Below are 46,994 nucleotides of genomic sequence, written 5' to 3'. Positions count from 1 at the left end.
GCGGGGCGTCAGAGTTAATTCCCCGTTACGCTTTCTATTCAAATGCCCAGGGAAGTGAGTTCGGTCCCTTAAAATTTGATGATTATTGTCATCGCAGGAAAGACAGTGCTGCGAGAACGGCCATGAAGGTTTCAAACCAGGTTCAAATCGACAGTGTCCACAGCCGCGCAATCTGCGACGAGATTGGGGAGCGGCTACGCACCATCCTGCGCCCCACAGCGACCGGCTTGCCCGCCCGACTTCAAATTCTCATCAGGTTGCCTTGGTCTTCTTAGCCGAAACAAGCGGCAAGCCGCTACTAATTCTGATTCAATACCCAATTGCTTCCGACCCCAAATGATCGTGCAAGATGTCTGATATCCTAATTCGCAAGCTCTTGTCATCGTGGAAACAAGGCCGAGAATTTCGCTCGGCAGCGTCACATCACCGTCGTAAAAAACTGGTGCCGCATGCAAGCCAGACAGATCTCAACCGTGAGTTCGCCAATACAGGCCAAAAAAGCGCAGGATGGCTCTTCATCGCGCTGATGGTTCTCGCCGTTATTGATTATTTCTGTTTGCGGACGGGTTTGGCTTAGTGTGCGCGGCTACTTCTTCACGAGCCGCGCGACCCGCCGGTGATCATGTGACCAGATTTCTAAGGCTTGCACGGCCATGTGGCCCTTATGGCCGCATCGGCTAATTCCGCAAAACTTTCGTGCATTCTCGCTGGTTGGGCGTCGATGTACTGCACGACGGCTCTTACCGCTTGCGCCCGCGTGACGGAAGTTGGGATGCATGCATCGCCTGAGTTGAAGATTATTCCGTAGACCAAACCCATGCAAAATCCCTGGTCAAAAGGGTCATTACTGGCAGTCGGTAATAGGGCTAACCGGCACCCGGGCATGACAGTGTTCGCTGCATTATAATGGTTGCGAAAGGATGAGTTACCGCTGCAGACCGGGCCGAAGAATACCTGACATAATAGATCGGCCTCGCTACTCCAACCAGTGCCCGTTGGCGAAGACAATGCCGTATCCGCCCGTTCGATCTGGGAAATAGAACCGGGTGGACGCCGGCGCCGGAAGGCCCATCGTTCTGGCAGGCGATCAAGACGAGGTTCAAGTAGATCAGGAGAGCCGCCTCGGCCCTTTCCTGTAGTATAGCGTTTTCCGATTCTGGCCCACGAGGACGACTTCGTTCGATCAGCCCTTCATTGGCGAGCTGGTGTAATTTTGTCTTGATCGACAGCCGCGCAAAGCGCCCGATGGTCGTGGCAAAAACGGCCCGGGGCTGGCTGTGCTGGGGCCGCCCATTCCAACCGCAACGCCGAAAAAAGCGCCAGCGGCGACCAAAGCTAACGCTACTTGGTTGAATCGTTCCTAGCTACTTTGGAGTACCTCCGCAGCCGTTTCGTAAACTAGCCGGCCGGTTGGAACGCTGGGCCGGGAGAGGAGTTTGAATTTTCATTCTACGTGGTGTTTTTATCGTGGGGCAAAATTGTGAGTGACGTGCAAGAATTCAATAGACTGGTCGTCGGCGCTCGCTTCAAGATCAGTGAACTCGGAGCCACTCGATTGCGATCGCTGGCCGGCAAGACGGGGATCGTGGTCGAGGTTTTTCGAAGCAATACAGGCGTCACCGTGCTGTTCGATGGTGCCAAAAGACCAACTTGCCTGCACAGGGATTTTATCACCCCAATTTCGCGTAATACATCGGCATCGGCGCCGGGCCGAACAACTCGACGAGATAGCTCCGCCGGCCCTAGCTCAGAGTCACCACCCCCATTGTAATCAAAGCGTCACAGACGTGCGGCAGGCTTAGCCCGCCGGGATTTAAAGACCCGGCCGGGGAAATGCCGATGCCGCCAGAGCGAATATACTCCGCTCTGGCCGGCGTTGTTGCGGTGAGACGGAATTGGACCCCTCGTCAAGGGACGACAAATGATTGATCAACAGTTGGCTCGCTTGCATACGCATCGCAGCAATATTCAACGCTATCGCAACCTATTGCAGACCAGTCTGACAGACCTTGAGCGACAGTTTGTCCAAAGGCGCCTGAGCGAAGAGCAATCCAATCTGGAGAGGGTGGTCACTTCCCTTCCCAACGGGGTGAAGGGCGCCCCGCCTCCTCTGGCTTAGCGAAGCGGTGATAGCGGACCGCTACATGAACATGAGATGGCCTTACGCGAAGACCATAAAGCCAAGGAACGCCACCAAGACGGCCAGGCAGATCATCCCGAGTGGGAAGTACAGGGTGCTGCGATCCATGGCGTGCCCGGCTAAGTTTCATTTAGCGTCTATTTCCGCACCAGCCGCGCGACCCGCCGGGGGTCGTGAGACCAAATCTCAATGGTCGGGTGGTCTTCAAGATATTGGCGCTAAAGAAAAGGCCCCCAGCCCTCGGGGGAGAGGGACTGGGGCCGGGTCGGCTAGAGATTAGATAGCCTCATGCGTCTCGGGGAAGATCACATGCGGTCCAAGTCGGGGCCAGCGGTATCGTTCCTATAAGCGGCCTGATTTGCTTTCATTAACTTTTCCGAGGTGGTCGATATTGATCACTATGTCGGCTCCCGGACATGCCAGATTATCCCGATCACCGCTCGGCTTTCGGCTTCCATCGATGACTGAGAGTGTGTTGCGCTCCCGCCCGACCAAAAGGGATGCACATCACTTGCCCCAACCTCATGCCCGTCCTGAACCGTCGCTGATCCCAATTGGGCGGCCCCGCTATCCCCGATGTTCCAAACGAATGATGCTGACCATGATCAGCCCAGCGTCAGAGAGCGATGACAGCCGGACCTTTGAGTGCGCTAATTGCAATCACACGATGACGCGCACCGGCGCGCGCGATCCGATGTCGGATAAGTCGGGCTGGCAATAAAGCCCCGGAGTGAGTGTATGCGGCGCCGCCTTGTGAGCCCCAGCACGACACTTGAAGAACACCTGATCGATTTGGCTCGACGGGTTCTGGTAGGAAGTCCACGCAAGCAAGGAAGCGTGCACAGAGTTGGCGATCTCGGCGGGAGTGGGAACAAAAAAATCCCACGGTACTTGAAACACACAGTGTTTGCTCAGTAGGAGGACATGATGCCGATGATGCTGCTCTGGGCTGCCCCTGCCGTGATGTTCAGCGGGTGTAGGTTATTATTTGATAGCGGTCGCGGATCTCGTGGATGACGCGGTTGCCTTTTCGACCCCCGTGGCGCCAACGTCGCGTCGGCGTCCCCAGCTTACGGTGATTCAGGGCGGCAAATACTAGGCCCCGATCGGTTCAAGACTAGTTAGAAACGGGCCCCGCCAGCATATTCGGGAACGTTGGAGTGCCCAGGATGTTGGCTGTCCAATGAATGTCTCAAATCATCTTTGGAGTGCGCAAATGACTAAACGCAAAGCAACAACGGCGTCAAAGCCCACCCGCAGACTGAAAATAGCCGCCAAGGCCCAACGAGCCAATTCGGCTGTTATTAGAAGCCCAAAACCCAGCCGCGTGCGCTCGGTTGCGACCGACCCCATTAAATCGTCTCCCAAGGGTCATAACGATCCGAAACAAGAGGCAGCCATTATTGAGCGTCCGGCGATGGCATTGCAGGAAAAGACAATGAGCGAGCCGGAATTAAGGAAGGGGTTTGACTTGTCGTCAGCCACGGCAACAGCGCGGGCTTATCAAGCAAAGCTGTTGGAAATGGCACAAGCCAACCTGCAATTTGCGCTTGAATTCGGACCGAGGCTTGCGTCGGTCAGGTCGCCCGTTCAATTACTCCGCGTCATAGAAGAGCTCACAAAAGAGCGGATCGCAATGTTCCGCAAGTACTCGAATGAAATGGTGCAACTAAGTATGAAACGATGAAGTCTTTTATACGAGCAGCCCCTTCTTTGCGGACAGATATGTAGAGGTCGGCGGATGTTCAAATTGATGATGTTGGCAGTCGAAGCAAATCGCGTAATCGCGCTGCGAACGATGAAGCTGATGCGCGGCGGCAGGTCTGGCCGGCGCGAAGCTAAACTAATGGTCAGCGAAAAGATACTTGCGGCTTCCGAAGCCGCGGTTAGTCTGATGGTCGGCACATCAAGTGATGAAATAATTCAGAGATACCGGCACCATGTTGCCCGAAATGCGAAACGGCTGGGTGGCCTCAAAACGGGCCAAAACCGAGTGACTAAGGGAACGCGACGCCGACGGAAATAGCATCTGGGCTGTTCATGTCATTCGCTGCTCGAGCGTAGGCATTGATCGTTTCGCCGTTTCGTCCAATGGACGCCGCTGATCAGATGAAGCAACCCGCGCGGCTCGAACCGGCTCGCTGTGCCTGCCATGTTTTACCGCATTCTTATTGCCGGGCTGGCCGCGGCGTTTTCTGACTGGCATTCGTTTTCCATTATTTCTCATAACCTGCGCCGTCTAGGACGGCATCCCCGGTTAAAAGGCACCCATCTTCAAGGACTGGAGGCGCCCTCGGCCTTCTGCATCCCGAACAAAATTATACAGGTTTATGATGACTTCACTGCACGACGCCGTAAGGGCGTCCGGACTCAGCTTGTTGAAGTTGGCCAAGGGCATTATTGAATGGGGTCCAGCGGAGCGATCACGACCGGCGTGCTTTCTCTGTTGTAGACCGCGAGGCACATTCCTTTGAGCTTCAGCTCCGGCATCGCGGTCAGCATCTCGCGCGCCACCCGGGCCGCGAACGACGGAACCTCCTGCTCGTCCAGCAGGATTTCGTCGGATGGCGACTCGTAATCGGTGAGGTCCGTGACGCTGTAGGAAAATATCTGCATGGGGGCAGAACGGCCCGCGCACAGTGGCGTTCCTATTTGCTGGCTGCGGAACAAAAAAAAGGCCCGCCGAAGCGGTGCCTTTGGTGTTGTTGGTGCCTTGAAGCACGTCTCTGCCGCGCCGGTCGTACTCGCGCTCGTAGATCCAATAAGGAGTTGGTCGGAGAGTACGACCGCCTCGTAGGAACAAGCATGTTCATTCCGGTCTAACGGCAGGCGACCATCACGGCTCGCACTTTGAGTATACTCTCTGGGATCGATCATGCCACCGTTGCAGTTGACGGGCATGCCCAAATCCCTCAGTACCGGTCGTAACTCTGCCAGGAAAAAACTTATCCAGATCGCCCGTACTGGACTTAGAAATTCGACAAATTCGACAAGAGCAAGAAGAATCGAAAGTGAGAGTGGTGCATAACATTGAAAAAAAGCCGGACGTACGGGACCAAACCATAGGTCCGGCTTGCGACGACCCACCAGGGTCGATACGACGACCCACCAGCTTCGATGCTTTACTTGTCGCTGTTGAGCACTTCGCGAGCCTTATCCTTGATGCCGCCGACGGTATTTTGCACCTTGCCCTCAGCCTTGTCTGCAGTTCCTTCGGCTTCGGTCTTACTATCGCCCGTCACCTTACCGACGGTTTTTTTGATTGTGCCCTTTGCCTGTTTTGCGGCACCTTCAATGCGGTCTTTATCCATGATCACTCTCCTTTGTGAGCAGATGTAACGAAGCGAGAGCGCCTCGAGTTGCTTGACGATTTGGTGACTAGTGTTCCGTTTGAAAACCGGTAATGACGCCCTGCTGATTGTCGCTAGACGATGAGCCTAGATGAATCGGTAATGATCGACCGACAGCGCGTAGAGATTAAACGGCTGAGTCATGAGGCTGACGTGCCGGATAAAGCCGGTGAAACGCTTTCGCCGGATGTGGCGCAGGAATATTGATGATTTGACGAAGCAGATTTGGGAACGGAATTAGCAGGCATCATTTATTGGGCGGCGCTACAGGAAGGGTGGGATGCACCGAGTAGCTCACCGTCTTCCTTGCACCGAATTTGTAGGCGATATGGGAGCCGTTCGAAGAAAACAACAGAAAAAAGCGAGGAAGGAGTGTCTCACGCTGTTCGACTGCGCAGCTGGGCGGCTTCAGAACGTTCACTATTGGCGGATCCCAAGGTCAGCGCTCTGCATCGATCGCCGAGCTCGGACTTCCCGCACCCTCGGCCTGCACTTAATTCCGAAAAAAAACCCCCAACCGGGGGCCGCCAACCCGAATGGTACGGGTTTTCCTTCAGCAGTCGGGGGGCGTCTTTCGGCTGGAAGGTCCAAACCAGACGCCCTGCAATCCATAATGTTCCAAAGCTTAGTACCGGTCGTTGGGCTTACCCCTGGCTTGGCGAATAAGACGGCGCGCGTGACTCGGGCCATCATGAGCAGACAGGACACCCTCGAGACGCCGCAACCGGCATGACCTGTTGAGCCACGGCGAAGCTTATTCCGTGGACCCAAACCCATGCAAAATCCTGAGTTCGCTATCCTGGCTAAACGCCGATCCGCCATTCGGCCCCTAAGTTGCCACGCAATCGCTTAATGCTAGAAGGGCACCTCACAAAAAGGAGTCCCTTGTGGCCAAGAAAGCTAAGAAGACGGCGGCACGTCGTGGATATACGAAAGACGATCTAAAACTGCTGAAGACGCATTCGAAGTCTAAGACTCCGGTAGAGCGTATCGCAAAGCTTATGAAGCGATCGGGTGCGACGTTGCGTCAAAAGGCGAGGGCAATGGGTCTGCCGCTGGGCCACCGTCGATAAATTGAAACCGGGCGGCCCGTCTGCATGGTGTCAGTGGACCGCCCGGCCAGAGGACCGTCTGTGGCTAAACGCAAGCGCGGCTTGAGTTCCTATTTCAAATGGGAGACCAGGCGCAGTAGCGAGGTTTGATTACCGCGCCTGGCCCACAGATTGCTTGTTTGCCGGAAGCACCAGAATAGGAACGGTGAAGTATTTACAAAGTTTCTAGCGCAGCAAGAGTGGTGAGGACCCATGTACGCTGCGCACTATCGCATTACCGAAAACAACCCCGACTTGTGCCAAGCTATGACTATCGCCATGGGCTACGTGCACGCGACCGGGCTCGTTGATAAGTTTCCCAATCCTGAATTGTTGGTTGCCACGGCGATCTCGAATGCCTGGAAGGGTGGGATGAGGCACCCGATACGCCTTGCTAACGAAGGCATCGTTTGTGCGGAACGAACGGCCCAGCTCGGAACCCTGGCATCTGTGTTTGCGAGACTGGTATAAGGCCGGTCCGCACTCTGCACTAGTCCCCGCTCTGCCTTGGAGGTGCTGCATAAGTCGTCTACGAACGAGTATGACTAAGGTCCGGCCCGCTAACCATGATTGCTCGCGGTACACCCGAGGATTAGGCAGTCGGCTATCGATGGACGGTGCCGAGAGTTTCCAGCGGGAGAAACATCCCAATATTTTCCGAGGTGTCAGTAATCTCGGCACCGTCCCCACAGGAAACCTTAACGGCGGCCCCATCATCGGGGCGACCATGAGTTATGAGGCCGCCGGCCGGCCTGGTGCAGAGTTCGCACCTCCGACACTATTAGTACGCGCCTCGTGGCATCCAGGTTGCTGTTATTGCTATTAAGTTCTCTTCATGTTGACCCGGTGCCTATGAGCAGGGGCAGATTGTTTTCAACCGAACAGGCCGAAATACCATCCCAGTAAGCCAAAGAACGGCAAAGCCGCGATCCCGAAAAAAAGGAGCGGGGATGGTTCATTGCCTTGGCGTTCGAGATCTTTTTCATCCATGACCGCAATCTAGTTGGTTCCCCGCTCATCGCATCCAGCGCGCCATGGATTTTTCAGTCCGCATTCTTAACTATTCATTCGGGGAGGGGATTTCCGATAGCCGGCCGCTTCCCGTGCTTTTCAGCAGATCGTTCAAGGCCTGGATCGCGAGCGCGTTGAGGGTTGAGTCTGTTGCGGCCGTTAGGATCCTTAGTGAGCGCCACGCAGAGTTCATACGGACTAGAAGACTCTCAAATGCTGCTGAGAAGGCCGCCAGCACGCGCAAGGCGGGCTTTGGTCGCCGCAATGGCTCGACCCAGCCGCGCACGTTAACCCTCGCGCTCTATGGTTCCTCCAGCTTCGCCGGTCGGGCCGCCGTTTCGATTGGCTCGCGACTAATCCGTTCATATTCTGCGATCACCTGGGCGCCGATCAACAAGACCAATGCGCCAAGCTCAACACTCAATAGCACAGCGATCGCCGTGGTGAGGGAGCCGTAAACAAGTTGAATCTGAGACATGGTTGCGTAGTACCAAGCCAGAATGTGCCTCATCACTTCCCAAAGGAGCGTGGCCGTCACTCCGCCAATCAGTGCATGACGCAAGGACAATCGCCCCACAGGCATGACAAAATAGATCGCAGTTAGCAAAAAGATCTCACCGGTAACTCCAACGATATAGAGGAGAAAAATGGAAAATTGGTCCAGGGAATGTGGCTGACCGAGAATCACGATACTTCGAGTGCCCACGAACTGGAGCACTCCGGAAAGGACGGTGACGATGAGTAGCCCTACACCCAAAAAAAGGATGAACAAGTAGGGCATTACGGCTGACACCAGGAAATGTCGGCGCTTGATTTTGACCCGATGGAAGAAAATCACCGACATTGCGTTCTCGAGAATAGTAAACGCCAGTGCGCTAAAGAAAAGCATTGTGACGAACAGGATCCAGCCGACGACTTGCTTTTGAGCGAGGAACGTCCGAACTTCCTCTACCAAAGCTCCTGATTGCCCTGGAATTACAAACTCGAGATATTCGCTTAGGGTCAAAAGAAGGCGGTCTTCCGGAACGATGTGGGAGAGGGCCATTAAAATGAGGATAAGCAGCGGAACTAACGACAACAACGTATAGTACGCCACTGCGCCAGCGAGCAAAACACCTTGGTTGGCACGAAACTGTGTGATCACCGCCAAAGCGAAGGCGCCTGGTTGGTTTAACACCTTCTTGGCGGTTTGGCCCGCAGTCCACATCGACCCAGTCCGCCTTCTTTTAAGCCCAGAAAGAAAATTGCCTAGTCGGTTGAGGCTAGTCCTCGAGAATTGATTTTGTGGCGTCAAATACCTGTTCAGCCGTGCCCTTGATTATACCTTTCGCCCATGCCTGAAACACCGTTACGTAGGCGTTCTTGTAGGCCGCATCGTCCGCCGAAAAATAAACTTCGTCGGTAGCGGCGTCTAAAACAAGCGCCCCTTTATCGATGCAAATTTCTTCAATAAGAGCCAGACGCTCTTCTTGTTCCGCGAGGTGACGCTTTACTATGCTCATTTGAAACACCTGTTTGTTCTTAGGGTAACCCGACCTCTCAGAGGTGCTGACTAGATGATTTGCAGATTTGCTCGATCCCGAATTTGGGGCAGCAGTGACGGGTGGACAGTTTCGCAATTCCGTAGCGCCGCCAACTGAGGCGGCCTTACTTCGGACGCGGAGGATGTGGCTGTCTTGGAGGGACGTTGGTCCGGGGCTCTGATTTCGAGCGCGTTGGCTCCGGCAACCTTGATGGCTCTGGGTTCAGCCTTACAAGCCAAGCCGAAAGGTATAGTCGCATCGCAAGATCGCTCCCGGCCCACCGGCTATTAGCAGATGGAACCGGAGACAAGCGAACTCGGGGGAGCACTGGGGCCGCTTCGGGGGTCGTCTGCTGGCACTAGGCGCCGGGCTTCTCTTTGGTCTTTTGCGGAAGCTCGCCACGATTCTCGGCAGTCTCTTCCGGATCGCCGGGCTTTTTCCCGGCCATGTTGCCGGGGTTGTAATGGAACTTACCTTCAGGGTTTTCGCCGGGGTGTTTCACATTTGGATTTCTTGTGTTGTCGTCGGCCATCAGGCGTTCCTTTGGAAGGATGAATAATGTTCAACAGAACTGCGCTGGTTACGTTCCTGATACGAGTGGCCTGTTTTTGTTCTGACGAGTGGTCTATTTCGACCAGTACCGATACACGGGTCTGTCCTGATTTGGATCCGGCAGCGTCGTAATTCGCTAACGACACACGTTAATTATTCTTGAATTGATCAATATTGACCGGCACTTTGCCAACAGGCGACATGGGATTGCATCGACAAATGAAAGAGGCTGCCAACTGAGGCGGCCTTACTTTCTTTCGCCCCCACAGTTTGTATCCATCAAGTGTTCGCCCGTCGGGTGTATGTTCACAACTCGGCAGACGTAGCCGAGAGCGCAAAAAGCGAAAAGGATTGAGAGCTTCGTCCTTAGGCGCGATTCATGGTAAGGCGTTCATAAGTCGTTTGATCGGTCACGCTGGAGGCTATTCGGCTCGCTTGTTCGATCTTGCGCTCCAAGTCGCGGGGATCCTCGATTTCATCCATGGCCAACCTCTTTTCCCTATAAGATGGTTCACTGGAAATCGTTCGTGCCCCTCATTTGGAAGGACTCTATTTTCCCGCGAACGCACTTTGCTTGCGGGTATTCGCTGAAGGAACAAATGTTAAGTTCGCCCTGAGCATTATCGACCCGAGGATTAGCGGCCGACTGGCTAGTTCAAAATGTCACGGCTTATGGCCAGCGCAAAAATGCGCCGCCGATGATAACCACAATGACGACAGCGAACGCCACCAGAAGCCAAGGCATGTCTTTTCGTTCGCGGGGTGTCATCTTGATCTCCAATCCACTCCAGTAGGTGCTGTTGAACGGGAACGCACAAAAGGCCGACCCGGTACCCAAGCAGGTTCGCTTAAGCGGCAGACGAGCCGCGGCTCATCAGGTTGACGGGGCCTTCGGTGCTAGGGGCGGAGCGTTTTTTGTCGGTGCTGATGTGCTGAAGAGCGAGTTTCACCCCTATTGCTTCTTTGCGTCTACGAGCGGCTTATTTGCCGCGAAACCATCTCAGCGATTTTGCCATTTCAATTTTAGCAGTTCCCACTTTTTCTCTATCCACGCCAGGCAACTAACGAGAGGCTTTTGCAAAACGGGGATATCCTGAGCAATCAACAGGAGGCCAAGGGGCAGCATCCAGACACCCAACACAGGTAAGAAGCTAAAGACGCCCCCGACAATGAACAGTAAAGCCACCGCTAGCCGAGCCGCGAATGACGACGGTTTGCGCAACCAGCGAATGAATTGAGAGACCCTGGCCGGCACTCGCCGATTGACCATCTCAAAATATCTATTCATCTCTTTATGAGAGGCGGTCATTTCATCTCGCATTTACTATCGCCCGTGAACTATCCTAAACAACGCTTAAGCTTGTGAAAGTTCCTCCGGTGACGCTAGCAGGGTGGAACGCTGCGGGACCTGGCACCGTATTGCGATCAGCCGGGCGCTCGCTACTTGCAGCAGTTATCCCGGCAGATGAAGAAGCATTGCAGCGGCTGTAGGGCCGCACACGAAGATCGCTGCAGTGATGCCTAAGACCGGTGCTTGGCATCGTTCAGTGCTTCCCTTCGTATCGTATAGGTGATCGGTAGGGCGCATCGATGCTCTACAAAGGTCTTGCGGGCGTGCTCGTGCATGGCTACATCGCGAACAGCAGCATTAAGAGCGTCCCAGCTGATAGGGCCAGCGTGGCCACGCCCAGAACCTCAATCTAATCGATCCGTGCCATTTTCAGCCCGAGACGACAAACCGCGCGGTGTCGTGACATTCTCGCATTCGAACGTGCGGTTATCGAACCCCGGTTCGCCGGGCTCAATGCAGACAAGCCTCATTGGCTTGCTGCATTTGGCGCAATTGAAAATGCCGAGGTCGGAAAACGCTGAATAAAGTCTCGGTTTGTGTAGAAGGCACGGGGTGCATCCCTGGGATTGGGCGGGGGCACAACACTCTCAGTCCCCGATATGCCGATGGCGGGGCGGTGATCGGGACAATCTGGCATTTCTCCGGTCGCCTCCGCGCTGTTCAAAACAGCTCACTTTGTGAAATACCAGATGACTCCGAAAAGGAGGGAATCCATAGCGGCCGCGATTAGCACAGCCTTGACGGTTAACTTCGCCCATTCCCCGTAGGACAACTTGTAAGCGCTCGCTCAGCCCGTCAGCCCCTATTGGCCGTATAAATACGCGGACGGGCGGCGAAGGTTCAAAAGCGAGGAGCGCATGCGGTTAGATAGGCGACAACGGCCCCGGCGCGCGTCGGTGCACTGGCCGTCACGCCCTTGTCTCCTCGCAAACACGGGTTGGGGAACTTTCGATGCCTAAAGCATTTAGTTCAGGGTTGCTGCGCGTAAACCGAAACAAAGCAAGCGCAGTCTGGAGGACCCCATGAATGTATTTCTTTTTTGCGCACTGATATTCGTTTGCTCGTTTGTAGCCATTTGGGCATTTTGGTTTGTTGAGAAACTGCGCGGCGACAGCGCGCCGCAGGTCGTCGATTTGACTGCCCATCGCGTTCGTAACGAACTACGCGGCAGGCCGCTTACAAATTCAAACTAGGCCAGTAGCGCTCATGATGATTTGATTAGTCGCAGACGTTCTCAAGCGCAAAGGCATGAATGCGCGGGTATCCGGCGCGGGCACCGCGATCGAGAAAAACGAAGCTGCCTCCCTATGCATTTGCTATCTCGAGAACGTCTCAAAGGCACGACTGGATTACGCCGTAAGGAAGCTTTCGAGACAGGCTTCGTCCGCCCGGATCGTCGTCTGTCTTTTAACTGAGGCTGAGCAGGGCGCTTATGCATCGCAACCGAACGCACAGCCGTCTCGCTCGTTGAAGGCCCCGATTGCCGCGTTGGCGCTTCCCAAATGCAGTTTGGCTGCAACGGCGCAGAATTAGATGGGGTAGAAATGGCAACGACAAAAGCGGAATTGGATCGATACTTTAAGATCATCGAGGAGCGGGTGCCGGTCTGGATCTCGCAGTTCATTCGACGGGCGATGGCTGAGCAATATGAATGACGTAAGCGGGCGTATGCTGACGGTAGGTTGGAATTGCTGGCGTATCGAGCGCGCAGAACGTCTGGCGCTGATTGTTGACGCAGCCGACTACTTTCACCATGTAAAAAGCGCAATGCTCAAAGCACAGCACAGGATCATGCTGATAGGGTGGGATTTTGACACTCGAATCAAACTGGAGCCGGAGAAGCAAACGCTTGAGGGGCCAAATACGCTGGGGGAGTTTCTCTCGTGGCTTCCGAAGCATCGTGACCACCTGAACGTCTACGTGCTCAAGTGGGATCTAGGCATGATACAAGCCTTGGGACGGGGCATGACGCCATTATTCGTTGTGGATTGGATCACCGACAAGCGATTGCACCTTAAACTGGATCATGCCCATCCCGTGGGCGCTGCTCACCACCAGAAAATCGTGGTTATCGACGATGCAATCGCGTTCTGCGGTGGAATCGACATGACGACTGATCGCTGGGATACCCCTGAGCACCTTGACGACAATCCGCTACGCAAGAAACCGAGCGGGCGAAATTACGGTCCTTGGCATGACGCGACCACCGCCGTTGACGGTGATGCTGCTCGTGCCATCGCAGACCTTGCGCGTGAGCGCTGGCTCCGCGCGACAGGAAAAGAGCTTCCTACTCTCCCGAGAAAAGCGGACCTGTGGCCTGGCAATTTAATACCCATCATGGAGCATGTTGAAGTAGCAATAGCCCGTACCCTTCCCGGTTTAGACGACGAGCGCGGAGTCCGGGAGATCGAGTCACTTTATCTCGATGCCATCGGGCGAGCGGAGCGCACCGTTTACATAGAAACGCAGTATTTGGCGTCGCGCAAAATCGCCGATGCGATGGCCCATCGCTTGCGAGAACCCTACGGTCCCGAGATAATACTAGTGCTCCCAAAAACAACGGAGGGATGGCTCGAGCATAAAGCCATGGATGGCGCGCGATATCGACTACTTCAGGAGCTCTGGCAGGCTGACAAACATAAGCGGCTTGGCGTGTACTACCCTGTAACGGCCGGAGGCCAACCGATTTACGTGCACGCTAAGATACTAACCATGGACGACAAGTTACTTCGGGTGGGGTCATCTAATTTGAACAATCGCTCCATGAGCTTTGATACCGAGTGCGATCTCGCTGTTGAAGCGGTGGGCCATTCCCCGGAACAGAGAAAACTGCGCGACACGATCGCGGGAGTTCGCCAGAATCTTATTTGTGAGCATTTAGGCGTCAAGCCGCAGATGTTTTCAGCCGCCCTTATTGAAAATTCCGGATCCGTTTTAAAGGCAATTGATGCTTTGCGTAACTCCGGAAGAACGTTAAAGCCGTTTGATCGGGCAACAATTCAGACGGACGAAAGTGTGTTGGCGGAGAATGACCTACTAGACCCAGAGAAGATGCCGGTGGGTTTGGGCCGGCGCATCGTGGAAAAGATTGGGAGCGTCCCGTCAATGTTTCGGCTGGGTAGAACATCAGGTCAGCACTGATTGCATCAGCCTTGTGTACGGCTCAGCATCGCGCCCATGGAGGCCATCATGGCGATGAGTAACGTCGATGAAGAGCCGTCGCTCGGCGCGATCAGAGAAGCCGGGGCGGTTTTCTATCTCGGGCATGCTATCCAGCGGGCGGCATCTTCCGACGCGCTACGTTTCTTCCGGCGCAAACCTGTGAGAACCTCCAGCGAGGTGGACGCGCTCGCAAACGAAGCCGGCGTCGTCCTTGATATGCGCCAAGATGAACAGGCCTTCGAATTACCCGGGCGACTGTTCGAACAACTGCCGTTTGCCGTTTATGTTTGTGACCGGGACGGTCTAATTCTGCGATACAATCGCCGCGCTGCCCAATTATGGGGCCGGTCGCCTAAACTCGGCGATCCTGATGAACGGTTCTGAGGATCGTATCGAATGTTTCGCCCCGACGGCAGTCTGCTCCCGCACCATCAATGCTCCATGGCAGATGTGCTGCGCACGGGTATTTCCGTGCGCGAACAGGAAGTACATATCGAGCGACCTGACGGCTTGCGCGGCATCGCGCTCGTTGACATCGAGGCAATCAGGGATACCGATGGAAACATTGTCGGTGCCGTCAACTGCTTCCAGGATATAACGGAGCGCAAACGCAGTGAGGAAACCGCGCTACGGCTCGCCGCTATCATCCAATCCAGCGACGATGCAATCGTCAGCAAGGACCTTGATGGCATCATCACGAGTTGGAATGGTGGCGCGGAGCGCATTTTTGGCTATCTCGCCGAGGAAATCATCGGCAAGCCGATTACGCTTCTGATTCCGCCCGATCATCAAAAAGAGGAAGAAACGATCATGGGGCGAATTCGGCGCGGCCAGCGCGTCGAACACTACCAAACCGTTCGGCAGCGAAAGCATGGGAGTTTGATTGACGTTTCGCTGACCATCTCACCGGTCAGAAACACGCAAGGCAAGGTCATCGGCGCATCGAAAATCGCTCGCGACATAACCGAGCACAAGCGCAGCGAAGCTCAAATGGTCAATCTCGCACGCGAAGCCGAGCATCGAACCAAGAACATCCTGGCCACGGTGCTGGCGACGGTGCGTCTCTCTCATTCCGACACGCCTGATGATCTCAAGCAAGCGATCGAAGGGCGAATCAATGCCCTGGCAAAGGTCCATACGCTGTTCGTGGAATCCCGCTGGGCGGGAGCCGAGCTTCACCGTCTGGCCACGCAGGAGCTTTTGGCTTACGGCGGGAAGAGAGAAGCGCGGGTGCGAATTGACGGGCCAGCCGTTATGCTGGAGCCGAGTACGGCTCAGACTACTGCAATCTCCTTGCACGAACTTGCGACCAACGCGGCAAAATACGGATCGCTATCGGCAGCGGGTGGCCGCGTTGAAGTCTCATGGTCCCTTACAGCAGATGGAAGGCTCAGCTTGCGCTGGATCGAGTCGGGTGGGCCGACCGTTACGCCGCCCACGCACCGCGGGTTCGGCACGCGCATCGTGGAAAACATGATTGGCCAGCTCAGGGGTGAGGTACGTTTTGATTGGCGCGACCAAGGGCTAACCTGCGAAATCGTTCTGCCGCTTGCATAAGCCAGGCAGCCCAAGGTGGGGATCGCTTCCATTGGCGGCGCTTTCAGTTCAAGCCAAGCCCGCAATGTTGCCAAAGGCATGGCGCAATTTGGGTCGTTTTCACAGTCGGGACCCAAAGCGGACATCAGGCTTTGAGCCTATCTTTGGTCAAGTGAAGCGTTACGATGACGCCCTCCGCGCTCCAGTCGCAGGAAATTGAGCCGCCAAGCTGGATTGTCATGGCACGGTTCAGCAGCTTGCTGCCATATCCTACCTCACCCGCAGGTGAGGCGACTGCCGGTCCGCCGCGCTCAGTCCACACCACGACCACCTCCGTATCGTGGGCGGCGCAAGCTATATCCAATGTGCCGGTTGGTGATGACAGAGCGCCATATTTCAGCGAATTGGTAGCTAGTTCATGGACAACGAGCGCGACCGTGGTAGCCGCTTGCTCGCCCACGCCCATGCGAGGGACTGAAACCCGGACGCGACCGCTGAATGCTCCCATGTCGTCATATGGCGCAAGCAGTACCGTCAATAGGTCACCAAGAAGCGCGGCTTTTCCTCCCTGACCCGGAAGCGGACGAACAAGATCATGGGCGCGACCCAACGCGGTCAGCCGATGCGTCAGTTCTTTCGCCATTTCGGCCGTCGTCTTTGCGGACCGCGAAGTAATGGCTGTGAGACCGGATGCAATGGCTAGTAGATTTTTCACCCGATGGCTCATTTCACCCGCCAGCAACTCGTGACCTTCCTCAGCCTGCTTGCGTCCGGTGACGTCGAGGAAAATCCCGTACATGATACGACCGACGATATCCGCATCGTTGCCCTGGCCTCGGGCCGACACCCACCGGACCTCTTCGCCGACCATGATGCGGAAGTCGATTTCGTAGGCGCCGATGATGGCGCGCGTGGCCGCGAACGCGGCTTTCACCCGGTCGCGGTCCGCGGGATGAACATGCGAGGAAAGGTCGTCGAACGTCACGGATCCGCTGAGCCGCACGCCCCACAGATGGAAAGCTCTCTCGTCCATCGTGAATCGATTGGTATCCACGTTCCAGGACCACAGCGCGACCCCCGCAGCAGCAACAGCCAAGCGTAACTGTCCCGCATCCCAAACTGGCAGGTCCCACTTGTCCGGAGGGCTTGCGGAAATCTTCGGAACAGGAATCGCCTCAACCAGGCTATCACCTTGCAGATCCATGTTTTTTCCTAACCAATGTGAACTTTATCGGGCGCGGTCGATTAGACCGGCACCAACAACGATCCCGGCCGAGCATGCAGAGTTGGAAATTTCGGGATGTCTGCGAAATCGCAGCCATCGGAACCAACTCCGCCGACCTCAAATGGTTCGAACAGATGTGTTCGGCTCACGACATATTAAACACGGTGTAATGCCGGCGCTCATTTAGTGGAAAAAACAGACTGATGATTTCAGAAGCGAAACATGCGGTCATCCTTATCGTTGAAGATGAATTGCTGATCCGGTTAAACGCCGTCGAAATGATCGAAGAGGCAGGATTTGAAGCCGTCGAAGCGGCGAGCGCAGATGAAGCCATTGCAATTCTTGAACGTCGCCTGGACATCACTGTCGTATTCACCGATATCCAGATGCCGGGCAGCATGGATGGTCTCAAGCTTGCTGCCGCGGTTCGGGACCGTTGGCCTCCGATTTTGATCGTGGCCACTTCAGGCCACGCCAAACTTGGTATCGGTGATTTGCCGGAGGGCAGCCGTTTTTTGCCAAAACCTTACAGCCCTGCAGAAATCACCGAAACACTTCGTCAACTGATTGCGGCCTAAAGACCGCTGCCGGCAACTTCGTTGATCGCCGCCATCACCTCGCCCGTCGCTGTCTGATGGATCATGTGGCCGTTTTGAGCAACGCGGTGAAACGCGCTTTGCGAAACGTCGGAATGCAATCGGGCCGATTGCTTGTCGATGTCGATCAGCCGGTCGTCTTGGCCCGCGATGATGACGACAGGCATCTTGAGCTCCGCGTACTTATCGTCGAAGTGGAAGGCATCCGGAATCATGAGCGCCGACTCGGCCGCCGAAGCGCGAATCTGGGAAGGACGAAGCGCCATCTCCTTCGGGAACTGGTCGAACTTGGCAGGCGCCGACTTGGGTCCGAAGATCTTCGCCATCATGAGCGGCCATATCAACCGGCTGATCATGGGCGACAGCGTGTGGCCCATGATATCGCCTACGACGGGGACCGCCGGGGCGGACAGGGCCACGACGTCCGGACGCAGGGTGGGATAGTAGTAGCCCGAGGCGAGAACCAAGCCGCGCACGAAGTCAGGAAACTTGAGAGCGAGGGCGACCGCGACCGATGCACCCCAGGAGTGCCCGAGCACGATTGCCTGTGACACGCCGAGCCGCTCGAGCGCGCGCCGGATCAATTGGGCTTGGGCATCGGGCGTCCACACGACATTGCGCGGTCGGCTGCTGTGGCCGAACCCGGGACGGTCGATGATAATAACCCTGTAGCTCTTGGCAGCCAGGTCCACCAATCCGCTGGATTCGAAGTCCTGAATCATGCTGCCGTTGCCATGCAGAAGCACCAACGGCTCGCCGGAGCCTCGTTCCACGTAGTGCAGGCGGACACCGTCCACTTCAAGGAACTGGCCGGTTGGCGGATTGTCGTGCTCTGCCTTCTTCGCAAGATGACGGTTCAGCAGCGCGGTCGCCGCCAGCGCTCCTGCTGCAACAACTGCGGCGACCGCATAGGAATGTCCTGCTGCAGCGTTCCGGTTTCGCCTGACGGAGGTCGGAAGCCGGCTTAGTCGGTTCATCGGGGTCATGCTCACACCTTGGGGCGCCTGCCCGAAATGTCGGGCACCCGACAAATGTTGCAGTGCGGGTTGAACCGCCCGCAGCACGTATCGTTCCTCAATCGCTTGAGACAAACCGCAGCTTCAGGGCGCATATGAGTTGCTAGGAAGTGGTCTCAAAGGATCCGCGGAGGCTCTGGAGATGAAAGCAACCTTCGACGGATTGGAACACAGACGGTGGCTTGTTTTGCCGGTTATTAACTCTTCCGGAGTGGTCAATATTGACCAGTATGTCGGATGCCGGACATGCCAAACTGCCCCAATCACAGCCCGGTCAGTGGCTTTTATCTGTGATGAGAACGCACCGTAGCGCTCCCGCCTTCCTCAGGAATGGAGCAGCGCCATGCAGCGACGCCGTATCCAACATCATGTCCCACTAGAGCAGCGCCTAATCGAAGAAGCGGAGCGCCTCCGGAAAGTGGCGAAAGGCACCCGGCTGGGTATCGAGCGGGAGCGGTTGATCCGCAAGGCCCGGCAGGCCGAAACTGCAGCCCACATGCAGGAATGGCTTTCGTCTCCCGGCCTACAGCGACCAAAGTAATCACCATGACCATCGGGTATTACGCCTACGTCATCGGCGAGGACGGCCATGTTCGGAACCGGATTAACGTGGTCTGCGACAACGACGAGGAAGCCAAACGCTGCGCCCAACAACTGCTGAATGGACAGGCCATAGAGCTATGGCAAGAAGCGCGTCAGGTAGCGACTTTTCAGCCCAAAGACTAAAACCGCCTCAGTTGGCGAGTTGCCCGGCATATATCCGAATTCTGCCCGGCGTGGTCATGCGCAGCCTGCCCTCAAGATCGACCATGTAACCCAGTGCGATCAACCGGGCGCTATGTGCGGCGAGTATAGCAGGCGCAGAGCTATTTATACCCGCGTTACCGACTGTAAGCAGAGAGGCAAACTCTTCACGGGTGAGCATTGCTGCTTCTAGGCCATGGTCTGAGTATAGACTGCTTCGCCAATTCCGCACGATCAATTTTGCTCAGATCTCCGAACAAAGGCCGCCTCAGTCGGCGGCCTCATCGTTAAGGAGGATATCGAACTCGCCAACGGCGGCGTGGCGCGCGATGCGTTCGACAGACTGATGACTGCATCCCACGCCCGGGAATCAGCGTTCGAATTGCTACTTCACGCCAAGGCGCGATGCGACCTGGAAGTAGAATACGGGATGCCTGATCGGAAGCCGTGGCACCTATAAAATGGTCGCAGAACGCGGCGATACCTGGGGAGGGGGAGGACGCGGAAGGCGGACTATTGTCCTAATTTAGGAGGAGTGAATGGCTAAAAGCCGTCAGCGGGTTTGCTTACAAGATGGATTGAAGCTCGATCTAAATAGGCTCGCAAAAAGAGGGTTCATTCGCCGTGACGCGAACATCGGTCTCCGGGGGATTACGTGGACGCATTCGTATTGGGCGACGTTGCGACTGGTCTGATCACGGCCGATATGACCGCGCCGCATGCAGGTTGGTTTCGAATTCAGGTCGGGAATCTTGACCAACGGATCACGCTCGTATCGGAGGAACGGCATTTTGGTGGCTGGCAATGGTACTTTATTTGCCCAGTCAAGAATCGACGGGCTTCGGAGCTATGGAAGCCAAATGGTGCAACTCGATTTTGCAGCCGCCAAACCTGGGGCAGGCAAGTTGCTTACCAGTCGCAGTTCAATGACATCACAAATCGGGCGCACGCGGGTAAAGCCCGGATAAAGTCACGGCTAATCGCGGATCTAGATCCCGATGAGTGGGATTTCCCGCCGAAGCCGAAATGGATGCGTTGGGCAACCTACAAGCGCTACGAAGCGCTTTACGATCACTATGAGGAGATTTTGGAATTCGTCATCGAGCGTTCGTTAACCGACCGGCAGTAGCGTCAATCGCGTCGCGGCCTCAGAACTCACAACCGCGATGGCTTTTGGAATAGCCCGCCGACTCAACCCGGCGGGTTTTTCTTGCGCGCTTGGCTGCGCCCCATTTAGGATCGCGCCGGGGCGATACACTGGAGAACGAACGTGGCGATAGGTACGCGCCGGGGCGATACACTGGAGAACGAACGTGGCGATAGGTACTGTGAAATGGTTCAATCCGTCCAAGGGCTTTGGTTTCATCCAACCCGACAATGGCGGAAAGGACGTGTTCGTACATATTTCGGCGGTGGAGAAGGCTGGCTTAAGCAGCCTCAATGAAGGTGCGAAGGTGAGCTATGAGGTCGTGGCAAACCGCGGCAAGGAGTCGGCTGAAAACCTACGGGTAGGGTAGACCGTCAGGTCAGCCTGATAAGCGGCCCGCGGCCCTCACGCGGGCCTAGCAATCATATCTCCACGCCCCGCAGTGGCGATGATCGGCATTGGTGGTTGGTCTGATAGGAACGGACACGGACACCTCAGCCGGCCTCGGCGGACTTTCCCCTTAGAGCGCCGAGGCTGTTTTTTTGGGCCCGCGACCATATCGGCCAGGTGCATCAACCCGATAATTGCGGCGAGGGTCACCACGCCGCAGAGCGTTGCGACAACCGCGAGCATGGGTGCCTCATTCAGTTCGGCATGCGGCTCCTCAGGAATCGCGCCATCGGTCAGAGTTGTTCCGAATGAGGGATGCTGGCCTGCCGGTCAGTTCGCCGGGCAATGCCGCACCGGTTGACGCGAGAAGCAACAGTGCAGCGATCTTTTCGCGAGATCATCGAACGATCCGATACTTCCTCGCGGCCATTTTTGCGGGCCCGCCCGCGCGGCGAGATGCGAACGTCATGAAATTACCATCTAGCCGGACATGCGTCGGATATGTCAAAATCGATGCGATTGACCCGCAGCCGACATTGGCTGATGCTAACGCTCTCTCTTACCTCCGCAAGCGGGAAATAATGGTCGGTCGGGCCGAAACGCCGCCCGGTTCAACTCCTGAGCGCCCACCGATCGGGGCATATTGATCGAGAAGAATCTCCTCGACTTCGAGATGCATGGCGTCGTGGCATTCGCAGGCTGCCGCCGCGAGTCGCGATCGGTCGATCTCGATTCGGCCTCGTTGATCAGACCTGATCGCCCCACGCGCGCGCAGTTTGCGCATTAAGAGCGTCACCGTCGTTCGTCGCACACCAAGTATTTGCGACAACGACTGTTGAGTGAGCGGGAGTACGTCGTGGTCGATGCGGTCGCGAAACTGGAGCAGCCAGCGGGCCATGCGGGCTTCGACCGGGTGCAGCGCATTGCAGGCCGAGCCGAGTTGGAACTGTACCAGCATCGCTCTGGTATATTTCTGGACTACGTGCCGGATCGCAGGGCTGCAGTTGAAAGCGGCGTGAAATCGCGATGCAGAGATCCGCGCGGCGGTGCCCGCCGCATGCACTACGGCGGTAGCGGCTGACGGGGACGGCCCCAGCACCGAGAGCATGCCTACTGCCCCCTCGCGTCCGACTGCGGCTGTGGCAACCGTCTGTCCGTCCGCCATGTCGATCATCAGTGAGATGGCCCCGCCATGAGGGAAGAAGACATACTCTATCGGCTCGCCCGCGCGCGAAAGGACCACGTCCTGATCGAGCGCGACCATCGCTAGCTCGGGCCTCAGCAGATCGAGGTCCGTCGCCGGCAGCGCTGCAAGAAGGACGTTAGAAATTCCGCCTGGAGCGGTCACTGCGAGGAACCAGCGGTGAAACATCCGCAGCCTCCATTTGGAGCGTAGCGGAGCGGCGGTCTCAACATAGGTTTAAATCTGCTTCCTCTAAGCGCACGATATCGAACTCACTTTACCAGACGCTTTCACTCAGAAAAACAAACTCCAAGCGCTTGGTCGCGAGGACGGATTTTCTGCACGCAGCATCGCGAGCGGGTTAGATGCAAATGGCTGCCGGACGCAACTATTATATCTGCATGGGTAATGCCCGAGGCGTGCGAGAACGCACGAGTTTGATGAAGTGAGTGTTTGAAACAGCGTTTGAAACAAAGCGTCTAGCGATGTCTTAGTTCGGCAGGTTGGTCACTCCGTCGCAGGCCATCGAACGGGCAACGCCGGCCGTTGGCACCTTTCGGACGTAGCGCGATGTCCGAGTTAGGACCGGCGAGGAGCGAACATTGATTGATCGTTGTGATCATGCCCCCGCCGCGCGATCTTCTTTGTCCGCACCACGGGCCGTAATCCGCGGCGCGTCTCCGCCAGCGGCCGTTGCAGTGCTTCGCCTCATCCCACGGCGCGCGCATCCAGTTATCGCGTTTTCCTGGTGGTCAGGATACCGGCATAGCCTTCGGTATTGGATCGGCGCGCCTATCGCAGACCGGCGCGGGCGCGATTAGCGCTCATCTGAAGACCTATGTGAACCCGATGCGAAACAACTCGCAACCAAACGCGCCTTCGCCGAGAACCTAAAATTTAGTTCTGAATCATAATCATAATGACTCCGAAGCAAAAATAAAAAATAGGGTGGGAAAACGACAGGGAGGATGGGAATGGAAACTGTACGCCGCTTCCGGGCGATGGCGTCTTTGTGTCGGCAGAGTGCTGCATATCATCCTGACAATAGCTGGAAGCTGCTCGCCGAGGCAGAGTATTGGGAGCATCTGGCAAGTGCCACGGTCGTTGAGCACTTCCAAGATTGCACTAGCTTGAATGACCAGGCGCACAGACAATCAACCGTAAACGCGACGAGGCCGGACGCAAGGCTTTTGCCGGTCGCCTGAGCACTCTCATGCTAGCGGCTAACTTGGCGTGCGGATGCGGCGTTTGCTCTGGCGAGGAGACGAAGAGGGCCGCCTGTCCTTGCTTGTTACCGATGGGCGTTGGCATCATCCGAGCAATCGAACGGCATGCAACGTCGATCTTGCTGCTTGCTGACGAAGTTATTGAGTAACACGTGACTTCCGTTTCGGGCACGAAACGGACTAGCGGCGCCGGTCGGTAAATGTCCGTTCGTCGAAGCAAAGAGGAAGTGGCGTTGCGGGGCTGTCGAGGCAGCTTTTGACCCGCATCAGACATTAGAACGATCCGCCACCACTGCTACGGAGCAGTCCGTTCTCTGTACTGCCCATACTTAGTGCTCGGACGAAGTCACCGGGTGGAGACAGAACGATAGCGCCTTGCATCCTGTAGAAGCGTTGCGCATCCCAGTTCTTCGGCGCCCAGAACCGCGGGCGATCAGCCGGCCAGTTCGCGCGAACATCATCTTTGATTGAATCTGGAATCGGATACCGCACCAATCCGTAGCAGCCGATCGAGCCATACTTCGCTGTGCCAGGATCCTGCCCGGGAGCAACGCGAATATACCGCCAGTCGGTGCTGCTGGCGTCCGCCTCAAACGGATCCTTGCCGCGAACGACGATGTTCCGCGGAGCCGATCGCGTCCACGCCTCGTACTCCCCGACCGAAGCTGGGACGATCGTTACCGAACGAAGTTTCAGGTGCGCCGAGGGGTGTTGATATCCCGCGTCAGACGTGTACGCCGTGAGGAATTCCAGATCATCCGCTTTGTCGGCCCAAAGGATCAGTGGCATAAAATCCGCAGGAATACGCTTGATGATTTCTGCCCCGCAGGCGTTGGGCGTTTGAACAAGAACGGCATGACCAGCTTTTGTCTTGATGCCATAGATGTATGGAATACGGATCGGGAAATAGGACGCAGCCGACCCGAACGGCTGACGAACCGTCCATCCGCATTTCACCACCACATCGATGTCGATAGCTTCGTCGTTGTCCACCACGACCGAGGTCGGAAGTAAGTATCAGGCGCCTTTGGCAACGCATTCGCCGGAGCCGATCCAATCGCCTGGACGACGAGAACAGCGGCGAGCGATCCGGCGATGATCATTCCTTTAGACAATGGTTATCCTCCCTATGATTTCCGCTTATGGCACCTTTGAGACATGCTCGGCTATGCTGAGAATGTCTGTTCCCTGGGGTAGATCGGAAGTCGCCGTGGTCCGGTCAAATCGACGCGAATGACCCGAAGCGGACATTTTCTCTGCTAGGATCGGTAAGAGGGTCAGCGACCAATCGCTACCGCAAAGTGAGCCAGATGCGATATTGGCTGAATTTGATCATTATGAGTGCGTTGGCGGCCATTGTCGTTGCCGTCCCATATGTCACGTATCGCCTTATCGATCCGCTGCCGCCGCGTCGCTTCGCCATCGCGGCTGGGGCGGCAGGATCGGGGTACGATAACTATGCGAGGCAATACGCTCGCATACTCGCGCGCCATGGTGTCGAGCTGGAGATCCGAAATTTTGCCGGCGCCATTGAAAATCTTGATCAGCTGCGCGATGCCAACTCCGGGGTGCAGGCTGCCCTTACTACCTTCGGCGTCACACAATCATCGGATGCTGGCACCTTTTATTCGCTGGGTGGGGTGTTCGATGCCGCAATATTCATTTTCTACAAAAGCACGGAGCCTGTTACGCTCTTTGCGCAGTTGCGTGGCAAGCGCCTCTCCATCGGCATGCCAGGAACCGCCCTGCGATTGGCTATGCTAGAAATTCTCAAAGCCACTAATGCGTTGGATTCTTCGACCCAACTATTGGATCATCCCGATTACACACGAGCAATCGACGCATTGATGGCGGGCGAAATCGACGTGCTGGTCATTCCACAGCAGGATCTCAACCGCGTGCAGGATACGCTCGACGCACCTGGCGTTCGGCTAATGAGCGTCGCGCAGGCTGAAGCCATCGCCCAGACGATCCCCGGTCTCAAGCACGTAGTGCTCTGGCGAGGTGTCCTTGACCTAGGCCGCGACATCCCGAATTCAAACGTCGATATGCTCGCTTCCCGCAATAGAATGTTGGTGCGCAAGACCCTTCACCCAGCGTTGCAATATTTGCTGCTGGAAGCGATGCGCGAAGTCCACTGGCCCGCGGGCTCGTTCAATCGCCTCGGCGAGTTTCCGGCCGAGCAACCCAGTGATTTGCCTCTTTCTCCAACGGCAGAGGCATTTTACCGATATGGCCCGACCTTCTGGCAACGCTACACGACGTTCTGGCTCTCGTCGCTCCTCAACCGGATAGCATTCTTTATCATTCCGTTCATTTTGACGATTATTCCGCTGGTCGGCTTCGCGCCTCGCATTTATCGATGGCTCCACGTTCGTCGTATCGACCAATTGCACCGCGCTCTGGGGCACTTGGAACGGGAGCTTGCGCAGAAGCCGGATGCAGCATCCCGGGAGGCCGAGTATCTGCAACGAATGGCCAAGATCGAAGCCGACGTGCGGTCCCTATCGGTTTCGCGTGCATTCGAGGTTGATCTGCAGCGGCTCAAGGCGCACTTGCGAATGGTACAAGAAGAAGTTCGTCAAGTGGGCGCGTTTTCCTGAGAGCATGTCTGCTCTTGGCACATTTGAGACCTGCCTACCTATCCTGAGAATGTCCGTTCACCGGGGTAAACCGGAAGTCGCCGTGGTCTGGCCAAACCGACGCGAATGACCCTTAGCGGTCATGGCGCAACGCAGAATAGCGGATTGCCGCGCTCGACATCTAGCGCCTCCAACACCCCGGACTCCCATGCCGCAATGTGGTATGCTTCGACCTGGATTTAGCGTGGTCCTGAGCCTCCTTGGAGGGTTGCATGAGACGGCGCGATTTCATCAGTCTTCTTGGCGGTGCGGCGGTGGCATGGCCGCTCTCTGCGGCGGCACAGCAGAGCACCAATCGCAAGCGTCTTGCTATCTTCAGCCCAGCAGAGCCAAGCGCGGACTTGCATGAGCATAGCAAAACCAAAGCTTGGCGAGCCTTATTCGCTGAGCTTCGGCGGTTCGGGCAGATCGAGGGACAAAACCTCAAGGTCGAACGTTACGGCCGAGAGCAGAACACGTCCGGACCCGAAGCCCTGGCGACGGAAGTCGTTCGGAGCAACCCGGATGTCATCTACGTCATTGGCCCTGACGCAGTCATCTTCAAAAAGCTGACATCGCGTATTCCGATCGTAGTGATAACCGGCGACCCCGTTAAGTGGGGGCTCGCCGAAAGTCTGGCTCACCCGGGCGGCAATTTCACGGGAGCCAGCATCGACGCCGGTCCATCCATTCATGGAAAACGGATTGCACTGTTGCGCGAGATGGTTCCGAAGATGTCAAAACTTGGCTGTCTCGCTCTTCGATCGCATTGGAATGGGCCAACCGCAGGCCCCCTAATCCACGCAGCGGCCGAAGCGGCAGGCCTCCCGCTCGCGGTGTCTTTAGTGGAATTTGGTGCCAGCGAAGCAGACTATCGGGCGGCGGTCGAGAGCATCTCCCGCGACGGTGCTAATGCGGTCATGGTCGTCCCTTCGCCTGAGACCTTTCAAAACAGCACTTGGATCGCCAAGTTGCTCGGCGACGCGAAGCTTCCGGCGATTTTTTCGTTTACCGAATCCGTCGAGGCCGGGGGCTTGATGGCCTATTCCTTCGACCTGATCGAATTGAATAAGCGCGCCGCCAATAATATCGACGCAATTCTCCGAGGAGCAAGGCCCGGCGACATCCCGATCTACCAAGTAACCAAATACGAGTTGTCCATCAACCTCAAGACAGCCAAGCAGCTGGGGCTTTCCGTACCTCCCGCGCTCGTCGCGAGTGCCGATACGGTAATTGAGTGAACAAGCAAAGGTCCGGTGTTGGGCACTTTGCGGTCCTCACGCGATGTCCAACTAGAGTCCGGAATGCGCACCAAAGCGGACGTCGGGCCGACCATTCTGAATTTATGGGTTCACGCCCTAATCTCGCGTCTTCTCTAAGGCCCGACGTAAAATCCTTAACCTTGGCGACTCGCGCGAACATACCGCCGTGTCCTCGGTGCAACATCTCTTTTGTTTCATTCGAGGGAACACAATTTTAGACTCGTACTCCGACTCGCTCGATGCAAGTTTGTAGAAGACCGGGGCGGACTCATTCAGTAAGCAATCAATTTTGAGGACCCGGCGCGGCCCGTAGAGCGCGAATGCTCTGCGGGATGATTCCTGTAATCAGCCTCGACCCCTTTCTAAACTCGTATGTCGCCTATTGGCACAGCGGAAGAGCCGAGCGGATCTGGCGATGTCCGTTGACGCGGGTAGACCGGAAGTGGCTGGCCGACCGTCAGACCGACGCGATTGACCCACAACGGACGTCGCGATCCGCCGGCCCCCGAGCGCGCTCCCTCAATTCTTGTGACCCGCCCCATTTGGCTCCATTTTGCCGTTCTATTTGAAATGGTGGTGGCGTATAATAGCTGCGCTGCGCACCTTCCGCGGGCCAAGACATGGCAATTGAGCGCACCAAGAACCCGTTTGACCCTCTGCGCTTCAAGGAGGGTTGCATGAGACGGCGGGATTTTCTTGCTGCTCTGCGGCGGCAGCCATGTGGCCAACAGCGCCGCGAGCCCAACGCTCTACTGTCCCTCTCATAGCGTATCTGGACAGCTCCGGGGTTAAGCCATGGTACGAAGCCTTTCGGCTTGGACTAAGCGATCTGGGTTATTCAGAAGGGCAATCGATTGCGATTGAGCATCGCTCGGCTGACGGTCTGGCCGACCGCCTGCCTGCGTTGGCAATAGAACTGGCAAGTCTCAAGCCGATGATCATTGTCACATCGGGCTCACCCGCAACTGTTGCGGCAAGAAATGCCACGGAGACGATACCAATCGTGTTTGCGTTTGCCACTGACCCCGTCGGTCTCGGCTTGATGCGAGCCTCGCGCATCCGGGCGGCAACGTAACCGGACAGTCGAACCAGGGCCCGGGCCTTGTCGGCAAGAGGCTTCAAATTCTAACCGAACTTGTTCCAGGCGTATCCAATTTCGGTGTCGTCTGGTCTCCGTCCTTCCTTGCCAACCACGCCGACTATGCCGAGATGCGGCAAGCTGCGGCAACGTTGAGCCTCACGCTGACTTCGTTGGAGGTAATACGAGCTGCCGATTTCGATGCTGTATTTAGGGAAGCGGCCACGCGAACCAGCGGCGTCGCCGTGCTTAGTGGACCCCTGATATTTGCACATCGCGAGCCGGTTGTAGCCGCGGCTGCACGGCACAAGGTACCGGCCATCTACTATGATGCCGAGTATGCTCAGTCCGGCGGACTGATAGCGTATGGCCCAAGTCTCGTTGGACTGCACCGCAGGGCCGCAGTCTTTGTCGATAAGATACTCAAGGGTGAGAAGCCCGCTGATCTCCCGGTCGAACAACCGACCCGGTTTAGCCTCGTTGTGAACGCGAAGGCGGCAAAGGCGCTCGGTTTCACTTTTCCGCCGGCACTGCTGATCCGCGCCGACGAGGTGATCGAATGAGGCGGCCACTTCGGGGTTTGGCACGAAACGGACCAGCCAGCCGGTCGTTTGATGTCTGTTGATCGGGGCAAAGCGGAAGTCGCGTTTCGGGGAAGTCCGGGCAGCTTTTGACCCTCAGCGGACAAGCTGCGGAGCTAACGATGCCCGTATTGCGCCACGACCGCATACCACAAGGCCATGGCTTCCGGCGACTTGGGATCGCCAACTGGCAACTTACGCACCGCCGTCTGCACCATGATCAGCTTCGACTCGGGATCGACGAAGAGACCCTGTCCACTGATACCCAGGAGAAGGAACATCCGCCTCTCCCCCGGTAGTATGACGACCTGATAGCCGTAGCCCCAGGACTGGGCAACCGTGTTGCGCAGGTAACTATCCGGTGACACCGTCGTTGCATCGAGAAGCCACTGCCGCGGAACAATCTGCTGGCCGTTCCATTCGCCGTCATTTGCCAGCATCAACCCTAGGCGCGCCCAGTCGCGTAGCGTGGCAATGAAGCAGCAGTAAGCCACTTCTTGCCCTGTCGGATCGATAGCCCAAGCGGCGTCGGACTCGGCACCGAGCTTTTGCCAAATCCGCACCGCCAGATAGTCGGCAAGGGGCATATGGACCGCGCGGCTGACCACCAGCCCGAGCACCTCTGTCTCTGAACTGGCATAAGCAATGCGCGTATTCGGCGGTGCGTCACGCGTGTTGAATTGGCGAAGCGCGGCAATCGCACCGACCGCATCTTTCCCCAGCAGTGCCTTGTGCAACTTGATGATGTCATCGTCTGGCTGATAGGTTTGTTCGCGAAAAGCGACGCCTGACGACATGCGAAGCAGCGCGCGCAGCGGCGTGGCGCCGTATTCCGTACCCGACAATTCCGGGACATAGGTTGCTGCCGTATCATCAATCGAGCGGATTCCCCCTTCGGAGATCGCGATGCCGACCAGTAATGCCGTAATCGTCTTGGCCATGGAGTTCGAGAGCAATCGGTCCTGATCGCTGCGGGCATAACGATAATGCTCAAACAGGATCGTATCACCGCGCGCGATCAGCAGGCCGGTCACGGGGTGCGTATTCAGATAGTCGCCGATGGTTTTCTGCCGCCCGTCGTAATGGTAGACTGGTACAATTTCCTCCGTCGCGCGCTTCAAAACAGATGGCGTCGCCGGTTTTGGAACGGTGCGCATCGGGTGCACCTTGTCGAAATGACTGTACGTTCCAACCATGAAGTCCTGCCGGAGACCCGGTGGGTATTCAAAGGGGGGCACCGGATATCCCTTGGAAGCACCATACTCCTCCGCCTCGGGACCGGTGTCGGAGAACACAGGACCGGACTGCGCGAAAACGAAGCCTTTGAAAGCGAGCATAGAAAGGAACGCGAGCATTAGAAGGCGGATCATGGTGCCCCCCAGTAAATCGATCGTCTCGGACTGCGACAATACCACAAATAAAGGTCATGTCCGGTCTTGGCACGAATCGGACTAGTAGTAATGTCAGCAGTTCGGTCGCTAACAGGGGTAAACCAGACTTCGTTCGGACAGCAATTGGTCAAAAATGACCCACATCAGATTCCATCTGGCAGACAATCTGCTGATCGGCCGCAGTAATGTCTGACGTTTCGGCTGACTTTTGTTTCTCAAGTCGATATGCTGCCGACCCTTCCGGCTCGTGACATCGAACCATGACCTCTTCGGTTTCCGCAGGCTATACAAGCAAAGTTGGCGAGTACGTCGCGGGGCGGCCCGAATATCCCGGAGCATTGCTCGCCGACCTTCCTCTCGCCGGCACCATCATCGATCTTGGCGCCGGCACCGGAAAGTTCACCGAGCTTTTGGCGTTGACCGGAAGCCGCATCTTGGCTGTGGAACCGATCGAGAAGATGGCTGCACGCATCCCTGTCGATCGTCTCGCGACGGTTGAGATGCTCATAGGTAGCGCCGAATTGATTCCAGTTCCCGATCACGTGGCGGAGCTTGTCTGTTGCGCGACTGCCTTCCATTGGTTCGACTATGAGAAGGCGACGCGCGAAATTCTTCGCGTTCTGAAGCCAGGCGGTGCACTCGCCCTGATTTGGAATGTGCGGGACGATCGTGTACCGTGGGTCGCCGCATTTTCCACGATCATGGACACCTATGCCGGCGATACGCCGCGGCAATCAACCGGAAAGTGGCGTGTCATCTTCGATGATGCCCGCTTCAGGCATCTGGCGAGCAGAAACTATGCCTTCAGCCAGCCCATGCCAGCAACTGGAATCGTGGACCGCGCTTTGTCGACGAGCTTCATTGCGGTTCTACCGGAGGATGAGCAGAACATTGTGCGGACCAAGGTCAAGAGCATCATCGAGAGCGACCTCTTGCTAAGCGACCGCGACACGATTGAATTCCCCTATGTAACGGAGCTGCATTTGTTCGGAAAGCAAGATTGATTTGCTTGCGCTGAATGCTGCGGTGCATGAGTCCGGTTGTGGCACTTTTGAGACATGCCGACCGGCCCTGACGATGTCCGCTTCCGGGGGAAAACCGGAAGTAGTCTGCCGACGACCAAAGTGACGCGATTGACCCATCTCGGACTGACGGTTATTTCGCCACTCAACTTTCAAAATTCCGTGTTACGGGCCCATAATGTGGCGGTGGCGCGCGCCGCGAGGTGACTGAATGAAACGCCGCAACTTTATCACGCTTCTCGGCGGCGCGGTGGTCGCGTGGCCACTCGCAGCCCGCGCGCAGCAACCAGCGGTGCCACGGGTCGGCTACGTCTGGAGCGGCGCCCGCGGGACGGACGTGTACAACCAGACGGGATTCCGTCAGGGACTTGCGGACCGGGGGTACGTCGTCGGGCGCAACCTGGTTTTGGAAGAACGCTACGCCGACGGAAAACCGGAGCGCGTGCCTGCGCTGATCGCCGAACTTCTCACGCTCAATGTCGATGTCCTCGTGACTCCAGGCACCCCCACTTCGCTGGCTGCGCAACGTGCAACATCCACGGTGCCGATCGTCTGCATGAGTGGAGATCCCGTCAGAATGGGTCTTGTGGCAAGTCTTGCTCGACCGGGCGGCAACATCACCGGGCTGTCGCCGCTCTCCGGCGAATATGGCGTCAAGTGGCTGGAACTGCTGAAGGAGGCGGCACCGAAGGTGCATCGTGTCGCCGTGTTGTGGAATCCTGACAATCCCACGAATGCTAACCAAGTCGAACTCGTGCAGAAAGCGGCACCCGCGCTCGGTCTCGAGCTGACAGCCCTTTCGGTGCGGCCGGCGGACATCGTGAACAGCTTCGCCGCTCTGGCAGAGACGGGCCTCGACGGCCTCATCGTCACCGACGATCCGTCTCTGATACCCCTCATCCCCCGGCTGATCGCGCTTACCGCAGAGCGGCACCTGCCGGCGATCTATCCATTCATCGACTCGGTCCGGCGAGGGGGACTAATGTCGTACTCGGCCAACCTTTCCAAGCTATGGCAACGCGCCGCTGGCTATGTTGATCGCATCCTCAAGGGGGCGCGTCCGGCGGAGCTTCCCGTCGAGCAGGCGACGGACGTCACGCTGAATATCAACCTCAAGACCGCTAAGGCTCTCGGCCTCGACATCCCAATGACGTTGCTTGGCCGCGCCGACGAGGTGATCGAATAGCGACGATATTAATTGCTGCGGTGCATGAGTCCGTTCCTGGCACGAAACGGACCAACCGAGCCGGTCTGATGATGTCCGTTGTTCGGGGTAGACCGAAAGTGGCCCTTCGGGGCCGCGGGGACCGTTTTTGACCCAAAGCGGAAGTTGTCTGTAGTTAACTATCCCGCCGCGCAAGGAGCAGTGAAGCCCCGAGTCCGAACATGACTGCGCCCGACGTCCGTCGCATCTTCACTATGAGAGAAGGTCGCTTCGATAGACTGGCTCGCGCATTCGCGGCAGAATAGGCTACGACGACGTCAACCCCAGTATTAAGCCCAACCGAAATGGTCCCAAGAACGATGAATTGCAGGGCGATGTTGGCGGATGGGTCCACGAATTGCGGGACAAATGCGAGAAAAAATGCGGCGGGCTTCGGGTTCAGCGCCTCGACAACGATACCTTCGCGAAATGCCCGACGGACCCCGGTCGCTTCAATTGCGATAGGGTTCAGAATGCCTGCTTGCCGCCATGTCTTGATGCCGAAAGTCGGACCTGACCGCGCGACGAGTCCGGGTTGTCGCGCTGGATTTGCCGACATCATGGTCGATGGCGACCAACTCCGCTGATGAGTTCACCTGCCGGATGTTCGAAGCAATTAACGGCATGCTACTGGACATGCTCGCTGCTGTGGCGCGCAAGGATTACGAGGACAGGCGTCGCCGGCAGCCGAAGGGCAGGCCAAGGCCAAGATCGAGGGCAGATACAAAGGCCGCCCGGAAGATACCAAACGCAATGCCGGGATTGCCTGCATGCTCAAGGCAAAGCAGTCTTGGGGATCGATACAGAGCGCAACCGGTTGCAGTCGCGCCACCATTGCGAGGATTGCTAAGCGGATACCTGCGCCAGAGACGGGCACAAAGGTCACCGGGTCACGATGAAGCCGCCGATCCCTTCCGGCGGAATAATAAGCCGCGACTAAAATAAGCACTGCGGGCCCCTGAAGTACCGCAGCGCAACAATGGGAACGCTTAACGGATAGAGTCATTAACAAGCATCACCGCCCGGATCTCGGTATTTATCGGTGATGAGAACGCCACTTGCGCTCCCGCCTTCCTCTTACGGAAAGGAGCCGCGCATGTTTAGGCGTTTCCAACAAACCAATTCTCTCAAGGAACGTCTTCTCGACGAAGCGCGCACCCTTAGGGAACAGGCCAGTTTATTGCCGTTCGGAGCGGTCCGCGATGCGGCCTTGAAAAAGGCCCGCCATGCAGAGGCGGCTGCGCATATGGAAGAGTGGCTCACCTCGCCTGGTCTCGAGCCCCCAAAGAAAAACGATATCCATGGACCAAACTAATGAGAGAGACAGCCAGGACGGCCCTGCCGCAAAAAAGGGGCGGATAGCTGGAGCAATATGCCCAGGGCGCTACGCTGAGGCCTAAGCGGGGGTAGGTCCCGAAGTCATCCACGACTTCGAGTGTCAGAACTGTAGCATCTAATGTTCGAGACAACGGAAACGGCCAGCTAGCCGCCCGGACGCGGGCCCCTAATTCCCTGCGGGAGTCACCCCCATTTCCTAAACCGGAGGTGGCGTCACATAACTGTGTCACAGCACTGGCTACGCTTGGGGTGCCGGGATTGCGCCCGACCACGGAAATACAACGCCGTCCAAGCGACCATATTCCGCTTGGACGGCGTTGGCTTACGAGGTGTCTAATTTGCCTGAGCAATGTCCTAATTAGGACAGCACCGGGCAAAGCCACCGCCCGGGGCCAAGCCTGCTGGCGAGCGTCCGCACGGGCGCAGGGCAGGATGAGAGCCTGTCATGCTGTTCGAGCGACGCCTTGGTCTATTGCCGCCCGGCGTCGCGTGAGCCGATTTCGAGGACCATCGAGCAAGGCTGAGGCGTCCAAGCTGAACGACGAGAACGTATGAGGCAGACGTACGCGGCGCCTGTTGCTGCCTCGCGCGTCCGCCGCCAAACATAGGCGAGCATCGATAAGGCTCGATGCTCGCCTGGGGCGAGTTGCACGCCTGAAGGCGCGCAGCACTTCATCGACGATTTGAAGAAACAATTGGCCGAACGAAAGTAAAAGAACCGCTGGAATTCCAGCGGTTCTCTTGTGTCGGTTATCGAGTGGTCGTGGGGGCAGCCGGGGCCGCGGGTGACGGAGCAGTGGTCGGGGCCATCGGCGCCGACGGGCGCGTGGTGTTCGAACCGATCGTAGTTCCGGGTGCTGAGTTGTCAGCCGTTCGGTTGTGGTTCCAAGGTGCCCACATAAACAGAACGGCGAGAATGGCGATACCAGCAATGAGGGCGATCATTCCGCGGCCCATTCCGGCCCGGCGGTTCTCGCCCCCGGTCAAATGGTCGCGATTTAAATTATTGTCTGTCATTTCACTTCTCCACAACTGCCCACGCTCCAACCGATGCGATACACAATGGTTCCTCAGGTTAGAATGAAGACTGGCAGCTCTTCCCTTACATGAGGGGCGTATTCGCGGTTGGCAATCCGTACGCACATCCTGCCAGCGCGAATTTCACTACGTACCCGCGATTGCCGACTGCAAATTATTAACAAACTCATCTCCGCAAAGCTCGGCTTCCTTTTGATACGATGGGCAGATAGCGAACGGGTTCCGTGATAACCCCTACGATCGTTTCATTGACGAGGCGACGGCGGCATGAGGAGCAACCTTTAAACCACCCGCCCAGGCTTTTAGGAGTTGCGGGCATCACGCTTCAGCGCCTCGACGCGGCCGAGTGATTTCGCAGTCGCCCCCAAACGAGAGCAAATGCCGATCTGGAAGTGAGAGGTCCATCATTCTACGCGCGCAAAAACCAGTCAGGCAGCAGAACGGTTTATACGGCGTCGAAAATCGCAGCCATTTCGGCCTGCTGATGGCGACAGCTCCGGTTTTTTCCGAAGCTGACATCACCGCAATGCCGAACTCCTAGGGTGAGACAACCGAACTCAGAGACGGTCATACGATGCATCTGAACGGATGCGCAGCGGCCTCGGCAATCAGTGGGTAACGCTCCGATCGAAGCCGGTGAACAGACAAACTCGCTTGCCCTCCCGTTGAACGATAAGACGATAGCCATCGTGCTGATTTCTTGGAGCCAGTTTTTGGAAGATGGAACCTTGGTGCCGCGGGAATGCAGGATCGAATAAGGCGCTACGCATCGGTCTTCAGCGAGCTTGGGGTGGTGGATCTCGCCCGGGCCCGGACAATACACAGACGACCTTTAATCGCGGAGGCCGAGCGTCTCATCGCCACTGCTATCGAAAGATAAGATTTCCCGCTGTTTCGTAATTCAAGCAGCCGGCGATCGTCTTGCTCTGTCCAAGGCCTGTTCCTGCTTTCAAGGACGCCGGGCGCTGTTCCCAACGGAGGCAAGCGCCGGAACGAATTCCCGGGTCGGGGTCTTGCCTTGCATGGGTCTATATTATTTCGACATTCAAATAGGGGACGCGCCGCGGTCCGTTGATGAGGAAGGCGAGCGCTTTCCCGACCTCGATGCCGCTCGTGTGGAAGCCGGTTTGGCACTTTGCAACTTAGGGCGGGATTTGATGCAGTCTGGTCAGACGGTATCGCAGATCACGATTTGGGTCAGAGACGAGCTTGGCGAGGTAATGCTTGCCAAGCTGGAGTTCCGAATAAGCCGACTGAATTGACCTAATTCAGGGCGCTGCGGCGATTGCACTCTACAGAGCTCGTTTCCATCATCGTCGACCATGACAAGGCAACGAGGAGTTTCCCCGAAGCTAACGCATTCGCAATCAGGCGCGTCTTGGCGAATTCTCGCTGGAGGACCGAATTCTTAGCAGTGGGGGCTCCGAGGGCTTTCCAATCCTGAGCCCCAACTGAACGAAAACGGAATAGATGGCGGGGACGATGGCGCTGTGTGGTCTGGTGTGCGAGTTTTTTCGATCTTCGACATATGAAGTCCTCTGATGCAGTGCAACATATGAGGATCCGTTCCGTTCCTACCAGTGCCTGCCGTTTATTTGTTTCTGCACAAAAATAGCACCCTATTGGAACAACGGATGGGCCAGCAGGTTCTCCTTGTGCAACGCAACAAGGAACAAAATGCCAGCTGCAACTCAGTCGTTTCGTCCGCCATCTAAGATTCTTATGATGCTTGAAGGGCGGCGTGCTCTGACCGAATTCGGGGCTTTTCTGGGTGCGCTTCCGATTTTAAACTTGGTCCCAAAGGGGGACGGACATCCGGTGTTGGTGCTACCCGGCCTCATGGCCGGTGACGACTCCACATTACCGCTGCGCAGATTTCTGGAAGACCGTGGCTACAGGGTTAGTGGCTGGGGGCAGGGGCTAAACCGAGGTCTTCGTGAAGGCGTCCAGGATCGCATGCTCGATTTGGTGCGTGAACTTAGCGACCTGCACGGTGGAAAAATCAGCATAGTCGGTTGGAGCCTTGGTGGGATTTATGCACGGGAACTGGCAAAGTTGTTGCCGGATCGCGTTCGTTCGGTGATTTCGCTGGGAAGTCCATTCGGCGCCAGCCCCAAATCCACAAATGCGTGGCGAGTTTATGAGTTCGCCAGCGGTCAATCCGTCGACGACGCGCAGGATGTTGCGGTTGCGCCACCAGTTCCTACGACAGCGATTTATAGCCGCACGGACGGAGTTTGCGCGTGGCAGGGTTGTGTAGAGCAAACCTCCGCTCAGTCAGAAAGCATTGAGGTGCAAGGAAGCCATTGCGGGCTGGCCGTAAATCCAGCCGCCGTCTATGCGGTTGCCGACAGATTGGCGCAGCGGGAGGGAGCGTGGAAACCCTTTGATCGCAGGGGCTGGCGAAGCCTCATCTTCCCCGATCCCTCGCTTGGCGCTCAAAGCGAGAAATCCATGAGGAACACCTGAGCGGTTGGTGAATCCAGTGGGGGGCGAAGTCGCGGCCGCGCCAGTTCTCAAGGGCATCCTGGAAGCAGACTTATGAATTGGGGACATATTGTTAGAAGCGTCGCCGTCGCGATTGGCATAACGTTCGTTACAGCGGTCGTCGCCTACCTTGCTCTGAGGTTTTTCGCGTCGCTAACTTAGGCCACGCCAATTGGGACTAGGAGCAGTTATGACTGATGAGCATCAAATAAACGCGATCATAGCAACGGCGATACTCGATAGCTTTGGCGACCATCCCGAGCTCAAGGTAGATTCTGAGGAGGCGAAAATAATTGCGAAGCGCATCCTTGGAGCTCTTGGGGATGCTGGCCTTCAAGTCACAGTGACGGAAGTGCCAGTACGGTAACGAGCTCTGCTATACCTTTGAATGACATGGTTAGCGGGCGAGTACGGGTATCGGTTCCACGAATGGCGGTTAGCGAAGCGGCGGCAACTACACTGCCCTAGTTGTCCATGAGCTGGCCACCAACTCTCTGAAATACGGTGCGCTCTCGGTCACGAGCGCCGTGCTGACCGTGTGGCTCGGAGGCGCGCGGCATACGATAACCTCCTTACTGCGCTTGACGAAGGAAAGTGAACGCATCGCACATGGCGGTAGTTAGTTTATACGGCCATCGCCGCGTTTGAGCAGGAGAAGTCCCTGGCATAAGCGGCGTTGCAAACGAGCCTTCAATGACAGACTTAAAGAATATTATCCGCAACACGTGGCCCAAGCTAGAGTTGTATGTCGGCTCGGCCGAATGGGCAGCATCAATATTCGACGTAATCGAATGTTCTAGAAATGTGATCATGCACAGCGAGAGGACGTTCAGCGCCTGGGAATAAATATCAGGGACTGAGTCAAGCAGGTTGGAGCAAATCACCGCTTCGACTTTTTCCCGGTCTTCTTGCTCTTCTTAGAAGCTTTCTTCGCACTTTTCTTGGCGGTTTTTGCAGAGCGCTTTTTAGCGGCGGTCTTCTTTTTCTTCTTTGCCATAGCGTTCGTGATCTGGCGCCCCGTCATCGGTACGTTAGAGTCTTTGCGTTTGGATTTCTTCGCCATGGTTTCTCTCTCGCCCAGATGATGTGGGGCGTTTCAATGTCTGAGAAGAATCTGAACGTTAGCGCTTTGACTTTTTACTTTTCTTCTTAGATGACTTTTTGGCGGATTTCTTCGACGCCTTCTTAGCTGACTTCTTCGGTGCGGATTTCTTCGCGGCCTTTTTCGAAGATTTCTTGGCCGACTTTTTTGCTGACTTCTTCGAGGCCTTCTTGGCGGTCTTCTTAGCCGCTGCAGCCTTGTTCACTTTCTTGGCGGCCTTCTTGACCGACTTCGGTACGCGCTTCGCAGCCGCTTTGGTGGCCTTCTTGGCGACGGTCTTTACCGCGGCCTCAGCCAATGTTCCTGCCGCTCCAGCGACCAGGTCGGTCATTTGCTCCATGACGGGTTTCTTGGATTGGTCGGCCTCGGTGGCTTGCTCGGTCTGTTCAGTGTCCATAGTGTCCTCCAGAATCGGTATCCTAGCTCATTTTCCTTCAGGACGCATTGGCAGGGAGGAGGTACTACAATCGCTGGGCGGACGCTGGGGCCGTTAGCGGTGCGAAGGAGCACCGGGGCAGGGCGCGCCCTCGATCACGAAAAGACGCCGATCAGCAAACCTGCTGCGAATGTCCAAAGGCCTAATGAACAATGTCCGTCCTGCAGGCTTACCCAGGCTCCCGCAGGGAGCCAAACGGCGGCTCGATCACGCTGTCATCGCAGGGATTTCTGCCGATGGAGTATTGGCCGGAATTTCAATTCCTGTTGCCGCGATACACAATTGAACCGACTCACCCAGGCTAGCAGCCGCTAAGTCCGCTTTTGCAGCCAGCCGGAGTTCTTCCAACCGAGAAAACTCCATATCCATCATCAAGCAGCATAGAATGATTTTGGCTTCTTTTGGCAGTTTGCGGCGAAGGCGTTGCACGGAGTATCGCATATGCGCAGGACCGTTCGCATCTAGATAAATCAAGCAAGCGATCGCAACGCCGTCCGTTTCAAGGCGGAACACATTGGCGACGGAAAGGGCCTCGGCGCCCTCCACGCGCGCTGTGAGGCCGTGAGCGGTTGTGAGCTGTCCCAACATTATCGCGGCTCCTTCATCGAGCGAGCTGCGACCGGCCACGCAAAGGACGGGGTGTTCGCCAAGCCATTCGGGAGGTAGTGCGTCTTTGTCTAGCACTGGTAAATTATCATAAGGTGGTTCGTCGGTGACGCTCTCTACCGCGGAAGATGCTTCGGCATCCGTGGTTAGACGGATCTTACGCGGAGCGCGGTCGTCCTGTTCGGAAAGGTTGATGGCAAATTCGCTCACCGCGTCCTTTATCTTGCCGGCTCGCTCACTGTCCAAAACACCACGGTCCGCGTCGACTTGAGCTAGCTGCAATCCTTTCAAGGCAACTTCGTCATAGTAAGATGAAAGAGACCGCTCTTTCAGGAATTCTTCGGCCTTTTCGGCAGCTTCTGTGGGATCGCCGGCCAGCATGCGTTGATAGAAGATTTCGGGGGGCGACAACGCAGGACGGTCGCCAAACATGACATCCAAAAATTCCAGTCTTTCAACATGACGCCCAAGTACAACGAGGCAAACCGTTAAAGGTGTGGCTAACACCAAACCAATTGGCCCCCAGAGCGCGGTCCAAAAGGTAGCAGACACAACGACGGCGACGGGCGATAACCCGGTGCTGTGCCCGTACACCATGGGTTCAATCACATGCCCCACGATCGGCTCAACGACGAGAAACAGCGCGAGAGTCCAGAATAGCATGGTCCAGCTTGGATCGACCGCAACGGACAGCACGAGTGGGAAGGCCGCAGCAATCACCGCACCTATGTACGGGACAAAACGGAGTACGCCTGCCAGGATGCCCCACAAGATGGCACTTGGAATGCCAATGAGCCACAGACCGATTCCAATCACCAAGCCAAACGTTCCGTTCAAAAGAAGCTGGATAAGGAAGAGTCGGCTTAGGCGCCTCGCAGCATCGTCGAGTGCAGCTGTCGTTCGCTGGAGATCATGTGAACCAGCCAGCCGTATCAGTCGGTTACGTAGATCTTCACGCTGAACCAAAATGAATATGACAAAAATGACGATAATGCCGGTCGTCGCGAGCGGATGAAGAAGCGGAGAAATCAGGCTTTGCAAGCTTTCAAGTGCGCCTGGTTCGGGCTGACGCACCTCCACTGGAACAGGAGTGAGTGTTGGGGTCTTGGGACTCAGCGCGGACGGAGCGTCCTTCGGCTTGTCGAGCTCTTTACTTAAATCCTTTAGCATCCCGGATGCGCGTTCCAAAGTACCCCGACCAGCGGTTGTTTCCCGGAAAGACTGGATTTTGTCACTCAGGGTAGACTGGTAACGCGGCAGGTCACCTGCGAGCTGCGTCAGCTGAGTGGCAAGAAGGCTTCCTATCGCAAAGATCAGCGCAAACGCCGTCACCACGACGCTTACAACCGCCAAGCCCCGCGGTACCCGTATCCGCTGCAATACTCCAACTAGCGGCGCTAGAACAAAACTCAAAAGAATGGCAAGTGCTATGGGAACCAAGATTTCGCGACCAAAATAGAGTGTCGCAATAATCATGAAGGCGAGAACCGCAGTCGCCACCGCGCTCTGTAGCGCTATGAGTTCTTCAGAAGTGCGCGCTTTGAAAGACTGGTGGATCAACTTACCCTCGTTTCGACCGCACGGGCGATGACGGTCAGCGTCAGGTAACTGACGAATTCTGAAAGGGTTCCTCAAGTTGCCCCGCCTCGCGCGAGTTGGGCCCTACTAAAGCCGAGGGCGTCTCTGCAATGGAGCCATATCGGTCCTGATCTAGGTCTCATCGATGAAGACCAGCCACTCAGGGTCGACGATCTTGATTTTATCCACTGGATGCGCCGCCGTGCTACACGATCGCGTTCGGCAGCCACCATCTTCTGGAACGTCGAGTGCCAGCGCCGGCGAAGGCCGGTTCGGCGACCGCGAACCGGTCGACGTGGCGCGGCTCATCGCCGCGACCGGCTTTTCGCGCCGGCCCAGCGTGACCGCGGTTTCTCCTCTGTTCAATGATTGGATACCGGCAACGCAGGTGATTAGAGAGACGGAAAAAAGCCGATCCGTTTATCCTTCTTCTCGTCGCCGTATCAGGAAACCTGGCGCGGCTTGGCTGTCCTCATAAACTAACGGAGCACGATGGCAAGCAAGTCAGGCAAAGACTCGTTTGACCCACAGGACTTTCTTGAAAAAGTCGGGGTGGGCAAAACGATATCGAAATTCCAAAAGGATCAGATCATCTTTTCTCAGGGCGATGCGGCAGATGGGGTATTTTACATCCAAGAAGGCCGGGTCAAGGTCGTCGTCATGTCGGATCAGGGCAAAGAAGCCGTAGTCGGGATCCTGGAAGCCGGCTAGTTCTTTGGCGAGGGGTGCCTTAACGGTCATCATTTGCGCATCGCAACAACGAGCGCCATGGAGGAATGTCTGATCACCGCAATAGGGAAGCCGACAATGATTGCGGTGCTGCACGATGAGCCGAGATTTTCGGAGTTGTTCGTCGCCTACCTATTGAAGCGGAACAGCCGGGTCGAGGAAGACCTGATCGACCAATTGTTCAATTCGAGCGAAAAGCGCCTCGCCCGACTTCTATTGTTGCTGGCGAATTTCGGCAAGGAAGGTCATCCGACGCCGATCAGTCCGAATATCAGTCAAGAGACGTTGGCTGAAATGATTGGCACGACACGCTCGCGGGTAAGCTTTTTCATGAACAAATTCCGGAAGCTCGGCTTCATCAGCTACAACGGAAAAATCAAAGTCCATCGTTCGCTGTTGAATGCAGTTCTCTACGAAAAGCCCGGTTTGACGCGAGATGACACGCGGGTCTAATTGGCTGAGACCGGCCGATTGCCTCCCTTCGAGTTGACCGGAACACACTCATATCGGTTTCAAACCGAACTGGATTCGTGGAGGTGGGATAGGATAGGCAGATCGAGCAAGAAACGAGTCCCTGTTTGATTGTTTGATAGCGTAAGATGGCCCTGAAGCTGTCTCACCATGCCGGTAACCACCTTGAAGCCCAGGCTTGCTCGCGGCTGATCGATATCGAACCCATCTGGAAGGCCGGTGCCATGGTCGGAGACTTCGACGTGTAGGTGTCCCACCGTTACGCGGACAGGGGCGATAGGTTCCCGGTTGGAGACGGGAAAGGAAAGTATCTTATCTAGGCGGTCTCGCACGCCGATAGGCGCGGTATTTCCAAGGCTAAACAAAGCTGCCGCTATCCCGCGGCCGGCCTTCTCGGCCTCAATGTGGGCGGAAGTCCGCTTCGGCATCACACCACTCTCATGCTTCGACGCCAGTCTGCGTAACCTTTAGCATACGCTTGCTCACGGGCCGCACCGTCGTTCGCTTCATTGAGTAGTCGGTTCATTTTCTTATTGAGCTGGGCCAGACGCCCACCGCTGACGAGGTTGAGTTCGGTGTCATTCAACATTGAAGTCTGGTTGTTCATTGTCCCGCTCCGAGTTGTGGCGACTTGTGCGCCGTTCACTGGGGGGAGCATGCCTTATTGGTGGTGGCGCGGACTGTGACCGCCCTCATGCAAAGTTATCACTGAGGTATATGAGCTTCTTCATGCGCGAGAACCTATCTCTCCCGCGGCACGCGGCTGATGATCCACGAGCGCAAGCTGGCGAAGAAGCTCGTCTGCCGCCAGCGCTTCTGCGGAAACCTTAGCAATCGTTATTTCCGGACTTGGCGTTTGCTCCCTTGGCTTCTTGGGCAGCGGTCGGCTGGCTTTGCATCTGCCGCTGCGCATCTTGGGATGATGTTGCAGTGCTGCCGGAGGAATTCATTATCGGAGCGGGTTGCGGGTTCGGTCGATTGTAGCGCGCTTAGCATTGGCGACGCGGAGGCAGGCATCACGCTTACGCGGGTTTGCGCTGCTGCGAAGGCTGCGCTAAAAAAGGCCCCGCGATGAGCAGGGCAATTTCACGCTGAGACCGGGCTAACTCTTACCGATTTGTCGGCATCATCTTGGCAAGCAACCCACCAAAGGGCTTATAGGACTGCATAGCAAGATCGCGATATAACGCGCCGATCTTCTGCGACTCGGCCATGAACGTCTCGAAAGACGACTTTGCGAATTCGCTTTGCAATTCAATCGCCTTGTCGACGGACTTCACGCCTGAGATCTTCTCGACAAACAACTTGGTGTCTTCAAACGATTTCTTGGAGTAGTCGGTGTAAGCTGTGGCAATCGCGTGAATGCCCGCTGAGACCGAATTCATCGACGCTTCGGCGGCATCTATCTGTTCTCTGCTATCTGGCTGTAGCTGCGATACAGTCCGATTTGCGTTATTCTGGTTGGCGTTAGACATTACGAATCCTTGTGTTTCGGTAGTGAGTCAATGTCGCGTCGCCATGTTGCACTTCCCGCTTGTCGCTTGAGCGGTGCTTGTGTGTTCATTTGATGTTATCGGAACTCAGTGTTGGCGCAGCAACACCCTATCCGAAAATTGCGGAGATTATGAACCGAACGGTCGGCGGGATTGCTTTCAAAGCCCACAAACTGAAGGTCTCGCTCAGAAGCCGCAATCAGGACAAATGCGAGAATTTCGTGCGTCGATCCATCAGTTCGGTGACCTGCCGGGGCCGGTACGGTCGATCGTCCAACTTGGACACCAGGCCCTCTAGTCCCATGAGGCAGCTAAACGAACAGCATATAGATACAGCCGGCCATCAGGCCGCCGACGAGCCAGATCAGCGATGCGCCGAAAAGAATACTTTCGCGACTCATCGCCAGATTTTAGCGCAGCCGAACCCGATGGATATTGACCCATAGGTCAGGGCGGAACACAAACGCCGGTGTCAGGGCGGCGGCTTTTTACCTCGTCATGGGCCGCGAGCGCTGCCCGCCCCATTTCGGTAAGCACCATCTGGTAGCGGTCGTGCTTTTTAGCGTGCGGTGGGTCGTCAATCAGGCCGGCGCGTGCCAACGCCCATAAGGCCTTGCTGCCGCCTGGTCCGGTGAGTGTGAAGTGCGTGCTGGTGTGCGTTCGATACACCTCGCCCCGCGCCGTGGCTTGCAGCGCGAGATATTGGGCATCTGTCAGCTTGCGTGCTGCCATCGTCCGGCGGGTCTTAACGCACGAACAGCGCAGCCATCATCAGCGCCACCGACAAGGCGCCCATGCAAACCACTATCACTGTGAACCAACGTTCCTGATTGCAGGCGCCATATAACGGAAGGATGCCTTGACCTACCTCTGACCATTTCGCAAAGAGCCATGCAATCTTGGCACCGTACTTTTACGGCTCATGCGTAAAACAGGAACAGGTAGGCAGCGCCGACCAACAGGAAGGCGAGCCAGATCAGCGATAACTGGAAATACAATTCGTTGCGGTCCATTCCGATGCGCTACCGGAATGCCTGCAACCAATCTTGTTATTTCGCGCCAATGATTTGTTCTTTTGCTGCCGATAACGGGGGCCTGGCGGGCATCCATTGCAGCGTTTATCGCGCCGACCGCTGCGATCACTGGCGCAAGGTCAAGAACAGGCGGCATCCGGCGATGAGCCGCGTTTCTGACCAGCCGCGGCGAACGCGAACGCACTTACCCGCCTTGCGTCAATTGCTGCATAATCTGTTGAAACATTTGGGCCGGGTCGTTCATACCACCACCCGTTCCTTCGCCGCCTTTGCTGGCGGCCGCCACTTTGTAGGCCAATAAAGGAAGATGGATGAAGCCGCCAGACACCGCATCAAGCTCGCGCACATTCAGAACTTCGCTCGCGTCATCATTGGTCACATAATTCCCCTTTGATCTTACCAGCGCGATCATCCGGGCTGGTTCGGGCACATTTAGCGACACCGCTCGCGTGGCGATGTGACGGCGGTCACGGAATGTTGGCACCCGGTTCGGGTGCGGTTGCCGGCGGTCGGCTGGATCATGCCTTAAATAGCCGCCGTGGCTCTTTCGAGCGGCTCGATCAGCGACCTCGCCGAAAATGGCTTTGTGAGATAGGCGAGGCATCCGGATTGATGGGCAGCCGTCCGAACGGCGGTGTTGTCGTTGCCGGTCATGTAGATCACCGGCACGGAAATGCTCGCTGCTTTGAGGCGGTGCCGTAGCTCGATGCCTGAAACAACGCCGAGGTCGATGTCGAGAATGATGCAAACCGCGTTCTCGAAATCGAGGTGGTCGGTGAAAGCTTTCGCCGAGGCAAACAGCACGCTGTCGTAGCCGAACTGCCGCAACAGCCTTGCTACGCACTTCAACATCGCGGGGTCGTCATCGACGACAAAAACGAGCTTACGATCTGACATGGCTCGGCCATCCAGGTCTCTGTGCGGCATAAAAAATACGACAAAGTTGTCCGGCGTTGTGGGTCGGCTAAACAACGGCTTGGACACCGCATAGGCTCGGCAAACTGCTAACGACGAGGCTTGAGATGGATCAAGGGTCCCGACGGGCGGGCTTCGCCGGGTTGCCGGCCGGATCAGGCGCGGTTGCCGGCGGTGGAACGGTGTTTTGCCCCGGATAAAAATGGATGCGTGAAAGAATGGCCGTCGCGGGCGAACCGCGATGCGTCCTCGACGATGACGGTCCTCACACCATCGCCCTCGATCCGGTCCAGCAGGGCGGCGAAGCCGGGGCGGGTCTCAATCGGGTCCGCGCCGCTGACTGCGGCATCGTTGAATTCGTTGACCAGACCAAACCCTGCCCGCTTAGCGTAGCCCTCGATGGCGGCCCGCTTTCGCTTGTCACTGTCCTTGTCGGTACCGACATTTGCGGCCGATGAGGTGCGTATATAAGCGACTGCTTGAACCGTTTTTCCATTCCTAGCCATAGCCTTGCCCCTTACTTTTGTATGGAATCTTCAGAAAAAGATACAAAATGGAGATCGACGACTGATCAAGGATAGAGGCCCGAGTCGGCAAGGATTCGAATTCACAATCTCGATCTGGCGCTTTCTTTGGCCGTTGGACGACGACAAGCTCGTTCCCAGCACCACGTCTCGTTTAACAACCAGAAGGAGCTGCCAGGTCGGCGAGGTTCCGCCCATGAAGGCCAATTTTGCCAAACGGATCAGCTCTCGACGTCAGTACGCCGCAGGTCCTTGAGCCGCAGCAGCATGGTGAGCATTCGTTCGAGCTTACGGTCGAGATGGACTTCGTAGCGTCCAAGCCGCTCCAGCTTGTTAGGGTCAAGCGCGTCGCCGAACGCCTGCTCGCGGATCAATGGCCGGTTGGCCAATTCCTTCTGCCGATTTTCGAACCAAGGCAGCACCTCTCCTTCGAGGAAGCAACGCAGGCCCTCGACGTCGGCGGTAGCTGGCTCTTTGCCTTCTCCAAGTTCGTCGGGATCGGCGGCGAGCGTATCCGCCCACCATTTTGCCAAACGGATCAGCTCTCGACGTCAGTACGCCGCAGGTCCTTGAGCCGCAGCAGCATGGTGAGCATTCGTTCGAGCTTACGGTCGAGATGGACCTCGTAGCGTCCAAGCCGCTCCAGCTTGTTAGGGTCAAGCGCGTCGCCGAACGCCTGCTCGCGGATCAATGGCCGGTTGGCCAATTCCTTCTGCCGATTTTCGAACCAAGGCAGCACCTCTCCTTCGAGGAAGCAACGCAGGCCCTCGACGTCGGCGGTAGCTGGCTCTTTGCCTTCTCCAAGTTCGTCGGGATCGGCGGCGAGCGTATCCGCCCACCA

At 56.6% G+C, this 46,994-nt stretch carries 45 protein-coding genes and 5 pseudogenes; 26 read left to right on the top strand and 24 right to left on the bottom strand.

Annotated features, from left to right (window positions below; translation table 11 throughout):
- Both JQ597_RS34395 and JQ597_RS34390 read left to right on the top strand, forming a co-directional pair.
- Positions 1 to 275: pseudogene (locus JQ597_RS34395) on the top strand (hypothetical protein); the annotation flags it as partial.
- A 74-nt stretch (positions 276 to 349) separates the two neighbouring features.
- Positions 350 to 577, top strand: a complete 228-nt coding sequence (locus JQ597_RS34390; protein ID WP_212269845.1) for a hypothetical protein — start codon at positions 350 to 352, stop codon at positions 575 to 577.
- 59 nt (positions 578 to 636) lie between these two features.
- Here the strand turns inward: JQ597_RS34390 and JQ597_RS38575 are convergent, their stop codons facing one another.
- Positions 637 to 885, bottom strand: coding sequence for a Rap1a/Tai family immunity protein (locus JQ597_RS38575; protein ID WP_502754786.1), 249 nt, complete (start codon positions 883 to 885; stop codon positions 637 to 639).
- 2,471 nt (positions 886 to 3,356) lie between these two features.
- Between JQ597_RS38575 and JQ597_RS34385 the strand changes: the two genes are divergently transcribed.
- Together JQ597_RS34385 and JQ597_RS34380 are read left to right on the top strand one after the other, a co-directional pair.
- Positions 3,357 to 3,827: a Phasin protein gene (locus JQ597_RS34385; RefSeq protein WP_212269844.1), complete on the top strand. Its 471-nt coding sequence runs from the start codon at positions 3,357 to 3,359 to the stop codon at positions 3,825 to 3,827.
- A 465-nt stretch (positions 3,828 to 4,292) separates the two neighbouring features.
- Entirely contained in the window at positions 4,293 to 4,544 is a 252-nt protein-coding gene (locus JQ597_RS34380) for a hypothetical protein (protein WP_212269843.1), read from the top strand.
- On the opposite strand, the gene JQ597_RS34375 is transcribed toward JQ597_RS34380, so the two are convergent.
- Both JQ597_RS34375 and JQ597_RS34370 read right to left on the bottom strand, forming a co-directional pair.
- Complete coding sequence (locus tag JQ597_RS34375; protein ID WP_212269842.1) at positions 4,538 to 5,041, bottom strand: hypothetical protein; 504 nt, start codon at positions 5,039 to 5,041, stop codon at positions 4,538 to 4,540. The genes JQ597_RS34380 and JQ597_RS34375 overlap by 7 nt on opposite strands.
- A gap of 221 nt (positions 5,042 to 5,262) precedes the next feature.
- Positions 5,263 to 5,451: a CsbD family protein gene (locus tag JQ597_RS34370; protein ID WP_212269841.1), complete on the bottom strand. Its 189-nt coding sequence runs from the start codon at positions 5,449 to 5,451 to the stop codon at positions 5,263 to 5,265.
- A 926-nt stretch (positions 5,452 to 6,377) separates the two neighbouring features.
- Here JQ597_RS34370 and JQ597_RS37935 point away from each other — a divergent pair.
- A complete protein-coding gene (locus tag JQ597_RS37935) occupies positions 6,378 to 6,563 on the top strand; it encodes a hypothetical protein (protein WP_349628935.1) in 186 nt (61 codons plus the stop codon).
- Between the two features lie 1,330 nt (positions 6,564 to 7,893).
- Here JQ597_RS37935 and JQ597_RS34365 read toward each other — a convergent pair.
- From JQ597_RS34365 to JQ597_RS34350, 4 genes are all read right to left on the bottom strand, one after another.
- Entirely contained in the window at positions 7,894 to 8,799 is a 906-nt protein-coding gene (locus JQ597_RS34365; protein WP_212269840.1) for a YihY/virulence factor BrkB family protein, read from the bottom strand.
- Between the two features lie 55 nt (positions 8,800 to 8,854).
- Positions 8,855 to 9,094: a hypothetical protein gene (locus tag JQ597_RS34360; protein ID WP_212269839.1), complete on the bottom strand. Its 240-nt coding sequence runs from the start codon at positions 9,092 to 9,094 to the stop codon at positions 8,855 to 8,857.
- A 379-nt stretch (positions 9,095 to 9,473) separates the two neighbouring features.
- A complete protein-coding gene (locus tag JQ597_RS34355) occupies positions 9,474 to 9,647 on the bottom strand; it encodes a hypothetical protein (protein WP_212269838.1) in 174 nt (57 codons plus the stop codon).
- Between the two features lie 1,020 nt (positions 9,648 to 10,667).
- Positions 10,668 to 10,988 (bottom strand): hypothetical protein, encoded by a 321-nt coding sequence (locus JQ597_RS34350; protein ID WP_249148432.1) that lies wholly within the window; start codon positions 10,986 to 10,988, stop codon positions 10,668 to 10,670.
- 1,052 nt (positions 10,989 to 12,040) lie between these two features.
- On the opposite strand from JQ597_RS34350, the gene JQ597_RS34345 reads away from it, so the two are divergent.
- From JQ597_RS34345 to JQ597_RS34325, 5 genes are all read left to right on the top strand, one after another.
- Positions 12,041 to 12,211, top strand: a complete 171-nt coding sequence (locus JQ597_RS34345; protein ID WP_212269837.1) for a hypothetical protein — start codon at positions 12,041 to 12,043, stop codon at positions 12,209 to 12,211.
- A gap of 309 nt (positions 12,212 to 12,520) precedes the next feature.
- Positions 12,521 to 12,673 carry a hypothetical protein gene (locus tag JQ597_RS34340; protein WP_212269836.1) on the top strand — a complete coding sequence of 51 codons (153 nt, stop codon included), beginning with the start codon at positions 12,521 to 12,523 and terminating at the stop codon, positions 12,671 to 12,673.
- The gene (locus JQ597_RS34335) at positions 12,666 to 14,159 is read left to right on the top strand and encodes a phospholipase D-like domain-containing protein (protein ID WP_249148431.1); all 1,494 of its coding nucleotides are present in this window, start codon (positions 12,666 to 12,668) and stop codon (positions 14,157 to 14,159) included. The genes JQ597_RS34340 and JQ597_RS34335 overlap by 8 nt, the downstream gene beginning before the upstream one ends.
- A 48-nt stretch (positions 14,160 to 14,207) precedes the next feature.
- A complete protein-coding gene (locus tag JQ597_RS34330) occupies positions 14,208 to 14,564 on the top strand; it encodes a PAS domain-containing protein (RefSeq protein WP_212269835.1) in 357 nt (118 codons plus the stop codon).
- Between the two features lie 12 nt (positions 14,565 to 14,576).
- Positions 14,577 to 15,737 carry a PAS domain-containing HWE histidine kinase family protein gene (locus JQ597_RS34325; RefSeq protein ID WP_212269834.1) on the top strand — a complete coding sequence of 387 codons (1,161 nt, stop codon included), beginning with the start codon at positions 14,577 to 14,579 and terminating at the stop codon, positions 15,735 to 15,737.
- 124 nt (positions 15,738 to 15,861) lie between these two features.
- On the opposite strand, the gene JQ597_RS34320 is transcribed toward JQ597_RS34325, so the two are convergent.
- Entirely contained in the window at positions 15,862 to 16,920 is a 1,059-nt protein-coding gene (locus JQ597_RS34320) for a sensor histidine kinase (RefSeq protein ID WP_212269833.1), read from the bottom strand.
- Between the two features lie 224 nt (positions 16,921 to 17,144).
- Between JQ597_RS34320 and JQ597_RS34315 the strand changes: the two genes are divergently transcribed.
- Positions 17,145 to 17,519 (top strand): response regulator, encoded by a 375-nt coding sequence (locus tag JQ597_RS34315; RefSeq protein ID WP_212269832.1) that lies wholly within the window; start codon positions 17,145 to 17,147, stop codon positions 17,517 to 17,519.
- Here the strand turns inward: JQ597_RS34315 and JQ597_RS34310 are convergent.
- Positions 17,516 to 18,523 (bottom strand): alpha/beta fold hydrolase, encoded by a 1,008-nt coding sequence (locus JQ597_RS34310; RefSeq protein WP_502754783.1) that lies wholly within the window; start codon positions 18,521 to 18,523, stop codon positions 17,516 to 17,518. The two genes, JQ597_RS34315 and JQ597_RS34310, sit on opposite strands and share 4 nt — an antisense overlap.
- A gap of 576 nt (positions 18,524 to 19,099) precedes the next feature.
- Between JQ597_RS34310 and JQ597_RS34305 the strand changes: the two genes are divergently transcribed.
- The 3 genes from JQ597_RS34305 to JQ597_RS34295 all read left to right on the top strand — a co-directional run bounded on the left by JQ597_RS34305 (position 19,100) and on the right by JQ597_RS34295 (position 20,814).
- Positions 19,100 to 19,279 (top strand): hypothetical protein, encoded by a 180-nt coding sequence (locus tag JQ597_RS34305; protein ID WP_212269831.1) that lies wholly within the window; start codon positions 19,100 to 19,102, stop codon positions 19,277 to 19,279.
- A 673-nt stretch (positions 19,280 to 19,952) separates the two neighbouring features.
- On the top strand, positions 19,953 to 20,426 hold the full coding sequence (locus JQ597_RS34300; protein ID WP_212269830.1) for a hypothetical protein: 474 nt from the start codon (positions 19,953 to 19,955) through the stop codon (positions 20,424 to 20,426).
- A 184-nt stretch (positions 20,427 to 20,610) separates the two neighbouring features.
- Positions 20,611 to 20,814 (top strand): cold-shock protein, encoded by a 204-nt coding sequence (locus JQ597_RS34295; protein WP_212269829.1) that lies wholly within the window; start codon positions 20,611 to 20,613, stop codon positions 20,812 to 20,814.
- Positions 20,815 to 21,393: 579 nt separating this feature from the next.
- Here the strand turns inward: JQ597_RS34295 and JQ597_RS34290 are convergent.
- Entirely contained in the window at positions 21,394 to 22,206 is an 813-nt protein-coding gene (locus tag JQ597_RS34290; RefSeq protein WP_249148429.1) for a Crp/Fnr family transcriptional regulator, read from the bottom strand.
- Between the two features lie 1,310 nt (positions 22,207 to 23,516).
- Complete coding sequence (locus JQ597_RS34285) at positions 23,517 to 24,239, bottom strand: hypothetical protein (RefSeq protein ID WP_212269828.1); 723 nt, start codon at positions 24,237 to 24,239, stop codon at positions 23,517 to 23,519.
- A 314-nt stretch (positions 24,240 to 24,553) separates the two neighbouring features.
- On the opposite strand from JQ597_RS34285, the gene JQ597_RS34280 reads away from it, so the two are divergent.
- The 3 genes and pseudogenes from JQ597_RS34280 to JQ597_RS38570 all read left to right on the top strand — a co-directional run bounded on the left by JQ597_RS34280 (position 24,554) and on the right by JQ597_RS38570 (position 28,767).
- Complete coding sequence (locus JQ597_RS34280; protein WP_212269827.1) at positions 24,554 to 25,846, top strand: TAXI family TRAP transporter solute-binding subunit; 1,293 nt, start codon at positions 24,554 to 24,556, stop codon at positions 25,844 to 25,846.
- A 251-nt stretch (positions 25,847 to 26,097) separates the two neighbouring features.
- Positions 26,098 to 27,105 (top strand): ABC transporter substrate-binding protein, encoded by a 1,008-nt coding sequence (locus JQ597_RS34275; RefSeq protein WP_212269826.1) that lies wholly within the window; start codon positions 26,098 to 26,100, stop codon positions 27,103 to 27,105.
- A gap of 739 nt (positions 27,106 to 27,844) precedes the next feature.
- Positions 27,845 to 28,767, top strand: a pseudogene (locus JQ597_RS38570) (ABC transporter substrate-binding protein).
- Positions 28,768 to 28,901: 134 nt separating this feature from the next.
- Here the strand turns inward: JQ597_RS38570 and JQ597_RS34260 are convergent.
- On the bottom strand, positions 28,902 to 30,155 hold the full coding sequence (locus JQ597_RS34260) for a serine hydrolase domain-containing protein (protein ID WP_212269824.1): 1,254 nt from the start codon (positions 30,153 to 30,155) through the stop codon (positions 28,902 to 28,904).
- A 281-nt stretch (positions 30,156 to 30,436) separates the two neighbouring features.
- Here JQ597_RS34260 and JQ597_RS34255 point away from each other — a divergent pair, with 281 nt between their 5' ends.
- Positions 30,437 to 31,180, top strand: coding sequence for a class I SAM-dependent methyltransferase (locus JQ597_RS34255; RefSeq protein ID WP_212269823.1), 744 nt, complete (start codon positions 30,437 to 30,439; stop codon positions 31,178 to 31,180).
- A 229-nt stretch (positions 31,181 to 31,409) separates the two neighbouring features.
- On the top strand, positions 31,410 to 32,384 hold the full coding sequence (locus tag JQ597_RS34250) for an ABC transporter substrate-binding protein (protein ID WP_212269822.1): 975 nt from the start codon (positions 31,410 to 31,412) through the stop codon (positions 32,382 to 32,384).
- Between the two features lie 154 nt (positions 32,385 to 32,538).
- Here the strand turns inward: JQ597_RS34250 and JQ597_RS34245 are convergent, their stop codons facing one another.
- The gene (locus tag JQ597_RS34245) at positions 32,539 to 32,961 is read right to left on the bottom strand and encodes a LysE family translocator (RefSeq protein ID WP_249148433.1); all 423 of its coding nucleotides are present in this window, start codon (positions 32,959 to 32,961) and stop codon (positions 32,539 to 32,541) included.
- On the opposite strand from JQ597_RS34245, the pseudogene JQ597_RS37920 reads away from it, so the two are divergent.
- The 6 genes and pseudogenes from JQ597_RS37920 to JQ597_RS38565 all read left to right on the top strand — a co-directional run.
- Positions 32,922 to 33,301: pseudogene (locus JQ597_RS37920) on the top strand (recombinase family protein); the annotation flags it as partial. The gene JQ597_RS34245 and the pseudogene JQ597_RS37920 sit on opposite strands and share 40 nt — an antisense overlap.
- Before the next feature lie 197 nt (positions 33,302 to 33,498).
- Positions 33,499 to 33,717 carry a hypothetical protein gene (locus JQ597_RS34240; protein ID WP_212269820.1) on the top strand — a complete coding sequence of 73 codons (219 nt, stop codon included), beginning with the start codon at positions 33,499 to 33,501 and terminating at the stop codon, positions 33,715 to 33,717.
- Positions 33,718 to 35,800: 2,083 nt separating this feature from the next.
- The gene (locus JQ597_RS34235) at positions 35,801 to 36,040 is read left to right on the top strand and encodes a DUF6894 family protein (protein ID WP_212269819.1); all 240 of its coding nucleotides are present in this window, start codon (positions 35,801 to 35,803) and stop codon (positions 36,038 to 36,040) included.
- A 415-nt stretch (positions 36,041 to 36,455) separates the two neighbouring features.
- Positions 36,456 to 37,247 (top strand): alpha/beta fold hydrolase, encoded by a 792-nt coding sequence (locus JQ597_RS34230; RefSeq protein ID WP_212269818.1) that lies wholly within the window; start codon positions 36,456 to 36,458, stop codon positions 37,245 to 37,247.
- Between the two features lie 208 nt (positions 37,248 to 37,455).
- Complete coding sequence (locus tag JQ597_RS34225) at positions 37,456 to 37,632, top strand: hypothetical protein (protein ID WP_212269817.1); 177 nt, start codon at positions 37,456 to 37,458, stop codon at positions 37,630 to 37,632.
- A gap of 32 nt (positions 37,633 to 37,664) precedes the next feature.
- Positions 37,665 to 37,804: pseudogene (locus JQ597_RS38565) on the top strand (histidine kinase); the annotation flags it as partial.
- Between the two features lie 341 nt (positions 37,805 to 38,145).
- Here the strand turns inward: JQ597_RS38565 and JQ597_RS34220 are convergent.
- From JQ597_RS34220 to JQ597_RS34210, 3 genes are all read right to left on the bottom strand, one after another.
- The gene (locus tag JQ597_RS34220) at positions 38,146 to 38,328 is read right to left on the bottom strand and encodes a hypothetical protein (protein WP_212269816.1); all 183 of its coding nucleotides are present in this window, start codon (positions 38,326 to 38,328) and stop codon (positions 38,146 to 38,148) included.
- Positions 38,329 to 38,386: 58 nt separating this feature from the next.
- Entirely contained in the window at positions 38,387 to 38,764 is a 378-nt protein-coding gene (locus JQ597_RS34215; protein WP_212269815.1) for a hypothetical protein, read from the bottom strand.
- A gap of 246 nt (positions 38,765 to 39,010) precedes the next feature.
- Entirely contained in the window at positions 39,011 to 40,969 is a 1,959-nt protein-coding gene (locus JQ597_RS34210; RefSeq protein ID WP_502754781.1) for an AI-2E family transporter, read from the bottom strand.
- A gap of 510 nt (positions 40,970 to 41,479) precedes the next feature.
- On the opposite strand from JQ597_RS34210, the pseudogene JQ597_RS34205 reads away from it, so the two are divergent.
- Positions 41,480 to 42,169: pseudogene (locus tag JQ597_RS34205) on the top strand (Crp/Fnr family transcriptional regulator).
- A 445-nt stretch (positions 42,170 to 42,614) separates the two neighbouring features.
- Here the strand turns inward: JQ597_RS34205 and JQ597_RS34200 are convergent.
- From JQ597_RS34200 to JQ597_RS34165, 8 genes are all read right to left on the bottom strand, one after another.
- Positions 42,615 to 42,794, bottom strand: coding sequence for a hypothetical protein (locus JQ597_RS34200; protein WP_212269814.1), 180 nt, complete (start codon positions 42,792 to 42,794; stop codon positions 42,615 to 42,617).
- Positions 42,795 to 43,296: 502 nt separating this feature from the next.
- The gene (locus JQ597_RS34195) at positions 43,297 to 43,662 is read right to left on the bottom strand and encodes a phasin family protein (RefSeq protein WP_212269813.1); all 366 of its coding nucleotides are present in this window, start codon (positions 43,660 to 43,662) and stop codon (positions 43,297 to 43,299) included.
- A gap of 465 nt (positions 43,663 to 44,127) precedes the next feature.
- Positions 44,128 to 44,412 (bottom strand): hypothetical protein, encoded by a 285-nt coding sequence (locus tag JQ597_RS34190; RefSeq protein WP_212269812.1) that lies wholly within the window; start codon positions 44,410 to 44,412, stop codon positions 44,128 to 44,130.
- Positions 44,413 to 44,898: 486 nt separating this feature from the next.
- Complete coding sequence (locus JQ597_RS34185; protein WP_212269811.1) at positions 44,899 to 45,093, bottom strand: hypothetical protein; 195 nt, start codon at positions 45,091 to 45,093, stop codon at positions 44,899 to 44,901.
- Positions 45,094 to 45,239: 146 nt separating this feature from the next.
- Positions 45,240 to 45,698: a response regulator transcription factor gene (locus JQ597_RS34180; protein ID WP_349628934.1), complete on the bottom strand. Its 459-nt coding sequence runs from the start codon at positions 45,696 to 45,698 to the stop codon at positions 45,240 to 45,242.
- Positions 45,699 to 45,784: 86 nt separating this feature from the next.
- Entirely contained in the window at positions 45,785 to 46,135 is a 351-nt protein-coding gene (locus JQ597_RS34175; RefSeq protein ID WP_212269810.1) for a recombinase family protein, read from the bottom strand.
- Between the two features lie 239 nt (positions 46,136 to 46,374).
- A complete protein-coding gene (locus tag JQ597_RS34170; RefSeq protein ID WP_212269809.1) occupies positions 46,375 to 46,686 on the bottom strand; it encodes a hypothetical protein in 312 nt (103 codons plus the stop codon).
- Positions 46,687 to 46,691: 5 nt separating this feature from the next.
- The coding region (locus tag JQ597_RS34165; protein ID WP_212269808.1) for a hypothetical protein at positions 46,692 to 46,994 on the bottom strand (303 nt) is incomplete at its 5' end.

The sequence above is a fragment of the Bradyrhizobium sp. AUGA SZCCT0177 genome (genome assembly GCF_018130125.1).
In the GTDB taxonomy this organism is placed as follows: domain Bacteria; phylum Pseudomonadota; class Alphaproteobacteria; order Rhizobiales; family Xanthobacteraceae; genus Bradyrhizobium.
This window is presented reverse-complemented; position numbering and strand designations above follow the sequence as displayed.

Bases quoted from the DNA above. Each gene is read 5' to 3' on its own strand.
- JQ597_RS34390 (WP_212269845.1), top strand. From the start codon at position 350: ATGTCTGATATCCTAATTCGCAAGCTCTTGTCATCGTGGAAACAAGGC.
- JQ597_RS34260 (WP_212269824.1), bottom strand. From the start codon at position 30,155: ATGATCCGCCTTCTAATGCTCGCGTTCCTTTCTATGCTCGCTTTCAAA.
- JQ597_RS34325 (WP_212269834.1), top strand. From the start codon at position 14,577: ATGTTTCGCCCCGACGGCAGTCTGCTCCCGCACCATCAATGCTCCATG.
- JQ597_RS34200 (WP_212269814.1), bottom strand. From the start codon at position 42,794: ATGAACAACCAGACTTCAATGTTGAATGACACCGAACTCAACCTCGTC.
- JQ597_RS34355 (WP_212269838.1), bottom strand. From the start codon at position 9,647: ATGGCCGACGACAACACAAGAAATCCAAATGTGAAACACCCCGGCGAA.
- JQ597_RS34240 (WP_212269820.1), top strand. From the start codon at position 33,499: ATGTTTAGGCGTTTCCAACAAACCAATTCTCTCAAGGAACGTCTTCTC.
- JQ597_RS34340 (WP_212269836.1), top strand. From the start codon at position 12,521: ATGCAGTTTGGCTGCAACGGCGCAGAATTAGATGGGGTAGAAATGGCA.
- JQ597_RS34370 (WP_212269841.1), bottom strand. From the start codon at position 5,451: ATGGATAAAGACCGCATTGAAGGTGCCGCAAAACAGGCAAAGGGCACA.
- JQ597_RS34365 (WP_212269840.1), bottom strand. From the start codon at position 8,799: ATGTGGACTGCGGGCCAAACCGCCAAGAAGGTGTTAAACCAACCAGGC.
- JQ597_RS34350 (WP_249148432.1), bottom strand. From the start codon at position 10,988: ATGCGAGATGAAATGACCGCCTCTCATAAAGAGATGAATAGATATTTT.
- JQ597_RS34315 (WP_212269832.1), top strand. From the start codon at position 17,145: ATGATTTCAGAAGCGAAACATGCGGTCATCCTTATCGTTGAAGATGAA.
- JQ597_RS34290 (WP_249148429.1), bottom strand. From the start codon at position 22,206: ATGTTTCACCGCTGGTTCCTCGCAGTGACCGCTCCAGGCGGAATTTCT.
- JQ597_RS34385 (WP_212269844.1), top strand. From the start codon at position 3,357: ATGACTAAACGCAAAGCAACAACGGCGTCAAAGCCCACCCGCAGACTG.
- JQ597_RS34310 (WP_502754783.1), bottom strand. From the start codon at position 18,523: ATGACCCCGATGAACCGACTAAGCCGGCTTCCGACCTCCGTCAGGCGA.
- JQ597_RS34330 (WP_212269835.1), top strand. From the start codon at position 14,208: ATGGCGATGAGTAACGTCGATGAAGAGCCGTCGCTCGGCGCGATCAGA.
- JQ597_RS34175 (WP_212269810.1), bottom strand. From the start codon at position 46,135: ATGGCTAGGAATGGAAAAACGGTTCAAGCAGTCGCTTATATACGCACC.
- JQ597_RS34230 (WP_212269818.1), top strand. From the start codon at position 36,456: ATGCCAGCTGCAACTCAGTCGTTTCGTCCGCCATCTAAGATTCTTATG.
- JQ597_RS34275 (WP_212269826.1), top strand. From the start codon at position 26,098: ATGAGACGGCGCGATTTCATCAGTCTTCTTGGCGGTGCGGCGGTGGCA.
- JQ597_RS34280 (WP_212269827.1), top strand. From the start codon at position 24,554: ATGCGATATTGGCTGAATTTGATCATTATGAGTGCGTTGGCGGCCATT.
- JQ597_RS34225 (WP_212269817.1), top strand. From the start codon at position 37,456: ATGACTGATGAGCATCAAATAAACGCGATCATAGCAACGGCGATACTC.
- JQ597_RS34235 (WP_212269819.1), top strand. From the start codon at position 35,801: ATGGGTCTATATTATTTCGACATTCAAATAGGGGACGCGCCGCGGTCC.
- JQ597_RS34380 (WP_212269843.1), top strand. From the start codon at position 4,293: ATGTTTTACCGCATTCTTATTGCCGGGCTGGCCGCGGCGTTTTCTGAC.
- JQ597_RS34195 (WP_212269813.1), bottom strand. From the start codon at position 43,662: ATGTCTAACGCCAACCAGAATAACGCAAATCGGACTGTATCGCAGCTA.
- JQ597_RS34305 (WP_212269831.1), top strand. From the start codon at position 19,100: ATGACCATCGGGTATTACGCCTACGTCATCGGCGAGGACGGCCATGTT.
- JQ597_RS34190 (WP_212269812.1), bottom strand. From the start codon at position 44,412: ATGGCAGCACGCAAGCTGACAGATGCCCAATATCTCGCGCTGCAAGCC.
- JQ597_RS34335 (WP_249148431.1), top strand. From the start codon at position 12,666: ATGAATGACGTAAGCGGGCGTATGCTGACGGTAGGTTGGAATTGCTGG.
- JQ597_RS34245 (WP_249148433.1), bottom strand. From the start codon at position 32,961: ATGTCGGCAAATCCAGCGCGACAACCCGGACTCGTCGCGCGGTCAGGT.
- JQ597_RS34320 (WP_212269833.1), bottom strand. From the start codon at position 16,920: ATGGATCTGCAAGGTGATAGCCTGGTTGAGGCGATTCCTGTTCCGAAG.
- JQ597_RS34345 (WP_212269837.1), top strand. From the start codon at position 12,041: ATGAATGTATTTCTTTTTTGCGCACTGATATTCGTTTGCTCGTTTGTA.
- JQ597_RS38575 (WP_502754786.1), bottom strand. From the start codon at position 885: ATGCCCGGGTGCCGGTTAGCCCTATTACCGACTGCCAGTAATGACCCT.
- JQ597_RS34360 (WP_212269839.1), bottom strand. From the start codon at position 9,094: ATGAGCATAGTAAAGCGTCACCTCGCGGAACAAGAAGAGCGTCTGGCT.
- JQ597_RS34255 (WP_212269823.1), top strand. From the start codon at position 30,437: ATGACCTCTTCGGTTTCCGCAGGCTATACAAGCAAAGTTGGCGAGTAC.
- JQ597_RS34215 (WP_212269815.1), bottom strand. From the start codon at position 38,764: ATGGACACTGAACAGACCGAGCAAGCCACCGAGGCCGACCAATCCAAG.
- JQ597_RS34220 (WP_212269816.1), bottom strand. From the start codon at position 38,328: ATGGCGAAGAAATCCAAACGCAAAGACTCTAACGTACCGATGACGGGG.
- JQ597_RS34250 (WP_212269822.1), top strand. From the start codon at position 31,410: ATGAAACGCCGCAACTTTATCACGCTTCTCGGCGGCGCGGTGGTCGCG.
- JQ597_RS34375 (WP_212269842.1), bottom strand. From the start codon at position 5,041: ATGCCCGTCAACTGCAACGGTGGCATGATCGATCCCAGAGAGTATACT.